This window comes from Sulfitobacter sp. W002 (assembly GCF_025142135.1).
Lineage (GTDB): Bacteria > Pseudomonadota > Alphaproteobacteria > Rhodobacterales > Rhodobacteraceae > Sulfitobacter > Sulfitobacter profundi.
This window is the reverse complement of sequence record NZ_CP081127.1, coordinates 113,960-169,963: the sequence shown is the minus strand read 5'-3', so window position 1 is coordinate 169,963 and position 56,004 is coordinate 113,960. Positions and strand designations below refer to the sequence as shown.

Here is a 56,004-nt window from a genome sequence, read left to right as displayed (position 1 = left end):
AGGTGACGACGGCATCAAGGTCGAAAGCGCCGTGTCGCTGGGCTATCAAGGCATCACCATCAATGTCGCCAATGGCGAAAAGGGTGACAACCCTTGGGGCAACGACAAACGTCTGCGTCAGGCGCTGAGCTATGCGATCGACCGCGAGGCGATCAATCAGGTCGTCTTTAACGGTGCCTTCGCCGCGGGCAACCAGCCTTTCCCGCCAAACTCGCCCTGGTACAGCACCGACTATCCCGTGCCTGAACGTGACGTGGAAAAGGCCAAGGAACTGCTGGCCGAAGCAGGCTTTGCCGATGGCATCGACCTTGAGGTGCAGGTGCCCAACACCACGATCCCGCTACAACTGATGCAGGTCGTGCAGTCCATGGCGGCAGAGGCGGGGATCAACATCTCGATCACCTCCAAGGAATTCGCAACGCTGCTGGCCGACCAATCGGCGGGTGACTATCAGGCGAGCCAGATCGGCTGGTCGGGCCGTGTCGACCCCGATGGCAACATCCACCAGTTCATGACCTCCGATGGCGGCATCAACGATTCCAAGTTCTCGAACCCGGAAGTGGATGAGCTGCTGAACAAGGCGCGCAAATCCAACGATCAAGACGTGCGTCGCGAAAGCTATACCGCGGCCCGTGCGATCCTGAACGAAGAGCTGCCGATCGTGTACCTCTATCACCAGACATGGATCTGGGCGCTGGACTCCGACATCTCCGGCTTTACCCCCTATCCTGATGGCATGATCCGCCTTGAAGGTATGAAAAAAGAAGAAGGGTAAAACCTTCTGCATCCGCACCGCCGGGCCGGTCCCGGCGGTGCCCCTCCCCTGAGCGAGACGTTTCAAAATGCTGTCCTTCATCCTGCGCCGTCTGGTGATCGCGATCCCGACGATCATCTTGATCTCGGTCTTTGTCTTCACCTTGCAAAAGCTGCTGCCGGGCGATCCGGTGCTGGCCATGGCCGGCGAAGAACGCGACCCGCAGGTGTTGGAATTCCTGCGCGAGAAATACCGCCTGAATGACCCAATCCCGGTGCAATATTTCACTTGGATCGGCAACGCGCTGACGGGGGACTTGGGCATTTCGCTGCGCACCAACCAGCCGGTGCTTGAACTGATCGGGGAAAAGCTGCCCGTCACGATCCAACTGGCGACGATGGCGATGATCTTTGCCCTGCTGATCGGCGTGCCTGCGGGCATCTTTTCGGCCGTTAAGAAGGGCACCGTGACCGATTATGTGGCCAATGTGGTGGCGCTCTCGGGCCTGTCGATCCCGAACTTCTGGCTGGGGATCATGCTGATCCTGCTGGTCTCGGTGAAATGGAAGCTGCTGCCCGCCTCGGGCTATGTGCCCCTGAGCGAAGACCCCATCCGCTCCATCACCGTGATGATCATGCCCGCCTTCGTGCTGGGCACAGCACTCGCTGCCACGCTGATGCGCCACACGCGGTCGGCCATGCTGAGCGTGCTGAGCAGCGACTACGTCCGCACCGCCCGCGCCAAGGGTCTGATCGAGCGCAAAGTCATCCTCAAACACGCCTTTCGCAATGCGCTGACGCCCATCGTTACCCTGACTGCGCTCTTGTTTGGTGAACTTATCGCAGGCGCGGTGCTGACCGAACAGATTTTCACCATCCCCGGCTTTGGCAAGCTTGTGGTCGATGCGGTGTTCAACCGAGATTACGCCGTGGTGCAGGGGATCGTTCTGGTCACCGCTGTCGGCTTTATCTTCATGAACCTGCTGGCCGATGTCGCCTATGTGCTGCTGAACCCCCGCCTGAGGAAGCAATAATGGCTCAACCTGCCACACCCATCACCATTGACGCTGAAAGCGCCGCTGATCCCGTCCTCTCGGCACGCCCTGAAAACCGCGTCTGGAAAAAGTTTCGCCACCACCGCAGTGCCATGTTGGGCGGGGTGCTGGTGGTCTTCTTCTGCGCTATTGCATTGCTGGCGCCCATTCTTCCGATCCCCGACCCCTCTGCGACCGATTGGGGCGCGGTGCGCAAAGCGCCCTCGGCGGTGCATTGGCTAGGCACCGATGAATTGGGCCGCGATGTGCTGTCGCGTTTGATCTGGGGGGCGCAGGCCTCTTTGCTGGCGGGTGTCGTTTCGGTCGCCATCGCGCTTGGCCTTGGCGTGCCTTTGGGCATCATCGCGGGGTATTTCGGGGGCTGGACGGATGCGATCATTTCGCGCTGCACCGAAGCTCTGCTGGCCGCACCCTTCTTGATCCTCGCCATCGCGCTGGCGGCCTTTTTGGGGCCAAGCCTGACCAACGCCATGATCGCCATCGGCATCTCGGCCACGCCGGTCTTTATCCGTCTGACGCGCGGTCAGGTGCTAAGTGTCGCTGCCGAAGATTACGTGGAAAGCGCGCGCGCCATTGGTCTCAGCACGCCGCGCATCCTGCGCCGCTATATTTTCCCCAACGTGCTGCCGCCCGTGCTGGTGCAGGCCACGCTGACTGTGGCGACCGCGATCATCGCTGAAGCGTCGCTGTCATTCTTAGGCCTCGGCCAGCAGCCGCCGTCCCCCTCTTGGGGGTCGATGCTGAACACGGCGAAGAACTTCCTCAATCAAGCGCCTTGGATGGCGCTCTGGCCCGGCATTGCGATCTTCATGGTCGTGCTCGGCTTTAACCTTCTTGGCGATGGACTGCGCGATGCGCTGGACCCGCGCGAACACTGACCGGAGACGACATGACCACCTTTACCACCCGCCCCGAGATCCGCGGCTCCTTCGGTGTCACCACCTCAACCCATTGGATCGCCTCGACCGTCGGTTTCGGCATTCTGGAAAAAGGCGGCAATGCTTTTGACGCCGCCGTGGCTGCGGGCTTTGTCTTGCAGGTGGTCGAGCCGCATTTGAACGGCCCGGCGGGCGATCTGCCGATCATCTTTCACGACGCGGAAAAAAAGACGACCAAGGTCGTCTGCGCCCAAGGGGTCAGCCCCGCCGCCGCCAAGCTCGAGCATTTCGAGGAACTCGGGCTGAAACTGATCCCCGGCTCGGGTCTATTGTCGACGGTGGTGCCCGGTGCCTTTGACGGCTGGATGCTGATGCTGCGCGATCATGGCACAATGGGCCTGCGCGAGGTGATGCAGCTCGCGATCGACTATGCCCGCGATGGCCATCCGGTGCTGCCGCGCGTATCGAACACCATCAAGGGGTTGGCCGAGTATTTCGCCGCCGAATGGCCCACCTCTGCCGCTGTCTGGACGCCGGATGGCAAGGCGCCTGAGCCGAACGCCAACTTTAAAAATCCCGATCTGGCCGCCACCTATGAACGGTTAGTAAGCGAAGCCGAAGCCGCAGGCGAGGACCGCGTGACACAGATCGAGGCCGCACGCAAAATCTGGTCCGAAGGGTTCGTGGCCGATGCGATCTTTGACTACCTCGAAGACGCCTGCGTGCATGACGTGTCAGAGCAAAAGAACAGCGCCCTTCTGGCGCGCGAGGACATGGCCAAATGGCAGGCCAGCTACGAAGACACGCTTACTTACGAGTATCACGGCTGGACGGTGCATAAGACCCACGCCTGGTCGCAGGGGCCGGTGTTTTTGCAGGCCCTCGCCATTCTCAAGCATTTTGATCTGGCCGCGATGGACCCGATGGGCGCCTCCTTTACCCATACGGTGATCGAGGCGATGAAACTCGCCTATGCGGACCGCGAAGCCTATTATGGCGACCCCGAACAGAGCATCATCCCGATGGAAGAACTGCTCTCTGACGCCTATAACGCTGAGCGTGCGAAACTGGTGAACGGCAAAGCGTCCCTTGAACAGCGTCCGGGCGTGATCGCAGGGCTAGAGCATCTGGCCGAGCGTTATATCGAACGCGCTGCCCGTGATTTCGGCGTTCAGAATGCCGCGCCGCAAGAGCCGACGATGGCGCATCTAACCGAAAAACGCGGCGATACCGTGCATCTTGATGTGATCGACCGCTGGGGCAATATGGTCTCGGCCACGCCCTCGGGCGGGTGGTTGCAGAGCAATCCGGTCGTGCCGGGCTTGGGCTTTCCGCTAAACTCGCGCGCGCAGATGTTCTGGCTTGAGCGGGGCCTGCCCACGTCGCTTGCCCCCGGTCGGCGTCCGCGCACCACGTTGACCCCCTCCTTTGCCGAGCATTCAGACGGGCGGCAACTGGTCTTTGGCACGCCGGGTGGCGACCAGCAGGATCAATGGCAGCTGATCTGGTTCCTGCGTTTCGTGCATCACGGGATCGACCTTCAAGAAGGCATGGACGCGCCGCTGTTCCATACCATGCATTTTCAAAGCAGCTTCTTTCCCCGCCAAGCTCTGCCCGGCGAGATGATGATCGAACCCAATGTCGGCGCTGCGGTGATCGACGCGCTGCGCGCGCGGGGCCATATCGTCACCGTGGCCGAGCCGTGGTCGGTGGGGCGGATGACCGCCGCGCTGCGCAGTCCCGATGGCAGCCTTCAGGCCGCCGCGACCCCCCGCCTGATGCAGGCCTATGCCGTAGGACGTTAACCCATGACCTATTCCATCATCGCCCGTGACCCCGAAAGCCATGAGATCGGCATCGCCGTAGCGAGCCGCTTTTTCGCCTGCGGGGCCGCCGTGCCCTATATCGGTCGCCGCGTCGCCGTGGCGACGCAAGCTTTCGTCAACCCGCTTTGGGGGACCGAAGGCCGGCGCATGCTGGAAAGCGGCGACCCCGCCGAAGCATTGCTGAAGGAATTTGCCGCGCGCGACGCAGGCCGCGATATCCGGCAGTGCCACATGCTCGACGCCGAGGGGAATTTCGCCGCTCACACCGGCGCGGGCTGTGTCGATTGGGCCGGGCACCGCGTTGGCAGCACTCATTCGGTTGCGGGCAATATGCTGACCGGGCCAGAGGTCGTAGAGGCCACGTTCGACACCTATGCCGCCCGCAGCGATCTGCCGATGGCCGAACGGCTGCTTGCCGCGATGCGCGCGGGCGAAGAAGCGGGCGGCGACAAACGCGGGCGTCAGGCGGCGGGGCTGGTGATCCACCGCGGACAGGACCACGCCTATCTCGACCTGCGCGTCGACGATCACGGCGATCCGCTCAGCGAACTTGACCGGCTGCTTGAAGTCGCAGGAGAGCGCTACCTCCATGTGGCCGAAGCGATGCCAAGCCTCGACAATTTCTCGGGCACCTCTGATCGCGCGCCGATTGATGCCGCGATTGCGCGGGCCGAAGAGGCGCGCCGCGCCGCGGGGAAACCCAGCCGGTCGCAGGCGACAGATTTAGAGACAAAGAAAGATTAAATCGATGAACGCGCTAGACCTCGGCCAGCTTCTGCCCCTCCTCGCCATTGCGGTGACCGCCGGTATTTTTGGCGGTATCCTTGCGGGCCTGCTTGGCGTGGGCGGCGGTATTGTGATTGTGCCGGCGCTCTATCTGGCCCTGTCGACGGCGGGGATGGACCCGGCAATTACCATGCAGGTGGCTGTGGGTACGTCGCTGGCAACCATCGTCTTTACCTCTCTCTCCTCGGGCTATGGTCACTTCAAACGCGGCGCGATTGATATGGACTTGCTGAAACTCTGGGCGCCGTCGCTTTTGGTTGGCGTTGTCATCGGCGCGCTTTTGGGAGGCTATGTCTCGGGGCTGATCCTTGTCGGCGTTTTTGCCACCGTGGCCGCGCTCGTCGCGCTCGACATGATCTTTCGCAAGACCAAAGACGACCCCACCCCGCGTGGCTTTGCCAAGCCGATCTGGGCGGTGCTGGGTGTCGTGACCGGCGGGCTGTCGGCAATGATGGGCATCGGGGGCGGGACCATCGGCGTGCCGCTGCTGAATTTTCTCGGCTATGACATCCGCCGCGCGGTCGGCACCTCTGCCGCAATCGGCTTTATCATCGGGCTGCCCGGCGCGGTGGTCTATGCGCTGACAGGCCTCGGCGCCGAAGGGCTGCCGCCCTTCTCGCTTGGCTATGTGAACCTTGCCGCTGCGGCCATCATCATTCCACTGACCAGCAGCTTTGCCCATGTGGGCGTGAAATTGGCCCATAGCATCCCCCGAAGGGCGCTTCGGTTTGCCTTTGGAATTTTCCTGATGGTAACGTCATTGCGTATGTTCATTGATTTATTTGAAGCGTTTTCCAACTCATGACACAGCCCCCCCAGACCGCCCCAAGTGAAGATGAATTGGCCGAGCGGCTGCGCGGAGCGATCCGGCAAGGGGATATCCTGAACGATGGGCGGATGCCGCCCGAACGGGCATTGGCCGAGCATTTCGGCGTGAGCCGCGCGCGGCTGCGGCTGGCGCTTGGCCTGCTGCAAGAGGATGGCACGATCTACCGCCGCCACGGCCAAGGCACCTTTGCCACGCCGCCGCCCGCCACCAATGCCGACAGCCTGCGTCACCTCGCCCGGCAGGTCACGCCAAGCGATGTCATGGAAGTCCGGCTTGAGGTCGAGCCCGCCCTTGCCGCCCTCGCCGCCGACCGCGCCCGCCCGCAAGAGATCGAGCGGCTAGACCAGTTGATGCGCGCCACGCTGAACCTCAGTGATCCCGACGCCTATGAGGCAGCGGATGACATGTTCCACTACAAGATCGCCGAGATGGCCCGGAACCCGCTGTTCCTCACGGTCTACGAATCCATCCGCGCGGTGCGCCGCGAAGTGGCTTGGACCTCGCGCCGCCGCACCTATCACGCGCCTGAGACGTTACAGATACTTGGCGAACAACACATGACCCTGAACGACGCCATCGCCCGGCGCGATACGCTCGGTGCGGCCGCGGCGATGGAACAGCATTTGCTGACCGTATCCAAGACCCTGCTCCGTGACCGGGTGCGCAAGATCGAGCTTGATCTCTAGCTGGGTCAGTCCTGAGCACTGCTGAAGTCGTCAAAGGTTGTAGCACCGCGTCGGATCATATCACCAAGGGAACCACCCTCAAAACGCTGTGGATTCATTGTCCACAAAGCGCCCTCACCCCATTGCCATTTTGAGCGTCCAGCGCTAGCAGTTTTCCTGACCTTGTTAATAAGATCGCTGGAGGATACAAAATGTTCAAAATCACCAAGCCCACGGCAATTATCGCCACTTTGGCCGCGCTCACCGGAGGAGCACTGAGCGCCCAGACCGAAGTCAAGATCGGCTACGCCCTCGCCCCCGACAGCCACTACGGCGTCGCGGCGCAGAAGTGGCAGGAAGTCGTCGAAGCCGAAACCGACGGCAAGTTCAGCTTCCGCCATTTCCCCTCTTCCGGCTTGGGCGGTGAGCGTGAAGTGGTCGAAGGTCTGCAGCTTGGCACCGTCGAGGCGACCATCGTCTCCACCGGCACGCTCAGCAACTTCGTCCCCGCCACCGGCGTGACCGACATCCCCTTCCTGTTCCGCAGCCTCGATCACGCCCGCCGCGTGCTTGATGGCCCCATTGGCCAAGACATTCTGGCCGAGTTCGACGGCGCGGGCATGGTGGCGCTGGCTTGGGGTGAGCAGGGTTTCCGCCACATCACCAACAACCGCAACGCGATCGAGACCCCAGAAGACATCGCCGGCATGAAGCTGCGCACCATGGAAAACCCGGTGCACCTTGATGCCTTCAACGCCGCCGGTGCCGCCCCCACCCCGATGGCATGGCCCGAGGTCATCAGCTCGCTGCAGCAAGGCACCATCGACGGGCAGGAAAACCCGCTCTCGGTGATCGTGTCGGTGAAACTCGACGAAGTGCAAAAATACCTGACGCTGTCGGGCCACGTCTATTCGCCCGCCATGCTGCTGGTCTCCAAACCCTTCTGGGAAGGTCTGTCTGACGAAGACAAAGCCGCCTTTGAGAAGGGCGCGACCGAGGCTGTCACCGCCATGCGTGGTTTCGTTGATGATGTCGAACAGAGCGGCGTCGAGACGCTGAAAGAGCGCGGCATGGAAGTCAACGAGCTGACCGAAGAGCAAAAAGCCACCTTCCGCGCCTCGATCGAGAGCGCGTACGAAGGCTACTATGAGACCTACGGCAAAGAGCTGATCGACCAGATCGCCGCGACCGAGTAAGCGCCGCGACGCAAGAACAGACGGCCGGGAGCAGTGCTTCCGGCCGTTTTGCACGGGAGGGGAAACCATGCGCAGATTGGAACAGCTATTCGTCAAGGTGAACGCCGCAGTGGTGATCGCCTGCCTGACGGGGATGGTCTTGGTCGTCGGGGCCAATGTCGCCCTGCGGTTCAGCACCAATCATTCGCTGTCATGGTCTGATGAATCCGCCCGCTATCTGATGATCTGGATGGCGTTCCTCGGGGCCGGGCTGGCCCTGCGCCAAGGCGGTCATGTGGCGATCACCAATCTGCATGACGTGATGAGCACCCGGATACAGCGTATCCTGCGCGTTGTCATCGTGCTGGTGCTGCTGTTTTTCTTTGCCTTCATGGTCAAGGTCGGCTGGGACTATATGCAGCGCGCGCAGTACCAGATGACCCCGGCAATGCGCCTCTCGTTTCGTTATGTCTATGCCGCCATGCCGGTCGGGTTCTCGCTGTTGATCGTGCATCTGTTGCTGATCGCGCGGCCTTTCATCATGGCGGGCCACTATCACCAGCCCGACGGTCAGACCGAAAACATGCCGGGAGCCGCCAATGGCTGAGATCCTCTTTATCTCGCTTTTCGTGCTGATGGTGCTGGGCCTGCCCGTTGCCTTTGCCATGGCGATTTCGGTTTTTGCGGCAATTGGCTTGGGCAGTTCCTATCCGCAGATCGTCGTTGTCAAAGAGATGTTTTCCGGCCTCGACAGCTTCCCGCTTTTGGCTGTGCCCTTCTTCATCCTCGCCGCCGAGATCATGACCGGCGGCGCGATCACCCACACATTGCTCCGCTTTGCGGCGCAGTTCGTAGGCCATCTGCGCGGGGGGCTGGGCTATGCCAATGTGATCTCCTCCACCATGTTCGCGGGCATTTCAGGCTCGGCATTGGCCGATGCGGCGGGACCGGGGGCGATGATGATCCGCATGATGGAAAAAGGCGGCTATGACCGCTCCTACGCCGGGGCGCTGACGATTTCCTCGGCGGTGGTAGGGCCGATCATTCCGCCGTCGATCGTGATGATCATCTATGCGCTGCAGGATCAGGAAGTCTCGGTCGGGTCGCTGTTTATGGCCGGTGTGATTCCGGGGCTTTTGCTGGCCTGTGGCAGTCTTGCCGCCAACGGGTGGGTCAGTTGGAAACGCGACTATCGCAGCGCGGATGCACGCCCCGAGCGGGCGCAGATGTGGCGCAATACCTTTATGGCGCTGCCAGCACTTGGGCTGATCGTGCTGATTGTCGGCGGCATCCGGGGCGGTATTTTCACGCCCACCGAAGCGTCGGTCATCGCGGTGTTCTATGCCCTCTTCTGCGGTTTTTTCGTCTACCGCGCGCTGCGCTTGCGTGACCTGCCGGGGCTGATCCTGCGCGCCGCGCTGATTTCGTCCGCCGTTTTGTTGATCCTTGGCGCGGCGCGGGCCTTTGCATGGGTTCTGGTGATCGAAGGCGTGCCGCAGTTTCTGGCCGAGACGATCATTTCATGGGAGTTGTCGCCGATCCTGTTTCTCTTGGCGGTCAACGTGTTGCTGCTGCTCTTTGGCCTGTTCATGGACCCGCTGCCGGGCGTGATGATCTTGGTGCCGATCTTGGCGCCGATCAGCCATGCGCTTGGCATCGCGCCGGACCATTTTGCGATTGTGGTGATCGTGAACCTGACGCTCGGCCTGACGACGCCGCCGGTGGGGAGCCTGATCTTCGTGGTGTCTTCAGCGGTGAACCTGCGCCCTGCGGCGCTGATCCGTGAGATGTCGCCGTTCTTTCTGGCGAACTTTGTCGTGTTGATGCTGCTGACCTTCGTGCCGGCGATTTCGACATGGCTGCCGAAGGTCAGCGGTTTTTAGCAATTTACCGCCCGGCATCAGACCGGGCGGCACCGCGCTGAGCTTGTCCTTACTCGGTCTGGATCCAAACCGCCTTGGTATCTAAATACGCCTGCAGGTGCTCCACGCCACCTTCCTTGCCATAGCCCGACATCTTGAGCCCGCCGAACGGCACCGCCGGGTCAATCGCGTGGTACATGTTCACCCAGACCGATCCCGCCTTTAGGCGCTTCACCGCGCGATGCGCTGTGCTGAGGTCGCGGGTAAAGATGCCTGCCGCCAGACCGTAGGGCGTGGCATTGGCGCGCGCGATCACCTCTTCCATCGTGTCGAAGGGCAGGACAGAGATCACGGGGCCGAAAATCTCTTCCCGCGCGATGGTCATGTCGTCGGTCACATCGGCAAAGATCACCGGCTCAAGAAAGTTGCCGCCTTCATAGCCCGCGCCCTCGGGCCGCGCCCCGCCGGTGACCAGCCGCGCGCCTTCGGCTTTGCCCGCAGCGATATAGCCCTCGACCTTTTCGGCCTGCACACGGTTGATCAGCGGGCCGAGGTCCGTGCCCTCATCCAAGCCATGCCCGATCTTCAGCCCCCGCGCGAAAGCGGCCAGTTTCTCGATGAACTCATCCTGAATTTCGCGCGCCACGAACAGCCGCGAGCCTGCGATGCAGATTTGCCCCGAATGCGCGTAGACCGCCATCGCCGCGACAGGCACCGCCTTGTCGATGTCAGCATCCTTGCAGATGATCAGCGGAGATTTCCCGCCCAACTCCAACGTGATCCGCTTGAGGTTCTCAACGCCAGCGCGGGCGATGGTCTTGCCCGTGGCGGTCGAACCGGTGAAGACCACTTTGTTCACGTCCTCATGTTCGGCCAAACGCGCGCCTGCTTCGCGGCCCGTGCCGGTCACCACGTTGACCACCCCATCGGGCACGCCTGCCTCTTGCATCAACTTCGCGATCATCAAGGGCGTCAGCGGCGCGTCTTCGGAGGGCTTCAATACCACGGTGCAGCCCGTCGCCAAGGCAGGCGCGATTTTCCAGATCGAGGCAGCGGTCGGGGCGTTCCAAGGGATAATCGCCCCCACCACGCCGACCGGCTCGCGCGTTGTAAAAGAGAACATCGATTGCGAGACCGAGTTCTCGATCACATCGCCATGCAACGCGACCGCCTGCCCCGCATAGAAACGCAGCATCCCGATCACCCGGCGTTTGTTGCCCATAGTCCGCGCCAGCGGCAGACCCATATCGGCGGTGTCCGACACACAGAGCTTTTCCCAATCGCGCTCCATCACATCGGCAATGCGCAAAAGCACCTCTTGCCGGTCGTAGGGCGTGAATTTCGACCACTCCCCCTCAAAGGCCCGGCGCGCGGCGGCGACGGCGGCATCGACATCTTCGGCCCCGCCACGCGGCACCGTCGCCAGCGCCCGGCCCGAGGCGGGGTCGACCACATTTAGCACCTCACCCGAGAGCGCGGGCACGTCTTTGCCGTCGATAAACATCGGGCAGAACTGCCCGTGATAGAGGTCTTGGGCAATCTGGTAGGGGTCTATGGTCAAAGTCATATCAGCCTCATGCAATCAATGCGCCATTCCTATCAAGCGCCGTGTCGGTTTCAAATATACAAAGCCCTGTTTCGCCGAGAAAATCCGCCCCGCCCGCGTTGCGCCGTGGCAGGCGGCGGGGTAGACCTTTCCCCAAGGGAACCGCCCGCAGGAGCGGCGGTGGCAAGCGAGGGAAAACCCATGAAAATCGGTATGATCGGTGTCGGCCTGATGGGCCACGGAATTGCGCGCAACGTGATGCGGCGCGGGGGTTTTGCGCTTGGCTATTTCGACCACCCCGGCAACCAGCCGACCGATGAGCTGGACGGGCTGGGGGCCACGGCCTTTGACAGTCTTAGCGATCTGGCCGTCGCGTCGGATGTGATCATCCTCTGCGTCACCGGCTCTCCGCAGGTCGAAGGAATTCTGACCGGGGCGGGCGGCGTGATTGCCGGGCTGAAGCCCGGTGCGGTTGTGGTCGATTGCTCCACCTCCCTGCCCGCTTCGACGGTAAAGATGGCCGCGGCGGTCAAAGCGGCGGGGGGCGAATTCGTTGACGCGCCAATGACCCGCACCGCGCAATTCGCCCATGAGGGGAAGTTGAACCTGCTGGTCGGGGGTGAGGCCGCAGTGGTTGAGAAGGTCTCTCCGGTGCTCGCCTCCTTCACCGACGAGGTCAAACATGTGGGCGAGGTCAGCGCAGGCCACCGTTTGAAATTGCTGCACAATTACGTCTCGGTCGGGTTCATGTCGCTGCTCGCCGAGGCCGCCGCGCAGTCGGCAGATGCAGGGATCGAGCCGCAGAGTTTCGTCGATGTTTTGGCTGGTGGCGGCGGCGCCAGTGTCGCGCTTGATCGGCTGTCGCCTTTCATCGTCAGCGGCGACCGCGAGGCGCTGCCCTTCGCGATCAGCAACGCGCTTAAGGATTTCGACTATTACCGCCAGATGTCCGCGCAAGCGGGCGCGCAGGTTGAGATTGCCGATGGGGTCTATGGTGCCTTGTCAAAGGTCGTCGAGATGGGCGCGGGCGATGCCTATGTCCCTGAATTGGTGAAGCATTTCCGCAAGGTCTAAGGATCGGCGTCAGAGCGTCAGCGTCCCGATGCTCGACCCGCCACAGACGAAAAGCGTCTGGCCGGTGACGAAACTATTGGCTGGATCGCAGAAGAACAGGAAGGCATTGGTCACGTCCTCGACTTGCCCCAACCGGCCTACGGGGATGCGTTTGGCAAGGTCCGCTTCGCGTTCGCTTTCTTTCGGGATGATGCCCCAGAAATTATCGGTCTGCACCGGGCCGGGCGCGACGACATTGACGGTGATTCCATGCGGTGCAAGCTCCAGCGCCCATGTGCGCGCCATGCCGATCATCCCTGCTTTCGACGCCGAATAAGCGGTGCGCGTCGGGGCGCCCAAGGCGGCGCGCGAGGCGTTGAACGTCACCCGGCCAAAGCCGCGTTCTTTCATGGCGGGCAAGAAGGCTTGCAGCAGCGTCAGGGCCGAGCCGAGGTGTAGTTGCGCGAGGCCGGTGATGTCTTCGGGCTTGGCGTCTTCGATGAGATTGGGCCAGATCAAACCGGCGTTATGCACCAGATGGGTCACGTCATAGCGTGCAGCGATGTCGGCGGCCACGGCGGCGACAGAGGCGGGGTCGAGAAGGTCGGCTTCGATATGCTCACATCCTTCCGCCTCCCATTCCGGCTTGCCCCGCGCGATTGAGATCACCCGATAGCCGCGCTCCAACAGCCGCTGCGCCAGATCGGCACCGATGCCCTTGCTGCCCCCGGTGATGACGGCGGTGTACTCGCTCATGGTCTCTCTCCCGGTATCAGCGCCAGCACCCGCAAGGGGCTGCCGGTCCCGCCTTTAATCTTGAGCGGCGGTGCGATCAGCATGGCCCCGGTGGGCGGCAGTTGGTCGAGGTTGCACAGACATTGCAGCCCGTATTTGCCGGCCCCATGCAGAAGGTAATGCGCCGGAAAGGGCGGATCGTAATGCATCCCCTGCCCCGCATCGGTGCCGACGGTTTCGGTGCCAAAGCCACGAATGCCGCGCTCCAACAGAAGGGCGATCGCGGCGGGTGTGGGGCCGGGCGAATGGGCGCCGTCTTCGCGCATGTTGAGGTAATCCGCGCCGCTGCGCTTTGACCAATCGGTGCGCATCAGCACCCAAGCGTCGGCGGGGATCGGCCCGTGCTGGGCCTCCCAATCGCGGATGATCTCAGGCGTCAGCTCAAAGTCGTCGTCGTGTCCTGCCCCCTCGGAGCAATCAATCACCACGACTGGGCCGATGAATGCCTCTGCCGGGATTTCATCCACCGCGCCGTTTGCCACGTCCTTGCCCGAGACCCAGTGAATCGGCGCGTCGAAATGGGTGCCAGTGTGCTCATTGAGGGTGAGGTTATGCCACTTCCACGCCGGGCCACGATGGTCATAGGCCGAGACCTCCTCCATCCGGAACCGCGCGCATTGGCCGAACTCTGGCGGCAAGACGATGACCGGGAAGTCCGGGTCGAGCCTATGGGTCAGATCGACGACCTTTGCCGCACCGCTTGCCAGTGCTTCGGCCAGTGAGGTGATTGCATCGCTCATGCGCCGCCCCCCCGCGTTTCGCGTTCCATCAAGGCCGGATCGTCCAGCCAGCGGGCCAGCGCATCTTTGGCCACGTCACCGCAGGCGACCTCTTCCAGTCCGTCGACCAAGCCACTTACCACCGTCCGCGCCAGAGCGCGGGGGGTGACTTTGGGCGGCGGCAGGGGTTGGTGCCAATCATCGTCTACCGGGCCGGTGTAGACATTCATCACCCGCAGGCCGGACCCGGCAAATTCCGCCCGCAGCGTCTGGCTGAGCGACCGCGCCGCTGCCTGCGAGGCATCAAAGCCACCGAACCCCGCCTCGGGCGCCAAGGCCCCGACCGACAGGAGATTGACCCAAGCCACCGCCGCATTGACCCCATCCGCCGTGCGCGCGGCCATCGCGGGGCCAAAGCCCTGCGCCAATCGCATCAGGCCCAGCACATTGGTCTCCATCCCCTCGCGGGCAAAGACCGTGTCACTGCCCAGCACCCCGCCGGGGCGGATGAATTGGGCGGTGTTGATCAGGATGTCGACCTTGCCACCGATCTCTGCCGCAAGGCGCGAGACGGCGGCCCCATCGGTGACATCAAGCGGCATGAGGCTGACCTTCTCCATCCCCTCGAAGGCCGCGCGGCCTTCCCACCGGCGCCAATGTTCCGGCTCCCCCAGGAATATCTCCGCCGCACCTGCGCTCAGAAGCGCTTGGGCCAGCGGCAGGGCCAAGGGGGAGCGGGCATCGGTGATCAACACCCGCCGATATTTCGGATCGCTCGACATTTCGCGCAGCATCGGATCGTCTTGCATCAATTCGCTTCCCTCTCGCGGCAGGGCCACCATGACCCCCTGCCCGGCCCGGTCCAGTTTCAACGCCAGCCGCACCGCATCACCGCGCCCGACTTCGCCGTGCAGATGGCACACCGCCACCGGCCCCGCGGCCAGCTGCACCGTGCCGATGCGCCACGGCAGCCGCTCGCGAAAATACGGGTCGGGCGAGACGCGGATCGTGGTTTCGGCCAAGACCTCGCCCGCGCGGTCCGTCTCGCGCCAGTCCAGCGCGACGGACAGGCATTTGCAGCAGGCATCGCGGGGGGGATATTGCACCGCCCCGCAGTCGGCGCAGTGTTGCAAGGCGAAGGTGCCGCGCCCGGCGGCGATGGCGAGGCCGAGGGCCGCGCGCGACCGCTGCGCGGGCGGCAGCGTCGGCACCCTGCTGCGCTTTTGCGGGTTCTTCTTTCGGGGCGGGGTCAATGGATCGATCATGGCGCGCCCCCTTCGATGATCGCCGCGGCAGAGCAGACGCCCCGGTCATAGTTGATCATACCAAAGCCCGAGACCAAGGCCCGCCGGGCGTTTGTCACCTGCGTGCCCTCGGCCTGCCCGGTCACCTGCCGGATCGCCTCGACCAGCCCCAGATAGCCGCCCGCGGCCCCGGCTTGGCCGACCGACAACTGCCCGCCCGAGGTGTTGTGGGGGAAATCGCCGTTGATCGTCAGATCTCGCCGCCGGGAAAAGGCGGCCCCCTCCCCCTTGGCGCAGAACCCGAGGTCTTCGAACTGCATCATCGAGATCACCGGGTAGTCGTCATAGGTTTGCAGCAGATCGACCCCCTCAGGCCCATGGCCCGCCATCTCGTAGAGCTCACCGATATCCACGCCCCAGCCGCCGCGCAGTTGGATCGGGTCTTCGGGATAGGCGTTGTGTCGTTCGATCGTGCCGCTGATCTGGGCGAAGGGCAGGTCGCGGCGCAGGGCCTCGTCCTCGCGCATGACCAAAAACGCCTCGGCCCCGGCGCAGGGCATGACGCAGTCAAAAAGCGCGATGGGGTCTGAGATCATCCGGGCGTCCATATACTGCGCCAAGGTTAGCGGAGTCTTCATCAAGGCCGCAGGATAGTTCAGCGCATTTGCGCGTTGCGAGACCGCAATATGGCCAAAATCCTCGCGTGTGGCGCTGAATTCTTGCATGTAGCGGTCCATCAGCAGCGCGAAACTGGCGTTGGGGCCGCCGAACCCATAGGGAAAGGTTGCGTCCATCGAAAAGCGCGAAAACCCGCTGAGCAGGGTGCGAAAACTGTCGATCCGGTTTGCGTCCCCCGCCACACAGGCGACCACATCCACGTCCCCCGATTGCACCGCCCGCGCCGCACGGCGCAGCGCGATCACCCCGCTGGCCCCGCCCGTCGGCACGGTATCAAGCCAGCGCGGGGAAAGCCCCAGATGTTGGGTTAGCCCCACCGGCGTGTCGGGGGCGAGCGAGAAGCTGGAGACCGAAAATCCGTCCAACTCCGCCGGAGCAATCCCCGCTCGCCCCAGCATATCCCGCAGGGCGCGGGCGATCCACCAATGCGCGGTCTCGTTGCTGTAGCGCGCGTAGGGAACCGAGGTAGGTGCCGCGAGCACCACACCATCATAGCCCTGACGCCTCATGCCGCTGTCCGTTTCTTCAGCCTGCGCAGGTCTTGCGTGGCAGGGTCGGCGAGCAGGTCGGCGGCCAGCGTTTTCAGCACCGCGCGTTGCAGTTTTTGGGTCGCGGTCAGGGGCAGCGCCTCGACAAAGGCGATGAAGCCGGGGGCCTTGTAGTAGGCAAGTTGGGTGAGGCACCACTGGGTGATCTCTTCCGCCAGCGCGGCAGGATCGGCGGCGCTGTCTTTGGCAACGATACAGGCAAAAACCTCATCTCCGCGCACCGCGTCGGGCACGGCGGCGACGGCGGCGCTGGCCACGGCGGGGTGGCGCATCAGAGTCGATTCCACCTCAACCGCCGCGATGTTTTCACCAGAGCGACGGATCACGTTTTTCTTGCGGTCAACGAAATACATCGCGCCATCCGGAGCGCGGCGCACGATGTCTCCGGTGTGGAACCAACCGCCTTGCCATGCTTCATCGGTGGCTTGGGGATTCTTAAAATAACCCGCGAAAAACCCGCGCCGGGGGTCACTGCCCGCGCGGCGCACCAGCAGCTCGCCCTGTTCCGCGTCTTGCCCGGCATCATCGACCAGCCGCACATCCAGCCCACCCTCGGGGGCACCAAGACAGCTTTCGCCCACCCTGCGAGGTGCGCGGTTGGCGCAGATCACGGCGCCCGCACCAGTTTCGGTCATGGCCCAAGCCTCCACCAACGGAAAGCCAAAGCGCGCCTCAAACGCGGCGTGGAGTTTCGGGTCGACCCCTGCACCGAAGCCGAAGCGCAGGGCGTGATCGCGGTCTGCCTCGTCTTCGTCGGCCCCCATCAGCATCGACGGCATCACGCCGAGGTAGTGTAGGCAGGTCGCCCCCGATGCCCGCACCGAGGCCCACCAGCTGCGCGGATGGAACCGATCAAGCGCGGTCAGGCAGCCGCCCACGGCGACCATCGCCATAAAGGAATATGCCATAGCGTTCATGTGAAAAATCGGCAGGGGCGTGATCATGCGCTCGCCGTCTTGCGACAGGGCGCAGAGCCCGCCCGTGTCGGCGTACCACCGACCGGCCTCGAGGAAATAGGTATTGGTGAGGATGCAGCCTTTGGGCTGGCCCGTGGTGCCGGAGGTGTAGAGAAGTGCGGCTTCCGCGTCCTCCGCGCCGCCATTACGCGCCGCGATGGCCGTGAACGTGACCGGCGGTGGGAGTGGATCGCCCGGTGCAATCACCGGCATGTCGCGCCCCGCCTGCCGCGCTGCCGCGCGCAGGTCATCGCCCCGCGAAGGGATCGCCACGGCCAAAACAGGCTCGGCGTGGTCGATCATATAGCTCAGCTCCGCCGCGCGCAGATCGGGGTTCACCGGCACGACCGCCAGGCCCAACCCATTCAAGGCCAGCCACCAAAGGAAAAAGGCCGGGCGGTTCTCCATCAGCAGCATGACCCGCTGGCCGGGAAGGTAGCCCGCCGCCGCGATGTTTTCACGCAAAGCCGCAACCTCGCGCGCGGCTGCGGCATAGCTCACCTCTCCCGCCGTGATCCCGTAGATTTCCGCCGTTTCTGGCAAGACATTGAGAAAGGCGCGGTTGGGATGCCGCGCGGCGGTGTCCTGAAAGGCCGCGTAAACCGTTTCGATCTCTGGCGCGATCATGGCAGCAACTGAATGTTGCGAAAGGCTGCATCGCAATTGATGATATCGACCCGTTTGTTGGCAATCCGAAGCGCGCCATCGACCATGGCCAACTCATGCCGCGCGGTGACGGCGAGCAGTTGCTGCTCATCAAGCCGCGTCTCGACGTAGTGCATGAAGGTGGTCGTGACGAAGCGCCCCGCCTCCATGTCCATCTCATCCACGAAAGGCCGTTGGATCACATGATGGCAGCGGCTTTTGGGCTTTTGGCTGAAGGTCCGCGCGCCGTTGAGCCGTTCGACGCGCAATTTTAGCATGAACATATCTTCATACATCAACGAGGTTTCGTTGATCGGATCGGTCTGCTGATAGTCCAGCGGCATCCAGTAATGCCCGTCCGCCAGCCATAGGTTCAGCCATTCGGTATAGCGCCCCTCGTCCAACATGCGCACTTCGTCATAGATGAAGTCGATCAGGATTTCGCGCGTCACGCTCATTCCGCAGCCTCCGCCGTTTGGCCCACGGTCATGAACTTGACCCAAGCGTGAAATTGGTTGCGCATCTGGCGTTCGGTGGTGCCATTTTCGACGGCTTCGACCTCAAAATCCTCGTCCTCTTCGATCAGGCGCTGGATATTGACCCATTCCATCCCGTCGACCATCAGACCCTCTTGGGCGCGCTCGTACATCTCCAGATCATCGTGCCCGACGATGGAAGTGGGCGCGTTGATCATGCGGTTGTACATCGCGGTGCGGGCGGTCAGTTCCTCGGGGGCATCGACAAGGCGGTAGATGTAGCTTTCCACCACTGTGCGGTTTGCCGCGATGGGGATGAATACGCGCAGCTGCTGGATCGGGCCTTTGATCATGATGTTCGGGAAATAGACCGTGTTGTGGCGGTTTTCGTCCAAGATCGCCTTGGCTTTCTCCTCTCCATAGCTGTCGCAGAGCGCTTCGAAATAGCCGGGAATGGCGGCGTAATCCGAGTGGATTGAATGGTTTACGCCCGTGTGCCCGTGGCCATTGGGCCAAGTGCGGATGCCCATGCCTTCGAAAAATTCGTAAGGCGACATGAAGGGGGCGATGATCTCCATCGCGGGGGGTTTGGGGGCGCCTTCGGGGAGGCCCAGTTCCTCGTAGAGTTTCACCGCCGTCCCGGCAGAGCTTTCGTGGGCTACCATCGGGTGGCAGGTGTCGGTCTGGTTTTCGACCAGCATCTTCCAGTTGCAGTGGTGCATGTAGCGCAGCGGCGGGCCGACGACTTCGAGCCGTCCTGCGGGGGAACGGTCCACCATATTGTCGAGCGAGGTCAGGCTTTCGCCAAAGAACTCTTCGAAACTGATGCCCTCTTCCGCGAGCCGGGCAAAGATGAAGCCGCGGTAGTTCTTCACATCGCCAACGCTGCGCATGCCCTTGCCGCTGTCGGTCTCTTCCAGCCCGGTATCTTGGTAGCCTTTTCTGAGCGGGATCGCCAAAAGGCAGCCGTCAGTTTTGAAGCTCCATGCATGATAGGGGCAGCGGAAGAACTTGCCGGTGTTGCCCTGCCGGTCGATGACGATTTTCGTGCCCTTATGCGGGCAACGGTTCAGCAGCACATGGATGTCGCCGGTGGAATGACGCACCTGAATGACCGGCTGGGTGCCGATGTGGGTGCTGAAATAATCGCCCTTGTTCGGCGTCTGACTTTCATGGCCGACAAAGACCCACGCATTGGCGAAAAGATGCTTCATCTCTTGTTGGAACACTTCCGGATCGGTGTAGATATCGCGGTGCACCTGATGTGGCTGCACGAGGGCGGCCAGTGCCGCCGGGCTGTCGTAACGTCCCATGAGTTCCTCCCTCAGATGTCGAGTACAAGGCGCGGTGATTTGGCGCGGCTGACGCAGATTTGCATGACATTGCCTGCCGCGCGTTCCGCCTCGGACAGAACCACGTCGCGGTGATCGGGGGTGCCGCTGATGACGTCGCATTGGCAGATGCCACAGTCGCCGCGCTGGCAGTCGTACATGACATCGACGCCGCCCGCCTCCAGCACGTCGATGATGGATTGGCCGGGCGGGATGGTGAACACCTCTCCGCTTGAGGCCAACTCGACCTCAAAGGCGCTGTCGCCCGCTTGCTCTTGGGGCGCGTCGAACAGCTCAAAATGAATGCGGTCAGGCGCGATGCCCGCGGCTTCGGCTTTTGCCTTGGTCGCGTCGATCAGCCCCTTGGGGCCACAGACATAGAGATGCGTGTCGCCCCCCGTAGAGGCAATCACCGCATCAAGGTTCAGCGCGCTGTCGTCGTCGTCACAATGCAGATGCAAGGCATCGCCAAAGGTCACACGCAGGGGGTCGCGATAGGCCATCAGGGGGGCGCTGCGGCCAGAGTAGTGAAAAGCAAACGCCTGACCAGCGGCCCTGAGCGTCGCCGCCATTGAGATCATCGGCGTGATGCCAATCCCCCCCGCCAGCAGCACCGCAGGCGCGTCTTGGGTCAGGGGGAAATCGTTCTTCGGCGCGGCGCAGGTGATTTCTGCCCCCGGTTTCAGCCCGTGCATATGGGTTGAGCCGCCCTTGCCCTCAGGCTCATGCTGAACGGCGATGCGGTAGCTCTCGGGGGCCTCGGGGATGGGATCGAAGGAGATCAGAGAATAGGCGCGGGTGTCGCCGTCGGGCAGATCGAAAAGCACATGGGCCCCCGCCTCCCACCGCGGCAGCGCGCTGCCATCTGCGGCTGCAATCTGGAACTCACTGATGCGATCAGTCAGCGCTGTGACCTCCCGCACAATAGCGTTGATCTTCGTCATGTGATGTCCTCCCGTGGTAAACAATATGATTTTTCATATAGTTTCGGTCAAGGGTTTTCTTGCCAAGTGCGAATTTGACCGCCATTTAGAGGTGCCGAGGCGCAAGGAGCCCTCTTTTCATCAAAGGCTTAACAGGTGTGACGCAGCAAAAGACCGACGCAACCTCTGACAAAGACACGGGTCAGGAGGGGGGATTCGTCTCCGATTACCTGCTCTATTTGTTGGCGGCGGCCAGCGATGTGGCGAGCGCACAGTTCCACGCGCAGGTGCGCAAGGCGGGGCTGCGCGTGCCGGAATGGCGCGTGCTGGCCTGTCTGTCGGACACCGATGGCGCGATGATCACGCAACTGGCCCGGCAGGCGCTGGCCGAGCAATCACGACTCACCCGGATCATCGCCCAAATGGAGGAACGCGGCCTGCTGATCCGCCGCAGTGACCCCGCCGATGGCCGCCGGGTCCGGGTCTATCTGACCGATGCGGGCCGGGCGCTGGCCGCCGAACTGGTGCCGCAAGCGCGCCGTCATGAGGCCGCTTTGATGGAAATGCTCAAGGGCAATGAGGGCGCGCAATTGAAACCGGCGCTGAAATCCTTGCTGGCCGCCTTGGACGACACCGCGGATCAACGCGGCTGATCGCAGCCCTTGCCCTGCGCGCAAAAAATGGTTCCAATCGTGCTGTAAATGTGAATACATGAAAAAGCATATACTTGGCGACACGGGTTTGGGAGAACCCCGCCAAGGCATATCGAACGGTATGGGGAGGAGCCCAAAATGACCAAATTCACCAAGTTTCTCACGACGAGTGCGCTTGCGCTCTGCACCGCGACCGGCGCGTTTGCCGCCGAGACGCTGACCATTTCCACATGGCTGCCGCCGAGCCACCCGGTCAACACCGGCATGTTCACGCAACTGACCGACATGATGTCGGAAGCCAGCGATGGGCAGATCGAGACCGAGCTGAAAAACGGCCTCGCCCCGCCGCCCGCGCAGATGGACCTGCTGCTGGACGGTGCCGCCGATATCGCCATTCTGTTCCACGGCTACACGCCCGGTCGTTTCGTCGGCACGAAACTGGTCGAGATCCCCGGCTACGAAGGCAATGCCGAAGCCGCATCGGTTGCCCATTGGCGCGTGCATGAAGCGATGCTGGCCGAGTTGGACGAGCACCGCGGCGTGAAGGTAATCGCGCTGACCACCCACGGTCCGGGGCAGATTCACTCCAACAAAGAAGTCGCCTCGCTGGATGACCTTCAGGGTCTGAAAACCCGTCTCGGTGGCGGTGTTTCGGCGGATGTGGGGGCGGAGCTTGGCCTCGTCGGCATTCAGGTGCCCGCGCCCAAGGTTTACGAAACCCTCGATTCCGGTGCCGCCGATGCGGTGGCGATGAACATGGGCGAGCGGATCAGCTTCAAGCTGAACGAAGTTGCCAAGAACGTCTATGAAATGCCCGGCGGTTTTTACCGTGGCTCCTTCTCGGTCATCATGAGCCAAGAGACCTTTGACAGCTTGCCCGAAGACGTACAGCAAAAGCTCGACAGCGAAGTTTTTGGCGAGACGGCGAGCCGCATGATGGGTGCCGTCTGGGATCAAAGCGACGTGGACGCGCGTGAGGCGACCGAAGCCGCAGGCGACAACAAGATCGTCACCGCCTCGGAAGAGGATCAGGCCCGCTTTGCCGAAATGGCCGCCAAGGTCCGTGACAAGGTGATCGCTGAGTTGGACGAGGCCGGTGTCGATGGGCAGGCCGCCTATGAGATGATGCGTGAGGAAATGGCAAACGCCAGCCAGTAACCCCCACCGCCAAAGGGGCCGGTCGCAGCAGCGGTCGGCCCCCAGCCAGGGAACCGCCATGCGCTCTTTGATCCGCCTCACCACCGCCCTCTCGGCCCTGCCGATGACGATGGCTTCTGTCGCGCTTTTCGCGCTGATGGTGCTGACCTTTGCCGATGTCATCATGCGCTCGGTCTTCAACGCCCCGATCGAAGCCGCGACCGAGCTGATCCGCATCGGCATCGCCCTGATCGTTTTCTCTGCCCTGCCCGTTCTGTCGGGCCGCGAGGGGCATATCGCTGCTGATCTGCTGGACCGCCCCTTTGAAAATTGGGGGCTGCAACGCTGGCGCGACGGGCTGGTGACACTGGCCTGCGGGGCAATGCTGTGGTTTCCAGCGGGGCGGGTGGTGGACCTAGCCTACCGCGCGCTGAGCTATGGTGACGTGACCGAATACCTTGAAATTCCGACCTTTTACATCGGCATGTTCATCGCGGTGATGACCTATCTCACCGCCGTTGTGCTGATCCTGCGCGGGCTTTTGCGCCTCTTAGCGCCGCAACTTCTGGACCCTGCCACATGATCGCATCTGCCATCGGCTTTGCCGCCGTTTTCGCCCTCGTTTTGCTGCGCCTGCCGATTGCCTTTGCCATGGGCCTCGTTGGTATGATCGGGCTGGTCTATGAAACCAGCTACCGCGCGTCGATCTCTATGGTGTCGCGGCTGATCATCGACACCAGCCAAGACTACGGGCTGTCGGTGATTCCGCTTTTCATCCTCATGGGGCTTTTCGTCAACAAAGGCGGCATCAGCCGTGAGCTTTACCAAGTCTCAAACGCCTTTCTGGGTCATTTCCGGGGCGGTTTGGCGATGGCCACCATCGTCGCTTGCGGGGGCTTTGCGGCGATCTGTGGCTCGTCCTTGGCCACGGCGGCGACCATGTCCAAAGTCGCCATGCCAGAGATGCGCAAATACGGCTATGCTGACAGTCTCTCGACCGCGTCCATTGCCGCTGGCGGCACGCTCGGCATCCTGATCCCGCCCTCGGTGATCCTTGTGATCTATGGGCTGCTGACCGAGACCTCTATCGGCGCGCTGTTCATCGCGGGCATCGTGCCCGGCGCGCTTGGCATCCTGCTCTACCTCTGCGCGGTGCGCTTTTCAGTCGCCATAAACCCCGAGGCAGGCCCCGCTGGCCCCCGCGCCACATGGGGCGAGCGGCTGCGCGCGCTGAACCACGTTTGGTCGGTGCTAGCGCTCTTTGCGCTGGTGATCGGCGGGCTCTACGGTGTGCTTGATTTCTGGCCCATCCACCTCGCCTTCTCCCCGACAGAGGCGGCGGGCATGGGCGCTGCAGGTGCGTTCCTGATTGCTTGGGCGCGTGGCGGGCTCAGCTGGGCCGGACTGCGTGAGGTGCTGGAGGAAACCACGCTTACTTCCGCCTCGCTTTTCTCGGTGCTGATTGGCGCATGGATTTTCTCAAACTTCGTGAACCTCGCGGGCCTGCCCGAAGGGCTGCTGGCGACCGTCACGGCGCTCGACCTCGGCCCATGGGTGGTCATGGGGCTGATCCTTTTGATTTACATCGCGCTTGGTTGCATTTTCGAGAGCATGTCGATGCTGCTGCTGACGGTGCCGATCTTCTTTCCACTGGTCACCAGCCTTGGGTTTGATCCGGTGTGGTTCGGCATCATCGTTGTCGTGGTGACAGAGATCAGCCTGATTACGCCACCCGTGGGGCTCAACGTCTTCGTCCTCAAAGGCGTGGTCGGCGATGTCTCTACCGGGACGATCTTTCGCGGGGTCACGCCCTTCTGGCTGGTCGATATTCTGCGCTTGATCTTGCTGCTGATCTTCCCCGCGCTGGTGCTTTTCCTACCGGGGCAGATGTAGGCCCCCTGCCCTCTCAGCCTCATCGCGCCGCGTCTGTTTGCACTTCGACCAGCGCGGCGCGATAGTGCGGCCAAATCACCAAAGATGAGGCCAGCATGAACATCGACCTACTCAAAGACCTTTGCGAAACCCCCGGCGTTCCGGGGCGCGAGCACCGCGTGCGTGACCTGATCACCCAGCAGATCGAGGGACTGTTTGACCATGTAGAGACCGACGCCATGGGATCCCTCCTCTGCCGCCGTGATGCGACGGCAGGCGACGGCAAAGCGCCCAAGATCATGCTGCTCTGCCATATGGATGAGATCGGGTTTCTGGTCAGCCATATCTCGAAAGATGGGTTTTTGTACCTTCAACCCGTGGGGGGTTTTGATCCGCGCAACCTCTTCTCGCGCCGAGTGTTGGTCTGCACCGATCAGGGCGATCTGAAGGGCGTGATGAACCCCGGCGGCAAACCCATCCACATCTCCTCCCCCGAGGACCGCAAGAAGATTCCCGAGGTTTCGGAATTCTTCGTTGATCTGGGGCTGGGTGAGAAGGCCAAGGACATCGTCAAGGTCGGTGACTTCGTGGTGATGGATGAACCCTTCCTCGAAATGGGCGATCAATTTGTGTCCAAGGCGCTCGACAACCGCGTCGCCTGCTGGCTGGGGATCGAAGCGATCCGCAAGCTGGCCGACAAGGGGCGCGGGGCGGAAATTCACGTGGCCTTCACCTGTCAGGAGGAGGTCGGCTTGCGCGGCGCGCGCACGGCGGCTTATAAAGTGCAGCCCGACATCGGTCTTGGCATCGACACGACGCTGGCCTGCGACACGCCCGGCGTGCCCGAGCATCTGTCCACCACACGCCTCGGCAAGGGCTTTGGCCTGCACGTGCGTGACAGCAGCTTCATCGCCGATGTGGATTTGGTGCGCGACATCGAAAAGCTGGCCGAGGCGCGCGACATCCCCTTCCAGCGCACCATGCTCGCAGCCGGCGGCCAAGACGGTGCAGCGGCGCAGCAGGCCGCCGCTGGCGCGCGGGCGGTGGGGATCGTGGTCGGTACGCGCTACATCCACACGGTGACGGAGATGGTCTCCAAAGGTGACCTACAGGCGGCGCTGGATATCCTCGTGGCCTATCTGGAAGGCTTTGACGGCAAAGCCGCCTAAAGCCCCCTGCCCCCCCCTAAACGCGCCGCGCGCGTTCAGGGGGGGCCTGCATCATCGGTCGCTTGCGGCAGCCAGACGGTAAAGGCCGCGCCCCCTTCGGCCCGGTTGCGCACCGTGATGATCCCCCCGGCGCGCTGGATCAGCGTCTGAGAGATTGACAGGCCTAGCCCCGTCCCCTCTCCGGGTTTCGTGGTAAAGAAGGGATCGAACAGCGAGCCGAGCAACGCCTCTGGCACCCCCGGCCCACTGTCATGGACAGAAAGCGCGACACCGGGCACAGCGTCGCGCTCCTCAGCCCTAAGATACAGTTCCAACCGCCCTGCCCCCCGCATCGCCTGCACGGCATTGACCACAAGGTTCACCACGACTTGCTGAATCTCGCCCGAGTCCGCGCGCACGGGCGGGACCTCTGCAAAGTCGCAATCCACCTCAATTCCGCCCCGGCTGATCAGATGGTCAACGAGCACGAGACAATCCTGCACCAAGGGACGCAACGAGATATTATGTTCACAGTCGCAATACTCAGACGGTGCGGCGAACTTCAGCAATTTGCCGACGATGACCTCGATCCGCGACAGTTGTCTGTCGATCAGCCCCAGTTCCGTGGCCACGGGCGCGGCATCCTCGCCTAAAGTCTCACGGATGACATCGACATTGCCCATGATGACCGCGACCGGGTTGTTGATCTCATGGGCGACCCCGGCGGTGATTTCCCCGATGGAGGCGAGCTTTTCGCTCATCACCAACTGGCGGAAGGTCTGCTCCAACTTCTCATTCGCCTCGCGCAATTCACCGGTACGCTGATCCACGCGCTGGTTCAGCTCATCATTCCAACTGCGCAACTGCCGGTCGCGTTCTTGAACCTGCTCCAGCAACCAATCGAGGTGATGCGCCACGGCGCCGATCTCATCCCGCGCGGGCACTGGCCCGATCCGCGCCGAAAGCTCTCCCTTGCCGACGCGGTGCATCACCTTTGTCATCCGTTCGAGCGGCGAAAAGATGCCCCGCGCCAGCCACAGGAACACCGGCGCCGACAGGGCCAGCACGGCAAAGAAGGCTGCCAACATCCACCAAAAAGCCTCGCGCTTTGCCTGCGCAAAAGGCGCCTCAAGAAAGCCGACATAGAGCATCCCTACCCGCTCCCCGAAACTGTCGGTGATGGGCTGGTAGCCTGAGATATACCAATCGTTCACCACAAACGCCCGGTCGAGCCAAGTGCGCCCTTCGATCAACACGGCCTCCCGCACTTCGGCCGAAACGCGCGTACCAAGTGCGCGCACATCCTCGAAGAGGCGCACATTGGTCGAGATGCGCAGATCGTCGAGGAACAGCGTCGCGGTCCCTTGTCGGTCGCCGCCGGTTACCGCGTTCAAATAGACCAGATCGTTGATCGTATCGATGAAGTCGAGATTTCGGTTCAAAAGCATTCCGCCAACCAAAACGCCCTGCCTGCCGTTCAGCGCCACCGGGCTTGCCGCATGGACCACCATCCCGCGGTCTTCGACTTTTCGGTTGGTGGGCACGGCAGCGGGCGTGTCGATCACCGGCACCTGGGCGCGGACCGCGAGCGCGTCGTCCAGAGTTGTCAGCCGTGCATTGCTAAACACGTCGATCTCCGCTCCGCTTGTCCCCCGTGCCGCGCGGGCGATCACCGGCCAATCGTCGCCTTCATCGACCGCTCTTTCGAGGGGGAGGAAGCGCAGAAAATCCAAGCCCAGCCGATCTTGTATCTCGGCAAAGAAGGCCACCCGATCTGCGGTCGGCATTTCAAGTACGCGGGCAAATTCGACGGAGCCTGCGACAGCATCCAGTTCATTGCCGGTCTGCGCCAACAACCGCGCGAGATACTGGTTGGCGATCCTTAACTCGCTCTCGACATTCGCGATGAGCACTTCGTCATAGTCCGCCGTCCAACGCGACATGCCCAAGACCAGCAGCAGCGGCATCAACACGATAAGCGGTGTTAGCGCGAGGATCAGCAGGCGTAGGCGAACGGAGGTCATGGGCTTTCCCAGAAAACTGAGGCCAATTTAGCCGCTGCGCCTTCAAGGGTGAAGTGTGGGGGCGTATTTTGCCCGACAAATCCCACCAATTCAGCGTTCTGGCCCGGATTGCCAGCCATACAAATGCCTAACCTACTGTAAAACCATAGTTTTTCAAATTGTCAGCTGACAATTGCGCTGATTTACCAGTGCCGCCACCATAGGATTAAGGGAAAATGCGCCATTACGTGCCATTTGTGTCAAACGGCGAAGATATGCGCCCGGGCTTCGGATGGTCGCGGCTTTCTCAAGCAGACAAAGGACTGTCACCGCAGCGCTCTCCGCACCCATGTCCCGTTTTGCCTCATTTAAGACCGGCGGGTCAATCCCCAGCATTGGGGCAATCTGATCTCCGATCCGTACAATGTCACTCCAATTGCGCATCGCTTCTGGGAAGAAGCTTTTAACTTCTTTGCAAGCAGCGACCACCTCAGCCAAAGTCACCCCTTTCTTCGGCTCTTTGCCTTGACCGTCTATGTTGTCAGCCGAATGAGACAGGGCGTTTTTCGGACCGATCTGCTGTTCAGAGTCTAAATAGGGTTTAATTGAATCCTGTATGTGCCGCTCATTTTCGCCGTCACTGGCGCTCATTTGACCTGTAGATGGGGCAGGGGAAACCGGTTCTGCCTCGGCTTCATCAACGATTGTAGCCGGGCTCTCTAGCGCGTCACGTAACGCATTCTCGAGCAGGGTCAATGCCGCTTCATCCGGCTTGCGCCGAAGGAAACGCAACGCCTCAGCTGCCATCCCCTCAGCGCCACCCTGACGGATCAGCGCATGCCTCAGAACGAGCACCCGGTCTCTCAGCGCTTGCAGCCGTTCACGTCGCGCTTCGGCTGCCTGAGCGGCGGTCTCAATCAAATCTGACTGCACGACAAGGGGGGAGAGGTCGAAGCCAAAGGCCAGCGCAATCGCGCCGCCCCGGTTCCGGGCAAAGCGTTTGCGATTGGGGCTATCGTGCCGGGCAATGAGCCCAACACGCACAAGCTGGGCAAGATGGCGTCGAAGCGTGCTTTCAGGCATCCCGTGCAACCGCTCAGACAGCCGGAGGTTCGAGGCAAATACGATGCCTGCCGCGCCATTTGGAATGTGACGGCTTGGCAGAAAACTCAGCAACGCCTTTAATACGGTGAGGGTGCGGTGCGACAACTCAAAGCAGTCAGCCGCAGTTGTCAGCCGGTCGAGCAAAGCCCATTTGTCCGGCCCCTCGCATGACACTTGGGTAGCCGATTTCGGCCGCCCGAACGCAGTTCGGAACGTGTTTTCCATTTAAAATCACGAAAGACAACAAAATACCGGCCCTATCCCATCGGGTAGAGTTGACATCGATAAATCTTTGGGGCTATCTCGAAGGTGCAAAGTTTGAGAAGGGCCTTCCGGGATTTATCCTGGGGGGCTTTTCTTTTGTGGTCTTGGATGTGCCTCCTGTTGCTACTTCCTCAATTTCTCACGCGCGGGTCTTTTGCCAGCGGTCATGAATCTCTTGCAAAAGCTCTTCTGCATGCGCATCGAGCCATGTATCAAACCCCTCGGCCGCGCGGGCAGGGACGGTCACCGTGACCCCACGCTTGCCGCTGCGAATGTCCGCCAAAGCCTTGCCATCACGGCTCCGCAGGGTGCGGGGCTTGGCCGATGGGGCAGGGGAGGCGGCAGCTTTCTCGGGCTGAGCAGAGGCTTCGGCAAAGATCGCCTCGAACCGTTCATCTGAATTGAACCCTTCCCAGTCGGCCCGCGACATCCGCTTGTCCGCCCGCGCTTTTGCTGCGGGTTGCTCAAAGAGTTTGACCAAAGCCATCCAGCGATCCCGCCCGATGGACGGGGCAGAACCGATCTGGCGCAAGAAAGGTAGCTCGAACGCATGACCAACCTTGAGCATGCGACTGACCATCGGTAGATCGATCGACAGCGCGTCTGCAATTGTCTGCCGGTCATGCCCGCCCACGTCTAACTGAGCAGCAAAGCTCGCCTTTTCGATAAACGACAGGTCTTGTCGCGCGGTATTCTCCTGCCCCTGTGCCATCACCAGGGCATGGTCGTCCAACTGGCGGACCATCGCCTTCACGGGCATTCCAAGCGCTTTCAGTGCCTGAAGCCGCCGCCGCCCGTAGACGATCTCGAACCGTCCGGGGGTTTTGGGGTGGGGCCGAACGAGCACAGGAACCTGCTGCCCGTAAGTCTTGAGGCTGTCATGCAGCTGTTTCTGAGCCTGCGTATCAGTGCCTAAACGGTCTTCGACACCTGCCATGTCGATCAGATTGCCGTCCAATTCCTGAACCGCGTTCTCTTGCATCCGGTTCAACGAAGACTGAAGCGCCCCCACCGCGCCGCGCGGCATTAAACTGGCCTTACCCCGGCTCTTATTAGGCTCTATCGAGGGGGATTTAGGCTTCTCCGGCTTCTCAACATTCGCCGGTGCAGAAGATAAAATGCCTTTACGTGCCATTACCGCCCCCATGCTTTCTGGATCATGCTTTCGATCTCATCATTCACAAGATTGAGTGAATCCACCGCCCGGTCATAGGTCGAGCGGTGAAATTGGGACCGGTCGACCTCATAAATCGTCTGATGGGTCAGCCCGGCATCCGAAATTGCGGTGGATTTCAGCATCGGTGCGACCATGACTTCCTCGTCAAAAAGCTGGCGCAGGAAGGATAGAACCTGCTGTTGCGGTCCATCATTCGGTTCGTACCGATTGATCAGGAAACGCAGGAAATCGAACTCCATGCTTGCCCCTGCGTTAGAGACGACATCGAGCAGGTCCGCGCTCATTTGCAGGAACTGCGACATGGATGCGACGTCGAGCATGTTCGGGACGACGGTGATTAGCACGCCCGTCGAGGCACAAAGCGCCGACATCGTAAGATACCCCAATTGCGGTGGGCAATCGAAGATAACCACGTCGTAGTTCTGCTCCACGTCCTGCAAAGAGGTCGCCAACCGGGCGAAAAATGCCGGCTGGGTGTTGTTCAGCAGAGCCTGAGGGGTCTCATGCTCAAACTCCTGAAGCATTAACCCGCCCGGAGCAAGATCAATGCCAGTAAAGAATGTCTTCTGTATGACATTGGCTAAAGGGACCGGATCGTCATATTGGATGGCATCGTAGATGGTTCCTGAGTTCAGGAAATCATACTCGGGCCGATAGCCAAAAAGCGTTGTTAGAGACGCTTGCGGGTCAATATCGACGCAGAGAACCCGGTAGCCTTTCAAGGCCAGTCGTTGCGCCGCATGGATTGCGCTCGTTGTCTTCCCGCTGCCGCCTTTGAAGTTCAAAAAGGACAATACTTGCAGTTTGTCCCCGTCACGGCGCCCGCGCTGGTAGGCACCGCGTGATTTAGCAGTGGACTCAAGCGTGCGCCGGATTGAGAGCAGATCTTCAGCATTGTAATGCCGCCGCCCCCCGGGGCTTGTCTGGACATCGACGACCTTATTGTCGAAATGGAGTTTGCGAAGGAAGCTGGTTGAAATCCCAAGCAATTCAGCCGCTTCCCCGGCTGAGAAGCGGCGTAGCTCCTTGCGCGCGTCGGGCGCAAAGACCTTCAACATGTGACTTTCCAACGCCTCGGAAAGCGTTTCCGCATTACGGCGGATCCGTGTATTGATGTGTACAGTGTCCGTCACATCTGCCCTCGCTCTCAGTAACGCTATTATTCGGTAGCGCTTTTGTTTCCGTTACTTAATGCCATTAAAGCGACGCGTGCAATAGATTCTTGCGCGAGGAGAGGGAAAGACGGCATCAATAGTCGCAGCTACGATCAAAGATAGTTCGGGCTTTTATGTCGAAGTAACTGTAATCACTTGTTAAAACTATCCTTGGAATTGAGAATGAGCTCGTCAAGAGCTGGATCGCTAGCATAGTCCGGTTTTGCAGTAGTTAGAGCCACATACCCGAACTGCTAGAATCATGTGACGGGTCATCCTGACCTTGCGCGCCCGAGATCACGGTGAGTTTCAAGCCAGTCTGTCTCTTCCGGCAATTTCGGTCCCGGTGGCTCTGGCGTCCGCAGGCCAGTCCTGACAATGTGCGGGAAAAAGGGGGCTTTGGGCCCCAAGTCGGGGGAGGCCACTGCGGGATGGTCGATATTTGGAGCGGACTGACGCAGGCCTTTTGGCTTGTCTTCACGCTTGATCCCGAGCTGGTGGAGATCGCTGGCCGGTCGTTGCAGGTTACCGTCTCCGCGTTAATCGTCGCCTGCCTGATTGCCCTCCCCCTCGCGGCATTGGTCGCCGTAAAACGGTTTCGCGCACGGCGCTTGGTGATCGCGGTTTTGAATGCGCTCATGGGGCTGCCGCCGGTCGTGGTGGGGCTCATCGTCTATGTGGTCCTTTCCCGCTCCGGGCCCCTTGGCGTGTTGGGGCTGCTTTTTACCCCCACGGCGATGATCATAGCGCAGGTGATCATCATTGTGCCGCTCATTGCCTCGATCGCGCATCAGTCGATCCGCGAACTTTGGCAGGAATATCATGATCTGCTGATTTCAATGAATGTCACGCAAGGCCAGAAGATACGGACCCTGCTTTGGGACTCGCGCCGCGCGCTCCTCACCGCCGCTCTCGCAGGTTTTGGCCGCGCGATTGGGGAGGTGGGGGCGATCATGATCGTCGGAGGCAATATCGACCATGCTACGCGGGTGCTGACCACCGCGATCGCGCTCGAGACCGGGAAGGGAGAGTTTGCCTTGGCGCTCGCCCTCGGTTTCGTATTGATCGGGCTGGCCGTGGCGGTGAATCTCGCGATCCATTGGCTGGGCCGCACCGAACGGGAGGGCCGGTGGTGATGCAGCTTTTCCCGATGCAAGCCGGTGCGATCGAAAGCCGCAGACGTGGGCAACGGCTGGTGGGACCGATTGATCTGACGCTGGAAGGGCAGGGCGCCACGGTCGTTATCGGCCCGAACGGCGCGGGCAAAACCACGCTGTTGCAATTGCTCCATGGCACCGCGCGGCTCTCTGCGGGGCGGATCGACTGGGCCTGCACGACCGAAGAGGCGCGGCATCATCAGGCCTTCGTTTTTCAGCGGCCCGTCATGCTGCGGCGGACAGTTTTAGAGAATCTTGTCTATCCATTGCGCCTGCGCGGTGTCGCAAAGGCAGAGGCCCGACAGGCGGCGGAGGAATGGGCCGCGCGCGTCGGGTTAGAGCCGCTTTTGGGCCGCGCAGCCCCTGTGCTATCGGGCGGCGAGCAGCAGAAGCTGGCCCTCGCCCGCGCCCTGATCTGCAAACCCAAGCTGCTGTTTCTGGATGAGCCCTGTGCCGCGTTGGACGGCCGTGCGACCCGAGAGATCGAGGCGATTTTGCAAGCGGCGAAATCTGCGGGCACGCGGCTGATCCTCTCGACACATGACCTTGGCCAAGCCCGCCGTTTGGCCGACGATGTCTTGTTCCTTCTGGGGGGCCGTCTGCATGAGGCCGGTCCAGCGAAGACGTTTTTCAACCAGCCTGAGACCCCCGAGGCGCAGGCATTCTTAAGAGGAGATATCGTAGAATGAAACATTGGATTGTAGGCGCAATTTCCGCGCTGGCGATGAGCGGTGCGGCGCAGGCCGCCGACGTGATGAGAATGGCGGTGACGACATCGTTCAACAACTCGGGCCTTGCCGATGTTCTCTTGCCTCAGATCGCAGCGGACCTCGATCTGGACGTGCAATTGCTGGTCGTCGGGACTGGCCAGGCGATCAAGCTAGGTGAATCTGGGGACGTGGACGCGATCCTGGTCCATTCGCGCAAAGCCGAAGAGGCCTTCGTCGACGCAGGGTTTGGCAGCCACCGAACGGAAATCATGTACAACGATTTCGTCTTTATCGGTCCAAAAAGCGATCCGGCGGGCATCGCATCCTCGGGTGCAGCCACCGAAGCATTGAGCGCAATCGCCGACACAGAGTCTGATTTCGTGAGCCGAGGGGACGACAGCGGCACGCATAAGAAAGAACTGGCGCTCTGGGCCGAAGCTGGGGTTGATCCGGCAGAGTTCGGCGATTGGTACAATGCCGTCGGGGCAGGCATGGGGGCGGCCCTTAATACCGCCTCGGGGATGCCCGCCTATGTGATGTCGGACCGGGCGAGCTGGCTGAACTTCGGCAACAAAGGCGAGCTGGCGTTGCTCTATGCGGGCGATCCGGTTCTGTTTAACCAATATGCCTATTTACCTGTGAACCCCGAGCGTCACGGCCATGTCAAAAACGATCTGGCTCTGAAGCTCGAAGACTGGCTTACATCGGACCGAGCGAAAGCGCTGATCAACGACTACAAGATCAATGGTGAGACGCTATTCGTGTTCAACGCGGAAGGCGCCGAATAACCTGAGTTAGAGACCATCCGCGCCCTAACCGGCGCGGGTGGTTCATTCGGGCAGGTCGCCGTGGATCGCGAATTGCTCTAGTCCTGCATCCTGCGGCTGGATCATGCGAAAGCTTTCACGGACGCCCGCGTCGGTCAACTCGCGCGCCACGGTTAGCAGGCAGTTGGGCGCGTGATCGGCGCAGAGGTCGATCATCTGGGCCAACTCCTCTTTCGCTACGGGACGCGCGGCATCGACCGAAGGTGCACCGTAGTAGGTGACGAAATGCTGCGCCAGCAGCGCGGCGAGGGTCTCGACCTCGGCTTCTTCGATTTGGGTCACGGCGACAAAGGTCACGCGGCCAAAGGTTTCGAGCCCGAGCCAGCCATTGGCGAAGGCTTGGCGGGCTTTGCCGGTCAGATCGCCCTCGGTCCAATCGGAAAACTCGAACCCGCCAGAGATGCACCATTCCCCGGTGCGGGCGGGCGAGGCGAAGACGTTGCGGTCGCTCTCATCGAAATGGATCGCGCGGGCGAGTTTGAGGGTCATGGTGCGGGCTCCAATAGGGTGGTGAGCGGGATCAGGCGGGTCGTCTCTCCCGCGCGCAGTAACATGCCGAAGTCCTCGTCGACACCGATGAATGTACCGCTTGCGCCCTGCGCGGTCACCTCTTCGTCGATCCCATAGGCCAAGCCGCGCCATTCGCCATGCAGGCTGGCAGGGCCGAGGTCTTCCCAGCGGTTGATCCAGTGCAGAGTGTGCCGCGCCCAGGATTCGACTAGGGCAGGGGGCTGCACCTCGGCGCAGCCTTCGGCATAGAGCGCGGTTTGACCCGGGTTCAGACCCGTTTGCGCCATGTCAGGGTCGTTTGCGGGGTAGAGCGGCAGGGTGAAACCGACAACGAGCCAATCGGGCACCGCCGCCGGATCGCTTGTCGCGGCCATCATCCGCAGCGCGCCGCAGGCCGCGCCGTTCACGCGGATGCCGCCGTTCCATTCCAGTTGCACCGCGATTTCAGGCGGCGAGAGCGCGCCGAGGGCGTTTTGAAAGCCCACCCCGCAAAGCGGCAACATCGCCACCGCGCGGGCCAGCGGCACCTCGGGGGCAAAGACCAGGGCCGCCTGCATCTCGGCCCCGTCGAGCCGGTAGGTGATCAGACCCGCATCGCAGCCCTCGGCCGCGCGGGCGCAGGCGGCGGCAAGCGCATCGCCCGCGACCGCCTCTCCCGACATCAGCGGGGGGAAGGACAGCGGGTCGCTCATGCGGCGCCAGCGTCCACGAGTTGCTTGGCGATGGCGTGAAAGGCCGCGGCCTGTTTGCTGTCGGGCTGGCTGACGGTGATCGGCGCACCGCCGTCCGAGGCGAGACGGATCTGCAGATCAAGCGGCACTTCGGCGAGCAGGGGCACGCCCCATTTCTCGGCCTCGGAGGCGACACCGCCGTGGCCAAACACATGCTCTTCGTGTCCGCAATTGGTGCAAATATGCGTCGACATGTTTTCGATCATGCCGAGGATCGGCACCTTCAGCTGGTTGAACATATCGATGCCCTTACGCGCGTCGATCAGAGCCACATCCTGCGGTGTAGAGACGATAACCGCCCCATCCACGTGGGCCTTTTGCGCCAGCGTCATCTGCACGTCACCAGTGCCCGGCGGCAGGTCCACGATCAGCACATCAAGCGCGCCCCATTGCACCTGCGTCATCATTTGCTGCAGCGCGCCCATCAGCATCGGCCCGCGCCAGACCACGGCTTGGTCTTCGTTGGTCATCAGGCCAATCGACATCATGGTGACGCCGTGGTTGCGCATCGGCAGGATCGTTTTCCCATCTGGCGAGGCGGGGCGGCCAGAGACGCCGAGCATGCGCGGTTGGCTGGGGCCGTAGACATCGGCATCCAGCAGCCCGACCCGGCGGCCTTGGGCGGCCAGCGCACATGCGAGGTTGGCCGAAACGGTGGATTTGCCGACGCCGCCCTTGCCCGAGGCGACGGCGATGATCCGGTCAACGCCGGGGATTTTTTGTGGGCCGGTTGGCTCCGCTTTACGCTGCGGCTTGAGGTCGGGCGGCGGGGCTTTCTCGCTGTGGCCGGTCAGCACGATAGAGACTTTCGACACCCCCTCGACCTGCGCCAGCGCCGCTTCTGCCTGCGCCTTGGCCTCCTCATAAGCTTTGGCTTGGGCGGGAGGGATCTCCATCACGAAACGCACCGCGCCCGCGTCATCCACATTCAGCGCGCGCATTACGCCGCTGGCCACGATGTCTGTCCCCGTGGCCGGATCGGTCACGGTCTTCAAGGCGGTCAGGACCGCTTCCCTGCTGGCTGTCACGTCGCTTATGCCTCGCCCTTGTCCGCGCCGGCGATGGTGCCGTCGATCTCATGCTCCAGCCTCAGTTCGGGGATGGTGATCACGGCCTTGACCGCAAACTCTTTGCCGCTGGTGTCATGGTCGCGCATGGCCTTTTCGATGGCCTGCTGCGAGGTCACGCCGACCTGTTTGAGAAACTTGCGCATCGACATGTTGAAGTCTTCGCTCATGGGTGGCTCCTGTGCTTGGGGGCGGCCTAGTGGTCGCGCCGTTTGGAGAGGTAATCGTCGGTGGTCCGAGGGCGCGGGCGTTCGTTGCCGGTCATCGGGTTGTTGGTGCTGTGATACTGCGCATTGATCCGGCAGTCATCGCACATCTGGATCATCCGCAGTTTTGCCTCATCGGCAAACATCGAATGGCTGCGCAGCTTGTCGGTGATTTTCTCCACGGTCGATTTCACGCCAAAGAGGCTCCCGCATTCGACGCAGGCAAAGGGCTCTTCCTCGTTCAGCACGCGCTGGCTCAGCGCGGCTTCGGTCAGGTCGAGGCGCGGCGCGAGGGTGATGGCATCCTCGGGGCAGACATTGGCGCAGAGCCCGCATTGCAGGCAGGCGTCTTCCTGAAAGCGCAGTTGCGGCAGGTCCGGGTTGTCGCCAAGCGCGCCCGAAGGGCAGAGCGATACGCAGGAAAGACACAGCGTGCAGGCATCCTTGTCGACCAGAACGGCACCGTAGGGCGCACCCTCGGGCAGGTCCAGCACCTCGGCCTCAGGGTTGAGCGCCCGCGCCGCCTGCCGCGCAATCTGGCGGCGGCTGCCCATCGGGCGCACCGGCTGGGCGACGGGGGCAGGGGCCTCGCCGTCATAAAGAATGTCGGTCAGCGCCTCGGGGTCGGGGGTGTCGATCAGGGACATCCGCGCGTCCCCCGCAATGGCGCGGGCCAGCGCGGTCTGCGTCTCAATCGCGTCGCGGTCGGCCTTGGGGCCAAGCAGAAGCGAGACATGGGCGAACCCGGCGGCGAGCGCGGCCAGCGCCTCAGCATGGCCAAAGGCGGCGAGCGCATCGAGCTCCATCGGCACCACATCGGCAGGCAGTCCGCGCCCGTGGCGTGCGGCAAGGCGGATCATCTCGGCACCATGAGCGTCATGCACCATGAGGCGCGGCGCTTCCCCGCTCGCTTCGAGAAAGGCGCGCGCCAGTGTCTGCACCCGGCGCATGGTGAAATCGACGGGCGGTGCGTCATAGCTGATCGCACCCGAGGGGCAGGCCGAGGAACAGGCACCGCAGCCCGCGCAGATCATCGGGTCGATCGCAACATGATCACCGTCGGGTGTGATCGCGCCAGTGGGGCAAAGGTCCAGACAATTGGTACAGCCGGTTTGCCCCGCGCGGGAATGGGCGCAGAGCAGCGGCTCGGTCCGCACATAGAGCGGTTGCTCAAACGTGCCGGTAAGATGCGAGGCCGCGAGCACGGCGGCGGCCACGGCAGGCGGGTGGCCGGGATCGGCGCGCAGGTAGCCTTCGCGCTTTTCATGCGCCGGGAACAGCGGGGTCTCGCCGCGCAGGTCGATGATGATGTCACATCGGCTGCGCGCACCGTCGCGCGGCGCGGTCCAGTTGAGCGGGCCCCGGCCACGCGGGTCGACCTGCCGCAGCGCGTCGATCACCACTTCGAACTGTCCAAGCGCGCCCTTGGCACGGCGCAGCTTGCCGGAAATGAGGTCAAAATCGCGCACCTCGGGCAGATTGTCCTCGGCCTGTGTCACCGCGTCGTCCATCAACAGCGTGACGCTCAGGTGGTCCTTGAGCTGCGCCGCCGCCTCCAGCGTCGCCGGGCCGCGCCCCACGATCAGGCAAAGCCCTTCGGAGCCAACATCAATGGTTTTCTCTGCCGGGGCGTCCAAAAGCGCCTCGGCTGCGAGGGCGGACATTTTGGGTAGTTTGTCACGGGGGTCATCCGACCATCCGGCCCGGTCGCGCAGGTCCAAGAGGGGGGCAGGGGGCAGGCCCAATTCCTCGGCCAATTCGGTAAAGACCCGCTCTTCTTGGGTGCAGCATAAAATTGCGTCCCCGGCGGTCAGGGCCTTGGCCGCCCGGTCAATCTGGGTGGTGCAGAGGGCCGAACAGGGGGGCGCGACCGCCAAACCGCTGCGCTCGGCCAATGCATCAGAATCGATACGCTGCGACCCTGCGCAATCGCATGTTATCAATGTCTTGGCCATGAATTTTCCCTTATCTCGCACGTCAATCCGCAGCCCATCTGGGCAGGGCAGAGGCCCCAAGCTAGACGGGATTTGCCACCCCCTACAACCGAAATTCGCGGCGCGGCGGTGCGGCTCCTAGGTGGTGAAGCAGGCAGAAACGGCGGTCTGCGGAGGCAGTGATTCGAAATTTGTGATTCGCCCATTCTCTGAGCGAAACACTCAAGTTAGACAATTAGGCCGAGGCGCCATTGACGGGCCAAGCCGATGGGCCATCTTGTCTCGAAAGCCGGGTTTTTCGGGCTTTGGCGCGGATTAGCGCTTCCCCCGGACCGGCCTTTGCGGCGAAGGTCGTTGAAACGGAGGAGCAATTTGATTCACAACCCGACAATGTATCGGACGATGCCCTTGGGCATTGTACTGCGGCGCGCGCCGGGGGTGACCCGTTGGGCCAAGTGGAGCTGGAAAGCGACCGCCGTGCTGCCCGGTGCCGGGGAGGCGGATTGGCGCGAGCTGCGCCGCGACGGCGAGATCGTCGAGTACCACGCCGCCACGCTCAAGCTTGACCTCCACGGAGCCGAGACCGAAGCCTATGTCCACGGGCTCGGCGCGGATGTGCCTTGTGTCTATGTTGTGATGCGCCCCATTCCCGGTGCGACCGACCGCCCCTTCAAACTCGCGCTGGTCACGGCATCTCCCTATGAGGCGCAGGATTATTGCGACAGCGCCGAAGAGGTGGTCGAAAAGGTCGCGATGACGCCGGGTCTGTTGGCATGGGTGCAAGAGTTCGTCGAAGAGTTCCACCAAGAGGAAGCCTTCGTCAAACGCCGCCGGGATCGGCTGCGCACTGATCTTAAACAAGACGGGATCGGGGATCCGCGCATTGAAAAGCCTGCGGACGTTTACGCCTCGCCCGCGCTGAAACGAAAGCGTCTGGCATGAGCGGTTTTTGGCAGAAACGCCGCGCCGCCGTCGCGGCTGAGGCGGAAGCCGAAGTGCGCGTTCACGCAGCGCAGGTGGCAGAGGCTGAAGAAGCCGCGCTGGCCGAGCGCAGCGATGATGACCTGCTGGCCGAGTTCGATCTGCCCGCGCCCGAGGATCTGGTGAGCGGCGAACAGTTGCGTGCCTTTCTCAAGGCGCAGCTGCCGCAACGGCTCAAGACCCGCGCGCTGCGCAGCTTTTGGAAAACCAACCCGGTGCTCGCCTGCCTTGACGGGTTGAACGATTACGACGACGATTACACAGCGGCGGCGACGGCTGGGAAACCGGTTAACACGATCTATCAAGTGGGCCGCGGCATGGTCTCGAAGGTCGAAGAGGTGCTGACCGCTGAGGCCGATGCACCGGAAGAGACGGTTGAGCGCGCTGACAATGACGCGCCCGTGCTGGCGTCGACCCATGATGTTGTCGTGCCCGGCCCCCGCCGGACCGAAATGGCGCTGGCCCCAGATGCGCCTCTTGAGGTGCATCATGCCGCCCCGGCAGAAGAAGCCGAAGCGCAGCCCGCGCCAACCCACCGCCGCATGCGGTTTCACTTCGCCAGTGATATGGCACAAGACATGGAAGGTAGCAGCGCATGACCCAATTGGCCGCGACGCCCCTGCCCGAAGAAGACCGCCTGCGCGCGGACCTTTACAACTTCATGGGCCTGATCCTTGCCGGACCGCCGGATCAGATCCTGCTGGATCAATGCGCGGGCCTGTCGGGGGATGACAGCGAGTTGGGGCAGGGCTTCAAGACGCTGTCGAAACTCGCCGCCAAGACCAAACCCTCGGGTGCCGAGAGTGAGTTTAACCGTCTATTCATCGGGCTGGGCCGGGGCGAGCTTTTGCCCTATGCGAGCTTTTACCTCACCGGATTTCTCAATGAAAAACCGCTGGCCGCCCTGCGCCAAGATATGGTTGCACGCGGGCTTGAGCGGGCGGCGAATGTGTTTGAGCCCGAAGACAACATCGCGTCGCTGATGGAAATGATGGGCGCGATGATCGCGGGCCGTTTCGCGTCCCCCGCGACGCTGGCGCAGCAAAAGACCTTTTTCAATCGGCATATCGCCCCTTGGGCCGGGCACTTCTTTGCCGACCTCGAAGGCGCGAAAAACTCGGTCTTCTATGCCCCCGTGGGCAAAATTGGCCGTGCCTTCATGCAGATTGAAGCCGAAGCCTTCCGGCTCAGCAAAGACGACTAGACCCACCGCGATGAGACAGGCGGGGCCGCGCGCCCCTGAACAAGAGACGTAACAGGAGAGAGAAGATGACACGCAAGCCAGAGGGTACCACCGACGCACCCGTTCGCAAGGACCGGCGCGACTTCCTGAAATTCGCGGGCTCCGCCGCGCCCTTGGCCGCCGTTGCCGTGGCCACCATAGGGACCGAGGCCGAAGCGGCCCAAGCCCCCGACCTGTCGTCGGACCGTATCCAAGACACCGAGCACACGCGCGCCTACTACGCCGCCGCGCGGTTCTGACCAGATAACAGGGGCGCGGCCCCGAAACTTGGCAGGGCGAAAACGCCCGCCGTTCAATAGCCACCTCAGGCGGGGACCAGCCCGCGCATAGGGAGTGAAGATATGTTGAGGAAAAAGACCAATGGGGTCGCGCGGTCTGCGCAGCGGACAGGCATCATGTCCGATGTGGCGCGCAGCGGTATTGACCGGCGCGCGTTCCTGCGCGGTTCGGGCCTTGCCATCGGCGGGCTTGCCGCAATCGCAGGCACCGCGGGCAGCGTGCAACAGGCATCAGCCGCCACCGCAGCCGTCAGCGGAAAGATGGAAGTCAAGAAATCCGTCTGCACCCATTGCTCGGTCGGCTGTACCGTCATCGCCGAAGTGTCGGACGGTGTCTGGCTCGGTCAGGAACCCGGTTGGGACAGCCCGTTCAACCTCGGCGCGCATTGCGCCAAGGGCGCTTCGGTCCGTGAGCACGCCCATGGTGAGCGCCGCCTGAAATACCCGATGAAGAAAGTCGGCGGCGAATGGCAGCGGATTTCTTGGGAGCAGGCGATCAACGAGATCGGCGACCAGATGCTGTCGATCCGTGACACTTCCGGCCCGGATTCGGTCTATTGGCTCGGCTCGGCGAAACACTCCAACGAACAGGCCTATCTGTTCCGCAAGTTCGCGGCTTATTGGGGCACCAACAACGTCGACCACCAGGCGCGGATCTGTCACTCCACCACCGTGGCGGGCGTGGCGAACACGTGGGGCTACGGCGCCATGACCAACAGCTACAACGACATCCACAAGTCGCGCGCGATCTTCATCATCGGCGGCAACCCCGCCGAGGCGCACCCGGTGTCGCTGCAGCACGTGCTGAAAGCCAAGGAAGAGAACAACGCGCCGCTGATCGTCTGCGATCCGCGTTTCACCCGCACCGCGGCCCATGCCGACGAATATGTGCGGATGCGTCCCGGCTCTGACGTGGCGCTGGTCTGGGGTATCCTCTACCATATCTTCGAGAACGGTTGGGAGGATGAGGAGTTCATCCGCACCCGCGTTTGGGGCATGGATGAAATCCGTCAGGAAGTCGCCAACTGGACCCCCGATGAGGTTGAGCGCGTCACCGGCGTGCCCGGCGAACAGCTTCAGCGCGTCGCGCGGACACTGGCCAACCACCGCCCCGGCACCGTGATCTGGTGCATGGGTGGCACGCAGCACACCAATGGCAACAATAATACCCGCGCTTACTGCATTTTGCAGCTGGCCTTGGGCAACATGGGCACCGCCGGCGGCGGCACCAACATCTTCCGCGGCCACGACAACGTGCAGGGCGCGACCGACCTTGGCGTTCTGGCCGATACGCTGCCGGGCTACTACGGTCTCTCCGATGGCTCTTGGGCGCATTGGGCGCGGGTTTGGGGTGAGGATCTGGAATGGATCCAGAGCCGCTTCGCCGCTTGGACCGATGGCGCGGGCGAAGAGCAGAAGATGATCAACCTCACCGGCATCCCGGTGTCGCGTTGGATCGATGGTGTCCTTGAGGATCGCGAGAACCTTGAGCAGCCCGACAACACCAAAGCGATGGTGCTCTGGGGCCACGCGCCGAACTCGCAGACCCGTCAGGGTGAGATGAAAACCGCGATGGAAAAGCTCGACCTGCTGGTCGTGGTCGACCCATACCCAACCGTCTCCGCCGTTCTGCACGACCGGACCGACAACACCTATCTGCTCCCGGCCTGTACGCAGTTCGAAACCTCCGGTTCCGTGACTGCATCGAACCGCTCGCTCCAGTGGCGCGAAAAGGTTGTCGAGCCGCTGTTTGAAAGCCTGCCGGACCACACGATCCTCTATAAGTTCGCCAAGAAGTTCGGCTTTGATGATCGCATGTTCCGCAACATCGAAGTGAACGGTGAAGAGCCGCTCATCGAAGACCTGACGCGCGAGTTCAACAAAGGCATGTGGACCATCGGCTATACCGGGCAGTCGCCCGAGCGGATGAAGATGCACATGCAGAACCAGCACACCTTCGACAAAACCACTCTGCGTGCCAACGGCGGCCCGGCGGATGGCGATTACTACGGCATGCCATGGCCCTGCTGGGGCACGCCCGAGATGAACCACCCCGGCACGGCGAACCTCTACGATATGTCGCTGCCGGTGGCCGAAGGCGGTCTGACCTTCCGCGCCCGTTTCGGGGTGGAACGTGACGGTGAGAACCTGCTCGCCGAAGGTGTCTATTCCGCCGGTTCGGAAATCAAGGACGGCTATCCCGAATTCACCATGCAGATGCTGATGGATCTGGGCTGGGATGGTGATCTGACAGCCGATGAGCGGCGCATCATCGAAGCGGTCGCAGGCTACGAAGCGCCTGAGAACGCGGATGATGGTCAGGCGGAAGTCGGTGAAACCTCGCAACAGGGTGAAATCGATTCCGATTACGTGGCCCAAGTCGGCGGCATCAACTGGAAGACCGACCTGTCGGGCGGCATCCAGCGGGTGGCGATCGAGCATGGCTGCGCGCCCTTCGGCAACGCCAAGGCCCGCTGCGTGGTCTGGACCTTCCCCGACCCGGTGCCAAAACACCGCGAGCCGCTCTATTCCAACCGGCGCGATCTGGTGGCGGATTATCCGACCTACGAAGACAAGACCTTCTGGCGGGTGCCGACGCTTTATGCCTCGATCCAAAAGAACGACTTCTCGCAGGAATTCCCGATTATCCTCACTTCTGGCCGCTTGGTCGAATATGAGGGCGGCGGGGACGAGACCCGGTCGAACCCATGGCTTGCTGAGTTGCAGCAGAACATGTTCATCGAGATCAACACCCGTGACGCCAACAACCTCGGCGTGCGCGACGGGTCCGACGTTTGGGTCGAAGGGCCCGAGGGTGGCAAGATCAAGGTGATGGCCATGGTCACCGAACGGGTGGGCGAGGGCGTGGCCTTCATGCCCTTCCACTTCGGCGGGCACATGGGCGGCGTCAGCCTGCGGGACAAATACCCCGATGGGGCCGATCCGATTGTTCTGGGCGAAAGCACCAACACGGTTCAGACCTACGGCTACGATTCAGTGACGCAAATGCAGGAGACCAAAGCGACTCTCTGCAAGATTATGCCAGCGTAAGGAGACAAGAGAATGGCAAGAGCAAAGTTTCTCTGCGATGCCGAGCGCTGCATTGAATGCAACGCATGTGTAACGGCTTGTAAGAACGAACACGAAGTCCCTTGGGGCATCAACCGCCGCCGCGTGGTGACAATTCAGGACGGCCAACCGGGCGAACGCTCGATCTCGGTCGCCTGTATGCACTGCTCGGATGCGCCCTGTATGGCGGTCTGCCCGGTGGATTGTTTCTACCAGACCGACGATGGCATCGTGCTGCACTCCAAGGACCTCTGTATTGGTTGCGGCTACTGCTTCTACGCCTGCCCCTTTGGCGCGCCGCAGTACCCGCAGGCTGGCAACTTCGGCAGCCGTGGCAAGATGGACAAATGTACCTTCTGCGCCGGTGGCCCCGAGGAAAACCACAGCCAAGCCGAATTCCAGAAGTACGGCCGCAACCGGATCGCGGAAGGCAAACTGCCAATCTGCGCCGAGATGTGTTCAACCAAGGCGCTTCTGGCCGGTGACGGGGACATGGTCTCCGACATCTACCGCGAGCGCGTCGTCGCACGCGGCTTTGGCTCCGGCGCTTGGGGCTGGGGCACGGCTTACGAGCAAAAAGGCCAGTAACGGCTTTCGGGGCGGCCTGACCGGGTCGCCCCTTTTCTCCATATCTGTCTAGCCGGGGGATTTCCCATGCTGCGCCACCTGATGGCTCTTTTCATTCTCGCCTTGGCCGCGCTGCCGGTCAGCGCCACGGCGCAGGACGTGCGCCTGCCCGAGAACGCGACCCCCTCGGCCATTGACCGCACCAGCACCGGCGGGGCGCAGAACTTGGCCGACATCGAACGCCGCCAAAACGGCGCCGAGATCGACGACGGATTCCGGCGCAACAATCTGGGGGGTGACGCCGCTACGGTGCCGGGCCTTGGCCCGCTCGGCGGGCGCTCGGACCCGGACCTGTGGCGCGGCATCCGCTATAACGAATTGCCCGTGCGCGTCAGCACGATGAACAAGACGGGCCGCGTCTTGGTGCAAGACAACGGCATGTGGTGGCAGCGGTTCCGCGAGGGGCCGCTGGCCACCTACGGCGCTTGGCTTCTTGCCGGCACGCTGGCCGTGCTCTTGCTGTTCTATCTCTTGCGGGGGCGGATCCGCATCGAAGGCGGCAAGGTCGGGCGTACCATCACCCGTTTCAAAGCGATCGAACGGTTTGCCCATTGGATGCTGGCCGGGTCTTTCATCCTGCTCGCGCTGACGGGTTTGGCCACGCTCTTTGGCCGCAAGGTGGTCATTCCGCTCTTGGGGCATGAATTCAACTCGGTCCTGCTGACCGGGTCAAAGTTCATCCACAACAACGTGTCATGGGCCTTTATGATTGCGCTTATCATGGTCTTTGTGATGTGGATTTGGCACAATATCCCGAACAAGACCGACTGGGTTTGGATCAAGCAAGGCGGCGGTTTCATCGGCGACAAACACCCGCCCGCGAAAAAGTTCAACTTCGGGCAGAAGATCGTCTTTTGGGCCGTGATCCTGCTGGGCTTCTCGGTCTCGCTCTCGGGGCTGTCGCTGCTGTTTCCCTTTGAGATCCAGCTTTTCGGCCATACCTTCAATCTTATCAATGACATCGGCATGGCCGAAGCCGCAGGCTTTGGTCCGCTTCAGGGCGATCTGACGCCCCATGCGGAAATGCAATATGCCCAGCTTTGGCACGCGATCATCGGCTTTTTGATGATGGCGGTGATCTTGGGGCACATCTATATCGGGACACTCGGTATGGAGGGCGCCTTTGACGCCATGGGCAACGGCGAGGTTGATGAACGTTGGGCCGAGCAGCACCATTCGCTCTGGCTTGATGAGGTCAAAGATGACAAGCGGACCCCCGCAGAATGATGGGCGGCGTTCAGGTAAAAGGATACGCGCAATGAAAGCCATGCTGGCAGGGTTTCTGGGCGTCGCGGTGATCGGCGTTGTGGCCTATTTCGGACTGCATGAGATAGGCTTTTCCTCGGCTGAGGTCTATTCAGGTGAAAACGTCCGGTTGGACTGACACCGAAGAGGCATATCATGGCGGCAGGCGATGAATACGGCGGCACGCTCGAAGGCGCGTCGATCCTTGTGATCGACGACGAACCGGGAATGCGCCATTTCCTGACCAAGATTTTGGAGCCGCGTGTCAAGCGCGTGGCACAGGCCGCGTCGCCTGCAGAGGCCACCAAACTCTTGGACGAGGCGCATTTCGATGTGGTCGTTCTGGACAATGTCATGCCCGGCAAAACCGGGCTGGAATGGGTTGTCGAGCAGCGCCGCAAAGGGTTTTACGCCGACACGGTTCTGATCACCGCCTATGCCGATCTGGAAACCGCCATCGCCGCGCTGCGCGCGGGCGTCAGTGATTTCGTGCTGAAACCCTTCCGGGCGAACCAAATCCTCGGCGCCGTTTCCCGCACGCTCGACCGCAAGAACCTGCGCCGCGACAACACGCTGTTGCGGCGTGAATTGCAGGGCGGGGCAGCGGTGCAGATGCTTGGCAAGTCCGAGGCCTTGTCGAAGGTGCGCGGGATGCTGAACCGGCTTGCCCCGGTCCCGACGCCGGTGCTTTTCACCGGGGCCAGCGGCACCGGCAAGGAGTTGGCCGCGCGGCAATTGCACCAGATGTCTGACCGCGCCGACCATCCTTTCGTTGCGGTCAACTGCGCCGCCATTACGCCGGATCGGATCGTGCCGGAACTCTTCGGTGCGGTGGAGGGGAACGAAACCCTACAGCCGGGGCTGTTCCTTTTGGCCGATGGCGGCACGCTGTTCCTTGATGAAGTGGCGCAGATGCCGGAGCAGTTGCAGGCGGCCCTGTTGCGGGTATTGGAAGACCAACGCATCCGGCCCGAAGGGGCCGAGCGGGAAATTCCGCTGAACCTGCGGTTTCTTTTCGCCACAAATGCCGATCTGCCCAAAGCGGTGGAGGAGGGGCGTTTCCGCGCAGACCTTTATCACCGCATGAATGTTGTCGAAGTCGCGATGCCGCCGCTCAAGGACCGCTCGGATGATATCGTCGAACTGGCGGCGATGTTCATGCAGCAATTCTCGACCGCGCTTGGCATGCCCGCGCTGCGGTTGGATGCCGAGACATTGCTGAAGCTGCGGCGCTACGATTGGCCGGGCAATGTGCGAGAATTGCGAAATCTGATCGAACGGTCGGTCATCCTCGGCAGCCTGCCCGAAGCCTTTGCGGGCCATGGCACCGTCGATGGGCCAAGGGCAATCGAGGATCTCGAACTGGTCACACAGCGCCACATGCTGCACATTCTTGATCTTTCGGGCGGCAACCGGGCCGAGGCCGCGCGGCGTTTGGGTGTCTCTCGCAAAACCGTCGACCGCAAGCTTGCCGCTTGGGCCGCTGAGGGGCTGGATATCGACGCACTTTGAGGGGCGCAAAGCTATGTGATTTGCGCATATCCGTCCCGCAGCTGTGAATTCCATCCTGCCTTTTGGGAATTCTGTTCTGTCTCTGGGGTCACAATAGGAAATTCGACCCGCGCATACCCGATGGCCAAAGCTCTCATTCCATCTGAACCGATCCCGCCCGTCAAACGTTCCTGTTTCAGCAACGGTGTTGAAGCGGGCGGCGCCCGGTGACATCTGATGCTCAAGCGTTACAGGAGTAAATTCAATGCTGAAACAGATCGTTACCGCCGCCGCGCTCGCCGCGGTCTCTGGCACCGCAGCCTTCGCCCAAGATAATGAAACGCTCCGCGTGGGCATGTCGGGCGGCTATTTCCCATTCACCTTCGTTAAGCAGGACGTGCTTCAGGGTTTCGAAGTCGACGTGATGAATGCTGTCGGCGAAGAGGCGGGCTTTGAGGTTGAATTCGAAACCATGGCCTTTTCCGGTCTGATCGGCGCGCTGGACGCAGGCCGAATCGACACGATCGCCAACCAGATCACCATCACGCCAGAGCGTGAGGAAAAGTTCGCCTTTACCGCGCCTTACGTATTTGATGGTGCGCAGGTCGTGACCAAAGAGGGCAACGAAGAGATCGGCGGCGTCGAAGACCTGCGCGGCAAAACCGTGGCGGTCAACCTCGGCTCGAACTTCGAGCAGCTTTTGAACGAGCTCGACTTTGCAGATGAGATCGAGATCAAGACCTATGAATCCAACATCGCCCAAGACACCGCGCTTGGCCGGGTGGATGCATTCGTGATGGACCGGGTTTCCTCTGCCCAGCTGATTCAGGAAAGCCCCCTGCCGCTGCAACTGGCTGGCAAGCCTTTCTCCGAAATCCGCAACGCGCTGCCGTTCCAAGACAATGAGGAAGGCCGCGCCCTGCGGGACCGTGTCGACACCGCGCTGGAGTCCCTGCGCGAAGACGGTACACTGACCGAAATCTCGGACAAATGGTTCGGCACTGACATCACCAAAGCGGAGTAACCCATGCGGGCGCTAGACCTTGACTACATGCTGGGGCTGGTGCCCGTCATATTGGGCTATGTACCGTTAACCTTGTTCATGGCGGTGGCGGGGATGGTCTGTGCACTCATCCTCGCCTCGCTTTTGGCTGTCGAACGGGTGGCCAAAGTGCCTGTTCTCGACTGGTTCGTAATCGTCTTCATCAGCTTTTTCCGCGGCACGCCGCTGCTGGTGCAGTTGTTTCTGTTCTACTTTGGCCTGCCGCAGGTGCTGTCATTCCTGTCGGATATCAACGGTGTGACCGCCGCCATCATGGGGCTGACCTTGCATTTCTCGGCCTATATGGCCGAGAGCATCCGCGCCGCGATCATGGGGGTCGACCGCAGCCAATGGGAGGCCGCGCAATCCATCGGCATGACCCAAGGCCAGATGATGTGGCGTATCATCCTGCCACAGGCTGCCCGGATCGCCGCGCCCACATTGGTCAACTATTTCATCGACATGATCAAAGGCACCTCGCTGGCCTTTACTCTTGGCGTGACCGAAATGATGGGCGCAGCCCAGAAAGAGGCGGCGGGCAGCTTCCTTTACTTCGAGGCCTATCTCGTTGTGGCGATGATCTATTGGGTCATTGTCGAAGCGCTTAGCCAGATGCAAAAGCGGCTTGAAACCTATCTAAACAAGGCGTTCGTCCGATGATTGATATCACTGGCCTGACCAAACATTTCGGCGGCGCGCCTGTCCTCAATGGCATTGATTTGCAGATTGCCGAAGGCGAGCGCGTGGTCATCATCGGCCCCTCCGGCACGGGGAAATCGACCCTGCTGCGCTGTCTCAACTTCCTCGACGTGCCGCAGGCGGGGACCATTCGCATCGGCGATGTGACGGTTGACGCCGCAAAGGCGCGCAAGGCCGACATTCTGGCGCTGCGCCGTCGGACCGCGATGGTGTTTCAGAACTACGCCTTGTTCGCCAACAAGACGGCGAAAGAGAACATCATGGAGGCGCTTGTCACCGTGCAAAAGCGCCCCAAGGATGAGGCCGAGCAGCGCGCGCTTTCGGTCTTGGCCGAGACCGGTTTGGCCGACAAGGCCGACAGTTTCCCCGCGGCGCTGTCCGGCGGGCAACAGCAACGTGTCGGCATCGGCCGGGCAATGGCGCTTGGGGCCGAGTTGATGCTGTTCGATGAGCCGACATCCGCGCTTGATCCTGAATGGGTCGGTGAGGTGCTGGACCTGATGCGCGCGGTGGCAGAGCGCAAACAAACCATGCTGATCGTGACCCACGAGATGCAGTTCGCCCGCGAGATCGCGGACCGGGTGATCTTTATGGACGGCGGCAAGATTGTTGAGAGCGGCCCGCCATCTGAGATTTTCAGCGCGCCCAAGGATGCGCGATTGCAAAAGTTTCTCAAGCGTGTCGAGGGCTAGGCGGGCACCGCGCGCCTGTCGCGAGGTATTTGTCGCTTTTACCGGGATGGCCCGCTATGCTGCGGTGCAGAGAACCTATTGAAGGCTTGGCAAATGAGCGCCCGGATTATCTGTGTAGCCCAACAAAAGGGTGGGGCAGGCAAGACCACCCTCGTTTCGAACTTGGCGATTGCCTATTTGGCAGCGGGCAAAAGCGTGGGCCTGTTGGATACGGACCCTCAAGGCAGCCTTGGCAAGTGGCTCGACATTCGCGAAGAGATGCTTGGGCTTGATCCAAAGCTGAAGTTCGCCACGGCGACCCCCTATGGGATATCCCGCGCCATCCGGACGGTCGGCAACGAGGCTGATGTCATTCTCATCGATACGCCCCCCAAAGCGGATAGCGATGTGCGTTGGGTCTTGCGCGACTCGGATCTGGTGCTCGTGCCGGTATCGGCCAGTCAGGCCGATGTTTGGGCGACCCATGACGTATTGGATTTGGCCGAACGGGCGCAGAAACTGACGCATATCGTGATGAACCGTACCCGCGCCGGCACGCGGGTCGGCGATGACGTGGCCAAGTCGGTGGCCGAGCTTGGGGCCGGGCGGCTTGAAGCGTCGCTGGCCAACAGAGTGATCTACGCCGATGCCCTTGGCCGGGGTCTGGGTGTGGTCGAGGCGAAAAAGTCCGGCCCCGCCGCGGATGAAGTTCGTGCGCTGGCGCAAGAGGTCGCAGGTATTCTTGAACTGTAATCCCGGCTGGCGGGGTTAACTCTGTCGCGGTACAAACCAAGCCCCTCCGAACGTAGAAAGGCCCGCCATTTGGCGGGCCTTTCCGTTAGAACCGATAGGTTCAAATCACTCCGCGCAGGCGCGGATTTTTTCGATGTCCGGGCCGTTGGGCGTGCGGCCCAAGTTGAACGGCGCCGAAGCGTCACGCCATTTGGCGTAGTCGTTCAGATACTCCAACTGGCTCAGGTAAACCTTTGCGGAATCGGGGTTCTCACAGGCGGTTTCTTCGATGGTCTCGTTGGCCATTTCCTGAACGGTCGCCAGCGTCTCATCGTCGTAGCGGTTGATCTCGATGCCCGCATCGAGGAACTGCTGATAGGCTTCAGTCGCGCGCTTCTCGGTGAAGGAGAGCGACCAGACGAGGTTGGCTTGTGCCGCGATTTCAAGCGCTTCGCGGGTTTCGTCCGACAGCGCGTCCCACGCGCCTTTGTTGATCATCACACCGAAGATCGACGCAGACTGGTGCCAGCCCGGTGTCGCCCAGTATTTGGTGACCTGCTGGAAACCGCCCGAAAAGTCGACGTTGGGGGTCGAGAATTCCGCACCATCAATCACGCCGCGCTCAAGCGACTGGTAGATTTCGCCACCGGCCATGGAAACCTGAGAGCCACCCAGTTTCTCCAACAGACGGCCTTGCTCAAGACCCGACAGGCGCAGACGCTTGCCCTTGAGGTCTTCCAGAGTGACAATTTGCTCGTTGGTGCGGAAACCGGATTCGTTGTTGGTCACGCCGTAGGGCAGATAGACCATCCCGAACTTGCCGTAGATCTCGTTATAGAGATCTTTGCCGCCCCATTGCTCGATCCAGTTGACGTAATCAACCGCGTTGAACAGGCTCGCCGTGGTCGCCAGCGGCGAGAAGGCAGAGTTGCGGCCAGCCCAGTAACCGGGCCAGTCGGCGCCAGCCTGCACGGTGTTGGATTCCACGGCGCCAAAGACTTCGCCTGCGGGCACGAGCGAGCCGCCTTCGAAGAATTCAATGGTCAGGTCTTCGCCGGTCAGCTTGTTGGCCAGATCAACGAAGTGTTTGTCGATCTCGATCAGTTCCAGCGAGGTGGGCCATGTGGTGGTCATGGTCCAGTTGTCTTGGGCCGCGGCCTGCGTGCCAAAGCCTGCGCAGAGTGCCAGACCGGCAAGTGTTGATTTCAATTTCATAATATTCTCTCCTCCGTTGATTTATTTTGTATAGAGCGTTTCCGGCAGCCAGGTGACAAGCTGCGGGAACAGTGCGATGGCCACACACATCATCAGGATCAACCCGATGAACGGCAGCACACCGACGATGATATGCGACGTCTTGACCTCGCGCGGCGCAATGGCGCGCAGGTAGAACAGCGCATATCCAAAGGGCGGGGTGAGGAAGGACGTCTGCAAAACCACCGACATCAGGACGACGAACCACAACAGGCTCACGTCCATCTCCTGCACGATGGGCAGGAAGATCGGGAAAGACAGCAGCACAATGCCGGTCCAATCAAGGAAGGCGCCGAGGATGAAGACGATGAACATCATCATCGCGATCAGCATCCAAGGGGCCATATCGAGGTTGCGGATGATCTCTTGCGTGGCGCGCAGACCCCCGGTGATGTTGAACACGCCGGTGAAAGCGGTGGCGCCCACAACGATAAACAAGATCATCGCCGAGGTGCGGCCCGTTTCCAACATCGCGCCATAAAAGCTGGCCCAAGTGAACTTGCGCCGCATGATCACGATGACCAGCGCCAGTGCCGCGCCAATGGCCGAGGCTTCGGTCGCCGTGGCGATGCCCGCCAGAAGGGAGCCGAGGATGCCAAGGATCAGCACCAGCGGTGGCACGGCTTCGATCAGCAGCATACGCACAAGCGCGGGTTTGGAGATCTTCTCATCCGGCTCAACCGCGGGGGCCATGTCGGGCCGCACCACGGCCACGATAAAGACCCACACCGCATAGAGCAGCCCCAGCACCACGCCCGGCACCATCGCACCGGCGAAAAGCTCGCCCACCGACAGGGGCGAATAGGAGGCCATAAGGATCAACATGATCGACGGCGGGATCAGAATGCCCAGACAGCCGGAGGCCGCGATGACGCCGGTGGTCAGTGTCGGGCTGTAGCCATATTGCAGCATCGGGCGCAGGGCCATCACGCCCATCACGGTGATCGACGCGCCGATGATGCCGGTGGTGGCGGCCAGCAGGATCGAGATGAAGACCACCGCCAGCGCCAGACCGCCGCGGATGTTCGACATCAAAAGCCGAAGCGATTCGAACATCTTATCCGTCACGCCCGAATCGGACAGGAACCGCGCCATCAAGATGAACAGCGGAATCGCGATCAGCGTGAAGTTGTCGAGCACATCGCCGAAAATCCGGTTGATGACGATGCCCAGCACCATGGGCTTGCCAGCGATGACAGCGCCCAAAACGGCGGTGCCGCCCAGAACGAAGGCCAGCGGGTGGCCCATGAAAAGGCCCAGCAAAAGCAGGCCAAACATGGTGAGTGCAATGAGTTCAGGCGTCACGGGGCAGTTCCTGACGGTTAAGTACGAGTTTCAAAAATTCAGCCACGCCTTGTAGCAACAAAAGACCGGCGGCGAGCGCCATGGCCATTTTCAGCGGATAGACCGGCAGCTGCACGGAGCCATATGTCGTCTCACCTTGGGCATAGGAGCGCATGGCGAATTCATAAGAGCGGGTGGTGAAGATCCACGCGAAGGGGAAGAAAAAGATCACATAGCCCGCCGCTTCGACCCAGCGTCGCAGGGTGGGGGCAAGGGTTTCGGTGATCAGATCGACCCGCACATGGGCCTGATGGCGCAGCGCATAGCCGCCCAGCATCACGAAATAGAAGCCATATAACTGTTTCGTAACGTCAAAAGCCCAGCGGGTCGGGTCATTCAGCGCATAGCGCATGAAAACGTCATAGATGATGATTGCGGCGAAAATGACGGCGACGACCGACACGATGCGCCCGACGAATTCGTTCATCTGGTCGATGAATTTTATCAAGATCTGAGCCCTCCCTGGCAGCTCGCACATTATTGGCCTTTCTGCCAAAAACAAGGCAAAAGACTAATAATAATGCTGCTTTAAGTAGCACTACGTATGCGGCTTGGGGCGGGATTGTCCAGAAGGTGAGATTTCAATTTGCCTAAGCCATGGACATTTTCGAAAAGCGACGATTATCTGCTGCGCAGGGGCCTCCGCATCGACATCGGGGGAGGCTTAGTAAATATCCGTTTGGGAGGAAAAACATGGATCGTCGTTCATTTATCCGCAAAGCTGGTGTGATGGGGGCAGGTGCCGCCGCCACGACACTTGCGGCGCCCGCTATTGCGCAGGGCAACATCACGTGGCGCATGGTCACCACTTGGCCCAAGAACTTCCCCGGTCTGGGTGTCGGCGCGCAGCGTCTGGCCGACCGGATCACCGCCGCCTCGGGTGGCGAGCTGACCATTCAGGTCTTCTCGGCCGGTGAGATGGTGCCGCCGCTGCAATCGCTCGACGCCGTGATCGACGGCACCGCCGAGATGAGCCACGGTGCCGCCTACTACTGGCAAAACAAATCGCCCGCGCTGTCCTTCTTTACCGGCGTTCCTTACGGCATGACCACGCCCGAGCTGACTGCTTGGATGCGTTACATGGGCGGTCAGGAAATCTGGGACGAGATCTATGACCAGTTCGGCGTTCAGGGCTTCCTGTCCGGCAACACCGGCACCCAGACGGGTGGTTGGTTCCGCGATGAGCTGAAAAGCCTTGATGATGTCAAAGGCGTGCGCTTCCGGACGCCCGGCCTTGGTGGCCGCGTATGGGAGAAGCTCGGCGCAACCGTGACCAACATGGCCGCGGGCGAGATTTTCCAGGCGCTGCAGTCGGGCACGCTCGATGCCGCGGAATTCGTTGGCCCCTACAACGATCTGGCACTCGGCTTCCATCAGGTTGCCAAGAACTACTACATGCCGTCCTTCGTGGAATCGGGTCTGGCGACCGAGCTTGTCGTCGACAAGAAGAAGTATCAGGAACTGCCCGAGAACCTGCAGGCGATCATCCGTGACGTGAGCCAGGCCGAATACGACCAAGTCGCCGCTGACTTCTACGCCAACGATCCCCGTGCGCTGAAGACGCTGCAGGAAGAGCATGGCGTGACCGTGCGCAACTTCCCTGACGACATCATGGAAGCCGGTGCCAAGGCGTCGGTCGAAGTGGTCGAAGAACTGCGCAACAGCGACGACCCACTGGTCAAGAAGACCGCCGACAGCTTCGTCGAAGCGCTGAACCTCGTCCGCACCCGGACCGAGAACATCGACAGCCCCTACGTTCAGGCGCGTCAGAAGTTCTTGAAGTACTAAGCTTCGCGTTCAGAAATGTGGAAAGGCCCGGTGGAAACGCCGGGCCTTTTTATTTGCGGGCGGCGCTCTCAGCTCTGTCCCGCCCGGTGGCACACCGGGCATCGCCCTCCCTACCCCCGGAGGGCGATTTTGCAACCTCTCGACAGCCATCTTGGTGGCGGTTGTTGCCCTGTATCAGCATCTTTTGACGTTTCCGTTCGCCCACCAGGGAGGGCGATGCCCTTCGCGTACAAACGCAAAAGGCCCGGCGTTTCCACCGGGCCTTTGCTCTGAAAAAACGCCGTCTTACCCGGCGATCAGCTTCGGCAGCCAGGTCACGATCTGCGGGAAGGCGAAGAGGATCGCAATCGCCACCACCTGCAACATCACAAACGGCAGGATGCCCTTGTAGATCGCACTGGTCGGCAGATCCGCCGGAGCCACCCCGCGCAGATAGAACAGCGCAAAGCCGAAGGGCGGCGTGAGGAAGGAGGTCTGCAAGTTCACCCCTACCAGCACGCCCAGCCAGATCGGATCAATGTCCAGCATCAAAAGCACGGGCGCGGTGATCGGGATCACGATGAAGATGATCTCAAAGGTATCAAGGATGAACCCGAGGAAGAACATGATGATCATCACCACCGCCACCGCCGCCAAGGGGCCGCCGGGCAGGTTGCTCAGGAACTCATGCACAAGATTGTCGCCGCCCATCATGCGGAACACGATGGAAAAGACCGAGGCGCCCAGCAGAATGATAAAGACCATACTGGTGATCGTGGCCGTGGCGATCATCGTCTCCCGCAGGATGCGAAAGGACAGGCGCCAACGCAGCGCCGCCAGCACCATCGCCCCCACCGCCCCGACAGAGGCCGCCTCGGTCGGGGTGGCAATGCCCCCGAGGATCGAGCCCAGCACGGCGAGGATCAGCAAAAGCGGCGGCACGAGGGCCACAAAGAAATCCCGCACCAACTGGCTTTTCTCATCCGCAGGAACCGGCGTCGCGGGGCAAGAGGCCGGCGCGGTCGCGGCTTTGAACAAGACATAACTCAGGTAAAGCGAGACCAGCAAAATGCCCGGCAGCAGGGCCCCGGCAAAAAGGTCCCCCACCGAGACCGGCGTCGGGGCAAAGTTGCCCTTGGCCATCTGCACCTGAGAGTTGATGCC

Annotated in this window: 55 protein-coding genes (2 of these 55 only partly in view); 33 read left to right on the top strand and 22 right to left on the bottom strand. The window is 61.7% G+C overall.

The window, feature by feature from the left end:
* The 10 genes from K3758_RS17585 to K3758_RS17540 all read left to right on the top strand — a co-directional run.
* Nucleotides 1-775 carry the 3' portion of an ABC transporter substrate-binding protein gene (locus K3758_RS17585; RefSeq protein WP_259950296.1) on the top strand. Its footprint begins 740 nt before the window's first position, so only the last 775 of its 1,515 coding nucleotides appear in the window; the start codon falls outside the window, past its left edge; its stop codon occupies nt 773-775.
* Between the two features lie 67 nt (nt 776-842).
* The gene (locus K3758_RS17580; RefSeq protein ID WP_259950294.1) at nt 843-1,787 is read left to right on the top strand and encodes an ABC transporter permease; all 945 of its coding nucleotides are present in this window, start codon (nt 843-845) and stop codon (nt 1,785-1,787) included.
* Nucleotides 1,787-2,686: an ABC transporter permease gene (locus K3758_RS17575; protein WP_259950288.1), complete on the top strand. Its 900-nt coding sequence runs from the start codon at nt 1,787-1,789 to the stop codon at nt 2,684-2,686. Before K3758_RS17580 ends, K3758_RS17575 begins: the two co-directional genes overlap by 1 nt.
* Nucleotides 2,687-2,697: 11 nt before the next feature.
* Nucleotides 2,698-4,491, top strand: coding sequence for a gamma-glutamyltransferase family protein (locus K3758_RS17570; protein ID WP_259950287.1), 1,794 nt, complete (start codon nt 2,698-2,700; stop codon nt 4,489-4,491).
* 3 nt (nt 4,492-4,494) lie between these two features.
* Entirely contained in the window at nt 4,495-5,256 is a 762-nt protein-coding gene (locus K3758_RS17565; protein WP_259950285.1) for a DUF1028 domain-containing protein, read from the top strand.
* 4 nt (nt 5,257-5,260) lie between these two features.
* Nucleotides 5,261-6,103, top strand: a complete 843-nt coding sequence (locus tag K3758_RS17560; RefSeq protein WP_259950283.1) for a sulfite exporter TauE/SafE family protein — start codon at nt 5,261-5,263, stop codon at nt 6,101-6,103.
* Nucleotides 6,100-6,813, top strand: coding sequence for a FadR/GntR family transcriptional regulator (locus K3758_RS17555; protein WP_120352328.1), 714 nt, complete (start codon nt 6,100-6,102; stop codon nt 6,811-6,813). Before K3758_RS17560 ends, K3758_RS17555 begins: the two co-directional genes overlap by 4 nt.
* 191 nt (nt 6,814-7,004) lie before the next feature.
* Complete coding sequence (locus K3758_RS17550; protein WP_259950281.1) at nt 7,005-7,988, top strand: TRAP transporter substrate-binding protein; 984 nt, start codon at nt 7,005-7,007, stop codon at nt 7,986-7,988.
* 67 nt (nt 7,989-8,055) lie between these two features.
* The gene (locus tag K3758_RS17545; RefSeq protein WP_259950280.1) at nt 8,056-8,574 is read left to right on the top strand and encodes a TRAP transporter small permease; all 519 of its coding nucleotides are present in this window, start codon (nt 8,056-8,058) and stop codon (nt 8,572-8,574) included.
* Nucleotides 8,567-9,850 (top strand): TRAP transporter large permease, encoded by a 1,284-nt coding sequence (locus tag K3758_RS17540; RefSeq protein WP_259950278.1) that lies wholly within the window; start codon nt 8,567-8,569, stop codon nt 9,848-9,850. The genes K3758_RS17545 and K3758_RS17540 overlap by 8 nt, the downstream gene beginning before the upstream one ends.
* A 49-nt stretch (nt 9,851-9,899) precedes the next feature.
* On the opposite strand, the gene K3758_RS17535 is transcribed toward K3758_RS17540, so the two are convergent.
* Nucleotides 9,900-11,396, bottom strand: coding sequence for an aldehyde dehydrogenase (locus K3758_RS17535; protein ID WP_259950277.1), 1,497 nt, complete (start codon nt 11,394-11,396; stop codon nt 9,900-9,902).
* Nucleotides 11,397-11,576: 180 nt separating this feature from the next.
* On the opposite strand from K3758_RS17535, the gene K3758_RS17530 reads away from it, so the two are divergent.
* A complete protein-coding gene (locus tag K3758_RS17530; protein ID WP_259950274.1) occupies nt 11,577-12,449 on the top strand; it encodes an NAD(P)-dependent oxidoreductase in 873 nt (290 codons plus the stop codon).
* Between the two features lie 9 nt (nt 12,450-12,458).
* Here K3758_RS17530 and K3758_RS17525 read toward each other — a convergent pair whose 3' ends face one another.
* The 8 genes from K3758_RS17525 to K3758_RS17490 are packed head-to-tail and all read right to left on the bottom strand — an operon-like array spanning nt 12,459 to nt 20,764.
* Nucleotides 12,459-13,184, bottom strand: a complete 726-nt coding sequence (locus tag K3758_RS17525; protein WP_259950266.1) for an SDR family NAD(P)-dependent oxidoreductase — start codon at nt 13,182-13,184, stop codon at nt 12,459-12,461.
* The gene (locus K3758_RS17520; RefSeq protein ID WP_259950265.1) at nt 13,181-13,963 is read right to left on the bottom strand and encodes a cyclase family protein; all 783 of its coding nucleotides are present in this window, start codon (nt 13,961-13,963) and stop codon (nt 13,181-13,183) included. The genes K3758_RS17525 and K3758_RS17520 overlap by 4 nt, the downstream gene beginning before the upstream one ends.
* Nucleotides 13,960-15,207, bottom strand: a complete 1,248-nt coding sequence (locus K3758_RS17515) for an SDR family NAD(P)-dependent oxidoreductase (protein ID WP_259950263.1) — start codon at nt 15,205-15,207, stop codon at nt 13,960-13,962. Before K3758_RS17515 ends, K3758_RS17520 begins: the two co-directional genes overlap by 4 nt.
* On the bottom strand, nt 15,204-16,373 hold the full coding sequence (locus tag K3758_RS17510) for a thiolase family protein (protein ID WP_259950262.1): 1,170 nt from the start codon (nt 16,371-16,373) through the stop codon (nt 15,204-15,206). The genes K3758_RS17515 and K3758_RS17510 overlap by 4 nt, the downstream gene beginning before the upstream one ends.
* Nucleotides 16,370-17,995, bottom strand: a complete 1,626-nt coding sequence (locus tag K3758_RS17505; protein WP_259950261.1) for an AMP-binding protein — start codon at nt 17,993-17,995, stop codon at nt 16,370-16,372. Before K3758_RS17505 ends, K3758_RS17510 begins: the two co-directional genes overlap by 4 nt.
* The gene (locus K3758_RS17500; protein ID WP_259950247.1) at nt 17,992-18,471 is read right to left on the bottom strand and encodes an aromatic-ring-hydroxylating dioxygenase subunit beta; all 480 of its coding nucleotides are present in this window, start codon (nt 18,469-18,471) and stop codon (nt 17,992-17,994) included. The genes K3758_RS17505 and K3758_RS17500 overlap by 4 nt, the downstream gene beginning before the upstream one ends.
* Nucleotides 18,468-19,802, bottom strand: coding sequence for an aromatic ring-hydroxylating dioxygenase subunit alpha (locus K3758_RS17495; RefSeq protein ID WP_259950244.1), 1,335 nt, complete (start codon nt 19,800-19,802; stop codon nt 18,468-18,470). Before K3758_RS17495 ends, K3758_RS17500 begins: the two co-directional genes overlap by 4 nt.
* 11 nt (nt 19,803-19,813) lie before the next feature.
* Nucleotides 19,814-20,764 carry a PDR/VanB family oxidoreductase gene (locus K3758_RS17490; RefSeq protein ID WP_259950242.1) on the bottom strand — a complete coding sequence of 317 codons (951 nt, stop codon included), beginning with the start codon at nt 20,762-20,764 and terminating at the stop codon, nt 19,814-19,816.
* A gap of 137 nt (nt 20,765-20,901) precedes the next feature.
* On the opposite strand from K3758_RS17490, the gene K3758_RS17485 reads away from it, so the two are divergent.
* From K3758_RS17485 to K3758_RS17465, 5 genes are all read left to right on the top strand, one after another.
* A complete protein-coding gene (locus K3758_RS17485) occupies nt 20,902-21,396 on the top strand; it encodes a MarR family winged helix-turn-helix transcriptional regulator (protein ID WP_067628730.1) in 495 nt (164 codons plus the stop codon).
* 138 nt (nt 21,397-21,534) lie between these two features.
* Complete coding sequence (locus tag K3758_RS17480; protein WP_259950240.1) at nt 21,535-22,554, top strand: TRAP transporter substrate-binding protein; 1,020 nt, start codon at nt 21,535-21,537, stop codon at nt 22,552-22,554.
* 58 nt (nt 22,555-22,612) lie between these two features.
* Entirely contained in the window at nt 22,613-23,116 is a 504-nt protein-coding gene (locus K3758_RS17475) for a TRAP transporter small permease (RefSeq protein ID WP_259950238.1), read from the top strand.
* Nucleotides 23,113-24,426, top strand: coding sequence for a TRAP transporter large permease (locus tag K3758_RS17470; RefSeq protein ID WP_259950234.1), 1,314 nt, complete (start codon nt 23,113-23,115; stop codon nt 24,424-24,426). The genes K3758_RS17475 and K3758_RS17470 overlap by 4 nt, the downstream gene beginning before the upstream one ends.
* 95 nt (nt 24,427-24,521) lie before the next feature.
* Nucleotides 24,522-25,574, top strand: a complete 1,053-nt coding sequence (locus K3758_RS17465; RefSeq protein ID WP_259950232.1) for a M42 family metallopeptidase — start codon at nt 24,522-24,524, stop codon at nt 25,572-25,574.
* Nucleotides 25,575-25,609: 35 nt separating this feature from the next.
* Here the strand turns inward: K3758_RS17465 and K3758_RS17460 are convergent, their stop codons facing one another.
* The 4 genes from K3758_RS17460 to repA all read right to left on the bottom strand — a co-directional run bounded on the left by K3758_RS17460 (nt 25,610) and on the right by repA (nt 31,234).
* A complete protein-coding gene (locus K3758_RS17460; RefSeq protein WP_259950231.1) occupies nt 25,610-27,577 on the bottom strand; it encodes a cache domain-containing protein in 1,968 nt (655 codons plus the stop codon).
* 153 nt (nt 27,578-27,730) lie between these two features.
* A complete protein-coding gene (gene repC / locus K3758_RS17455; protein ID WP_259950230.1) occupies nt 27,731-28,885 on the bottom strand; it encodes a plasmid replication protein RepC in 1,155 nt (384 codons plus the stop codon).
* A 178-nt stretch (nt 28,886-29,063) separates the two neighbouring features.
* Nucleotides 29,064-30,059 carry a plasmid partitioning protein RepB gene (repB, locus tag K3758_RS17450; RefSeq protein WP_259950228.1) on the bottom strand — a complete coding sequence of 332 codons (996 nt, stop codon included), beginning with the start codon at nt 30,057-30,059 and terminating at the stop codon, nt 29,064-29,066.
* Nucleotides 30,059-31,234 (bottom strand): plasmid partitioning protein RepA, encoded by a 1,176-nt coding sequence (gene repA, locus K3758_RS17445; RefSeq protein WP_259950225.1) that lies wholly within the window; start codon nt 31,232-31,234, stop codon nt 30,059-30,061. The genes repB and repA overlap by 1 nt, the downstream gene beginning before the upstream one ends.
* A gap of 452 nt (nt 31,235-31,686) precedes the next feature.
* On the opposite strand from repA, the gene K3758_RS17440 reads away from it, so the two are divergent.
* Genes K3758_RS17440 through K3758_RS17430 form a run of 3 tightly spaced genes read left to right on the top strand, consistent with a single transcriptional unit; the run spans nt 31,687 to nt 33,910 of the window.
* The gene (locus tag K3758_RS17440; RefSeq protein ID WP_259950224.1) at nt 31,687-32,391 is read left to right on the top strand and encodes an ABC transporter permease; all 705 of its coding nucleotides are present in this window, start codon (nt 31,687-31,689) and stop codon (nt 32,389-32,391) included.
* Nucleotides 32,391-33,101, top strand: coding sequence for an ATP-binding cassette domain-containing protein (locus tag K3758_RS17435; protein WP_259950515.1), 711 nt, complete (start codon nt 32,391-32,393; stop codon nt 33,099-33,101). Before K3758_RS17440 ends, K3758_RS17435 begins: the two co-directional genes overlap by 1 nt.
* Complete coding sequence (locus K3758_RS17430) at nt 33,098-33,910, top strand: substrate-binding domain-containing protein (protein WP_259950221.1); 813 nt, start codon at nt 33,098-33,100, stop codon at nt 33,908-33,910. The genes K3758_RS17435 and K3758_RS17430 overlap by 4 nt, the downstream gene beginning before the upstream one ends.
* 42 nt (nt 33,911-33,952) lie before the next feature.
* On the opposite strand, the gene K3758_RS17425 is transcribed toward K3758_RS17430, so the two are convergent.
* The 5 genes from K3758_RS17425 to K3758_RS17405 are packed head-to-tail and all read right to left on the bottom strand — an operon-like array spanning nt 33,953 to nt 38,418.
* Entirely contained in the window at nt 33,953-34,438 is a 486-nt protein-coding gene (locus K3758_RS17425) for a DUF6505 family protein (RefSeq protein ID WP_067628709.1), read from the bottom strand.
* A complete protein-coding gene (locus K3758_RS17420) occupies nt 34,435-35,151 on the bottom strand; it encodes a biotin/lipoate--protein ligase family protein (protein WP_259950218.1) in 717 nt (238 codons plus the stop codon). Before K3758_RS17420 ends, K3758_RS17425 begins: the two co-directional genes overlap by 4 nt.
* Nucleotides 35,148-36,218: an iron-sulfur cluster carrier protein ApbC gene (gene apbC, locus K3758_RS17415; RefSeq protein ID WP_259950217.1), complete on the bottom strand. Its 1,071-nt coding sequence runs from the start codon at nt 36,216-36,218 to the stop codon at nt 35,148-35,150. The genes K3758_RS17420 and apbC overlap by 4 nt, the downstream gene beginning before the upstream one ends.
* Before the next feature lie 5 nt (nt 36,219-36,223).
* The gene (locus K3758_RS17410; RefSeq protein ID WP_259950215.1) at nt 36,224-36,427 is read right to left on the bottom strand and encodes a DUF6494 family protein; all 204 of its coding nucleotides are present in this window, start codon (nt 36,425-36,427) and stop codon (nt 36,224-36,226) included.
* Nucleotides 36,428-36,453: 26 nt separating this feature from the next.
* Complete coding sequence (locus K3758_RS17405; RefSeq protein ID WP_259950208.1) at nt 36,454-38,418, bottom strand: 4Fe-4S binding protein; 1,965 nt, start codon at nt 38,416-38,418, stop codon at nt 36,454-36,456.
* Nucleotides 38,419-38,799: 381 nt separating this feature from the next.
* On the opposite strand from K3758_RS17405, the gene K3758_RS17400 reads away from it, so the two are divergent.
* The 13 genes from K3758_RS17400 to parA all read left to right on the top strand — a co-directional run bounded on the left by K3758_RS17400 (nt 38,800) and on the right by parA (nt 50,496).
* A complete protein-coding gene (locus tag K3758_RS17400) occupies nt 38,800-39,339 on the top strand; it encodes a DUF3305 domain-containing protein (RefSeq protein ID WP_259950207.1) in 540 nt (179 codons plus the stop codon).
* A complete protein-coding gene (locus K3758_RS17395; protein WP_259950206.1) occupies nt 39,336-39,977 on the top strand; it encodes a DUF3306 domain-containing protein in 642 nt (213 codons plus the stop codon). Before K3758_RS17400 ends, K3758_RS17395 begins: the two co-directional genes overlap by 4 nt.
* Complete coding sequence (locus tag K3758_RS17390; protein ID WP_259950205.1) at nt 39,974-40,582, top strand: molecular chaperone; 609 nt, start codon at nt 39,974-39,976, stop codon at nt 40,580-40,582. The genes K3758_RS17395 and K3758_RS17390 overlap by 4 nt, the downstream gene beginning before the upstream one ends.
* Before the next feature lie 65 nt (nt 40,583-40,647).
* Entirely contained in the window at nt 40,648-40,860 is a 213-nt protein-coding gene (locus K3758_RS17385) for a twin-arginine translocation pathway signal protein (protein WP_259950204.1), read from the top strand.
* A gap of 102 nt (nt 40,861-40,962) precedes the next feature.
* Nucleotides 40,963-43,950, top strand: coding sequence for a formate dehydrogenase subunit alpha (locus K3758_RS17380; RefSeq protein ID WP_259950203.1), 2,988 nt, complete (start codon nt 40,963-40,965; stop codon nt 43,948-43,950).
* A 12-nt stretch (nt 43,951-43,962) separates the two neighbouring features.
* Nucleotides 43,963-44,556, top strand: coding sequence for a formate dehydrogenase FDH3 subunit beta (fdh3B, locus tag K3758_RS17375; RefSeq protein ID WP_067266580.1), 594 nt, complete (start codon nt 43,963-43,965; stop codon nt 44,554-44,556).
* A 66-nt stretch (nt 44,557-44,622) separates the two neighbouring features.
* Nucleotides 44,623-45,822, top strand: coding sequence for a formate dehydrogenase subunit gamma (locus tag K3758_RS17370; RefSeq protein ID WP_259950198.1), 1,200 nt, complete (start codon nt 44,623-44,625; stop codon nt 45,820-45,822).
* A gap of 31 nt (nt 45,823-45,853) precedes the next feature.
* On the top strand, nt 45,854-45,979 hold the full coding sequence (locus tag K3758_RS17365) for a hypothetical protein (protein ID WP_259950196.1): 126 nt from the start codon (nt 45,854-45,856) through the stop codon (nt 45,977-45,979).
* A 17-nt stretch (nt 45,980-45,996) separates the two neighbouring features.
* Nucleotides 45,997-47,352 (top strand): sigma-54 dependent transcriptional regulator, encoded by a 1,356-nt coding sequence (locus K3758_RS17360; RefSeq protein WP_067627430.1) that lies wholly within the window; start codon nt 45,997-45,999, stop codon nt 47,350-47,352.
* Between the two features lie 244 nt (nt 47,353-47,596).
* Nucleotides 47,597-48,355 carry an amino acid ABC transporter substrate-binding protein gene (locus K3758_RS17355; RefSeq protein ID WP_259950191.1) on the top strand — a complete coding sequence of 253 codons (759 nt, stop codon included), beginning with the start codon at nt 47,597-47,599 and terminating at the stop codon, nt 48,353-48,355.
* Between the two features lie 3 nt (nt 48,356-48,358).
* The gene (locus tag K3758_RS17350; protein WP_120352433.1) at nt 48,359-49,033 is read left to right on the top strand and encodes an amino acid ABC transporter permease; all 675 of its coding nucleotides are present in this window, start codon (nt 48,359-48,361) and stop codon (nt 49,031-49,033) included.
* Nucleotides 49,030-49,764: an amino acid ABC transporter ATP-binding protein gene (locus tag K3758_RS17345; RefSeq protein ID WP_259950189.1), complete on the top strand. Its 735-nt coding sequence runs from the start codon at nt 49,030-49,032 to the stop codon at nt 49,762-49,764. The genes K3758_RS17350 and K3758_RS17345 overlap by 4 nt, the downstream gene beginning before the upstream one ends.
* A 93-nt stretch (nt 49,765-49,857) precedes the next feature.
* The gene (parA, locus tag K3758_RS17340) at nt 49,858-50,496 is read left to right on the top strand and encodes a ParA family partition ATPase (RefSeq protein WP_259950188.1); all 639 of its coding nucleotides are present in this window, start codon (nt 49,858-49,860) and stop codon (nt 50,494-50,496) included.
* A gap of 105 nt (nt 50,497-50,601) precedes the next feature.
* Here parA and dctP read toward each other — a convergent pair whose 3' ends face one another.
* From dctP to K3758_RS17325, 3 genes are read right to left on the bottom strand one after another with little or no spacing between them, the layout of a single operon-like run.
* Complete coding sequence (gene dctP / locus K3758_RS17335) at nt 50,602-51,690, bottom strand: TRAP transporter substrate-binding protein DctP (protein WP_259950187.1); 1,089 nt, start codon at nt 51,688-51,690, stop codon at nt 50,602-50,604.
* A 21-nt stretch (nt 51,691-51,711) separates the two neighbouring features.
* The gene (locus K3758_RS17330; RefSeq protein ID WP_205570937.1) at nt 51,712-53,034 is read right to left on the bottom strand and encodes a TRAP transporter large permease subunit; all 1,323 of its coding nucleotides are present in this window, start codon (nt 53,032-53,034) and stop codon (nt 51,712-51,714) included.
* Complete coding sequence (locus K3758_RS17325; RefSeq protein WP_067936149.1) at nt 53,024-53,524, bottom strand: TRAP transporter small permease subunit; 501 nt, start codon at nt 53,522-53,524, stop codon at nt 53,024-53,026. Before K3758_RS17325 ends, K3758_RS17330 begins: the two co-directional genes overlap by 11 nt.
* 242 nt (nt 53,525-53,766) lie before the next feature.
* Between K3758_RS17325 and K3758_RS17320 the strand changes: the two genes are divergently transcribed.
* Nucleotides 53,767-54,861 (top strand): TRAP transporter substrate-binding protein, encoded by a 1,095-nt coding sequence (locus K3758_RS17320; RefSeq protein ID WP_067622572.1) that lies wholly within the window; start codon nt 53,767-53,769, stop codon nt 54,859-54,861.
* Between the two features lie 285 nt (nt 54,862-55,146).
* Here K3758_RS17320 and K3758_RS17315 read toward each other — a convergent pair whose 3' ends face one another.
* Nucleotides 55,147-56,004, bottom strand: the 3' portion of a protein-coding gene (locus tag K3758_RS17315; RefSeq protein ID WP_067622574.1) for a TRAP transporter large permease subunit. It continues 534 nt past the right edge of the window; only the last 858 of its 1,392 coding nucleotides appear in the window; the start codon falls outside the window, past its right edge; the stop codon is at nt 55,147-55,149.

What these genes read in the sequence shown, in the direction of transcription:
- K3758_RS17535 (WP_259950277.1), bottom strand. Translation starts at nt 11,396, where the DNA reads ATGACTTTGACCATAGACCCCTACCAGATTGCCCAAGACCTCTATCAC.
- K3758_RS17365 (WP_259950196.1), top strand. Translation starts at nt 45,854, where the DNA reads ATGAAAGCCATGCTGGCAGGGTTTCTGGGCGTCGCGGTGATCGGCGTT.
- K3758_RS17470 (WP_259950234.1), top strand. Translation starts at nt 23,113, where the DNA reads ATGATCGCATCTGCCATCGGCTTTGCCGCCGTTTTCGCCCTCGTTTTG.
- K3758_RS17370 (WP_259950198.1), top strand. Translation starts at nt 44,623, where the DNA reads ATGCTGCGCCACCTGATGGCTCTTTTCATTCTCGCCTTGGCCGCGCTG.
- K3758_RS17480 (WP_259950240.1), top strand. Translation starts at nt 21,535, where the DNA reads ATGACCAAATTCACCAAGTTTCTCACGACGAGTGCGCTTGCGCTCTGC.
- K3758_RS17560 (WP_259950283.1), top strand. Translation starts at nt 5,261, where the DNA reads ATGAACGCGCTAGACCTCGGCCAGCTTCTGCCCCTCCTCGCCATTGCG.
- K3758_RS17465 (WP_259950232.1), top strand. Translation starts at nt 24,522, where the DNA reads ATGAACATCGACCTACTCAAAGACCTTTGCGAAACCCCCGGCGTTCCG.
- K3758_RS17345 (WP_259950189.1), top strand. Translation starts at nt 49,030, where the DNA reads ATGATTGATATCACTGGCCTGACCAAACATTTCGGCGGCGCGCCTGTC.
- K3758_RS17495 (WP_259950244.1), bottom strand. Translation starts at nt 19,802, where the DNA reads ATGGGACGTTACGACAGCCCGGCGGCACTGGCCGCCCTCGTGCAGCCA.
- K3758_RS17550 (WP_259950281.1), top strand. Translation starts at nt 7,005, where the DNA reads ATGTTCAAAATCACCAAGCCCACGGCAATTATCGCCACTTTGGCCGCG.
- K3758_RS17530 (WP_259950274.1), top strand. Translation starts at nt 11,577, where the DNA reads ATGAAAATCGGTATGATCGGTGTCGGCCTGATGGGCCACGGAATTGCG.
- K3758_RS17515 (WP_259950263.1), bottom strand. Translation starts at nt 15,207, where the DNA reads ATGATCGATCCATTGACCCCGCCCCGAAAGAAGAACCCGCAAAAGCGC.
- K3758_RS17575 (WP_259950288.1), top strand. Translation starts at nt 1,787, where the DNA reads ATGGCTCAACCTGCCACACCCATCACCATTGACGCTGAAAGCGCCGCT.
- K3758_RS17440 (WP_259950224.1), top strand. Translation starts at nt 31,687, where the DNA reads ATGGTCGATATTTGGAGCGGACTGACGCAGGCCTTTTGGCTTGTCTTC.
- K3758_RS17400 (WP_259950207.1), top strand. Translation starts at nt 38,800, where the DNA reads ATGCCCTTGGGCATTGTACTGCGGCGCGCGCCGGGGGTGACCCGTTGG.
- K3758_RS17565 (WP_259950285.1), top strand. Translation starts at nt 4,495, where the DNA reads ATGACCTATTCCATCATCGCCCGTGACCCCGAAAGCCATGAGATCGGC.
- K3758_RS17395 (WP_259950206.1), top strand. Translation starts at nt 39,336, where the DNA reads ATGAGCGGTTTTTGGCAGAAACGCCGCGCCGCCGTCGCGGCTGAGGCG.
- K3758_RS17405 (WP_259950208.1), bottom strand. Translation starts at nt 38,418, where the DNA reads ATGGCCAAGACATTGATAACATGCGATTGCGCAGGGTCGCAGCGTATC.
- K3758_RS17410 (WP_259950215.1), bottom strand. Translation starts at nt 36,427, where the DNA reads ATGAGCGAAGACTTCAACATGTCGATGCGCAAGTTTCTCAAACAGGTC.
- repB (WP_259950228.1), bottom strand. Translation starts at nt 30,059, where the DNA reads ATGGCACGTAAAGGCATTTTATCTTCTGCACCGGCGAATGTTGAGAAG.
- K3758_RS17510 (WP_259950262.1), bottom strand. Translation starts at nt 16,373, where the DNA reads ATGAGGCGTCAGGGCTATGATGGTGTGGTGCTCGCGGCACCTACCTCG.
- K3758_RS17500 (WP_259950247.1), bottom strand. Translation starts at nt 18,471, where the DNA reads ATGAGCGTGACGCGCGAAATCCTGATCGACTTCATCTATGACGAAGTG.
- K3758_RS17540 (WP_259950278.1), top strand. Translation starts at nt 8,567, where the DNA reads ATGGCTGAGATCCTCTTTATCTCGCTTTTCGTGCTGATGGTGCTGGGC.
- K3758_RS17475 (WP_259950238.1), top strand. Translation starts at nt 22,613, where the DNA reads ATGCGCTCTTTGATCCGCCTCACCACCGCCCTCTCGGCCCTGCCGATG.
- K3758_RS17570 (WP_259950287.1), top strand. Translation starts at nt 2,698, where the DNA reads ATGACCACCTTTACCACCCGCCCCGAGATCCGCGGCTCCTTCGGTGTC.
- K3758_RS17555 (WP_120352328.1), top strand. Translation starts at nt 6,100, where the DNA reads ATGACACAGCCCCCCCAGACCGCCCCAAGTGAAGATGAATTGGCCGAG.
- K3758_RS17355 (WP_259950191.1), top strand. Translation starts at nt 47,597, where the DNA reads ATGCTGAAACAGATCGTTACCGCCGCCGCGCTCGCCGCGGTCTCTGGC.
- K3758_RS17505 (WP_259950261.1), bottom strand. Translation starts at nt 17,995, where the DNA reads ATGATCGCGCCAGAGATCGAAACGGTTTACGCGGCCTTTCAGGACACC.
- K3758_RS17525 (WP_259950266.1), bottom strand. Translation starts at nt 13,184, where the DNA reads ATGAGCGAGTACACCGCCGTCATCACCGGGGGCAGCAAGGGCATCGGT.
- fdh3B (WP_067266580.1), top strand. Translation starts at nt 43,963, where the DNA reads ATGGCAAGAGCAAAGTTTCTCTGCGATGCCGAGCGCTGCATTGAATGC.
- parA (WP_259950188.1), top strand. Translation starts at nt 49,858, where the DNA reads ATGAGCGCCCGGATTATCTGTGTAGCCCAACAAAAGGGTGGGGCAGGC.
- K3758_RS17520 (WP_259950265.1), bottom strand. Translation starts at nt 13,963, where the DNA reads ATGAGCGATGCAATCACCTCACTGGCCGAAGCACTGGCAAGCGGTGCG.
- K3758_RS17490 (WP_259950242.1), bottom strand. Translation starts at nt 20,764, where the DNA reads ATGACGAAGATCAACGCTATTGTGCGGGAGGTCACAGCGCTGACTGAT.
- K3758_RS17420 (WP_259950218.1), bottom strand. Translation starts at nt 35,151, where the DNA reads ATGAGCGACCCGCTGTCCTTCCCCCCGCTGATGTCGGGAGAGGCGGTC.
- K3758_RS17385 (WP_259950204.1), top strand. Translation starts at nt 40,648, where the DNA reads ATGACACGCAAGCCAGAGGGTACCACCGACGCACCCGTTCGCAAGGAC.
- K3758_RS17545 (WP_259950280.1), top strand. Translation starts at nt 8,056, where the DNA reads ATGCGCAGATTGGAACAGCTATTCGTCAAGGTGAACGCCGCAGTGGTG.
- K3758_RS17430 (WP_259950221.1), top strand. Translation starts at nt 33,098, where the DNA reads ATGAAACATTGGATTGTAGGCGCAATTTCCGCGCTGGCGATGAGCGGT.
- K3758_RS17320 (WP_067622572.1), top strand. Translation starts at nt 53,767, where the DNA reads ATGGATCGTCGTTCATTTATCCGCAAAGCTGGTGTGATGGGGGCAGGT.
- repC (WP_259950230.1), bottom strand. Translation starts at nt 28,885, where the DNA reads ATGGAAAACACGTTCCGAACTGCGTTCGGGCGGCCGAAATCGGCTACC.
- K3758_RS17580 (WP_259950294.1), top strand. Translation starts at nt 843, where the DNA reads ATGCTGTCCTTCATCCTGCGCCGTCTGGTGATCGCGATCCCGACGATC.
- K3758_RS17380 (WP_259950203.1), top strand. Translation starts at nt 40,963, where the DNA reads ATGTTGAGGAAAAAGACCAATGGGGTCGCGCGGTCTGCGCAGCGGACA.
- K3758_RS17425 (WP_067628709.1), bottom strand. Translation starts at nt 34,438, where the DNA reads ATGACCCTCAAACTCGCCCGCGCGATCCATTTCGATGAGAGCGACCGC.
- K3758_RS17435 (WP_259950515.1), top strand. Translation starts at nt 32,391, where the DNA reads ATGCAGCTTTTCCCGATGCAAGCCGGTGCGATCGAAAGCCGCAGACGT.
- K3758_RS17360 (WP_067627430.1), top strand. Translation starts at nt 45,997, where the DNA reads ATGGCGGCAGGCGATGAATACGGCGGCACGCTCGAAGGCGCGTCGATC.
- K3758_RS17390 (WP_259950205.1), top strand. Translation starts at nt 39,974, where the DNA reads ATGACCCAATTGGCCGCGACGCCCCTGCCCGAAGAAGACCGCCTGCGC.
- K3758_RS17350 (WP_120352433.1), top strand. Translation starts at nt 48,359, where the DNA reads ATGCGGGCGCTAGACCTTGACTACATGCTGGGGCTGGTGCCCGTCATA.
- dctP (WP_259950187.1), bottom strand. Translation starts at nt 51,690, where the DNA reads ATGAAATTGAAATCAACACTTGCCGGTCTGGCACTCTGCGCAGGCTTT.
- K3758_RS17460 (WP_259950231.1), bottom strand. Translation starts at nt 27,577, where the DNA reads ATGACCTCCGTTCGCCTACGCCTGCTGATCCTCGCGCTAACACCGCTT.